This is a genomic window from Mycobacterium sp. (assembly GCF_050701515.1).
Classification (GTDB): Bacteria; Actinomycetota; Actinomycetes; order Mycobacteriales; family Mycobacteriaceae; genus Mycobacterium.
Genome location: NZ_JBOGDB010000157.1, coordinates 1 through 49,448 on the forward strand (window position 1 = coordinate 1; position 49,448 = coordinate 49,448).

General features: G+C 67.4%; 51 protein-coding genes and 1 pseudogene. 18 read left to right on the plus strand and 34 right to left on the minus strand.

The features are described 5' to 3' along the window. Positions 1-56: 56 nt before the first annotated feature. From ACRDU5_RS13195 to ACRDU5_RS13205, 3 genes are all read left to right on the plus strand, one after another. The gene (locus ACRDU5_RS13195) at positions 57-479 is read left to right on the plus strand and encodes a helix-turn-helix domain-containing protein (protein WP_526615001.1); all 423 of its coding nucleotides are present in this window, start codon (positions 57-59) and stop codon (positions 477-479) included. 287 nt (positions 480-766) lie between these two features. Then, positions 767-2,233 carry a DEAD/DEAH box helicase gene (locus ACRDU5_RS13200; protein ID WP_526615002.1) on the plus strand — a complete coding sequence of 489 codons (1,467 nt, stop codon included), beginning with the start codon at positions 767-769 and terminating at the stop codon, positions 2,231-2,233. 18 nt (positions 2,234-2,251) lie between these two features. Next, complete coding sequence (locus tag ACRDU5_RS13205) at positions 2,252-3,469, plus strand: Rv3212 family protein (RefSeq protein ID WP_526615003.1); 1,218 nt, start codon at positions 2,252-2,254, stop codon at positions 3,467-3,469. Here the strand turns inward: ACRDU5_RS13205 and ACRDU5_RS13210 are convergent. Genes ACRDU5_RS13210 through ACRDU5_RS13225 form a run of 4 tightly spaced genes read right to left on the minus strand, consistent with a single transcriptional unit; the run spans position 3,466 to position 5,308 of the window. Beyond that, positions 3,466-3,810, minus strand: a complete 345-nt coding sequence (locus ACRDU5_RS13210) for a VOC family protein (RefSeq protein ID WP_526615004.1) — start codon at positions 3,808-3,810, stop codon at positions 3,466-3,468. The two genes, ACRDU5_RS13205 and ACRDU5_RS13210, sit on opposite strands and share 4 nt — an antisense overlap. Positions 3,811-3,839: 29 nt before the next feature. Next, positions 3,840-4,277, minus strand: coding sequence for a helix-turn-helix domain-containing protein (locus tag ACRDU5_RS13215; protein ID WP_526615006.1), 438 nt, complete (start codon positions 4,275-4,277; stop codon positions 3,840-3,842). Continuing rightward, on the minus strand, positions 4,274-4,465 hold the full coding sequence (locus ACRDU5_RS13220) for a hypothetical protein (RefSeq protein ID WP_526615007.1): 192 nt from the start codon (positions 4,463-4,465) through the stop codon (positions 4,274-4,276). Before ACRDU5_RS13220 ends, ACRDU5_RS13215 begins: the two co-directional genes overlap by 4 nt. A 9-nt stretch (positions 4,466-4,474) precedes the next feature. Further along, positions 4,475-5,308 carry a ParA family protein gene (locus tag ACRDU5_RS13225; RefSeq protein WP_526615008.1) on the minus strand — a complete coding sequence of 278 codons (834 nt, stop codon included), beginning with the start codon at positions 5,306-5,308 and terminating at the stop codon, positions 4,475-4,477. Positions 5,309-5,387: 79 nt separating this feature from the next. Between ACRDU5_RS13225 and ACRDU5_RS13230 the strand changes: the two genes are divergently transcribed. The 3 genes from ACRDU5_RS13230 to ACRDU5_RS13240 are packed head-to-tail and all read left to right on the plus strand — an operon-like array spanning position 5,388 to position 7,584. Further along, positions 5,388-6,020: an acid phosphatase gene (locus ACRDU5_RS13230; RefSeq protein ID WP_526615009.1), complete on the plus strand. Its 633-nt coding sequence runs from the start codon at positions 5,388-5,390 to the stop codon at positions 6,018-6,020. Further along, a complete protein-coding gene (locus ACRDU5_RS13235) occupies positions 6,017-7,114 on the plus strand; it encodes an isochorismate synthase (RefSeq protein WP_526615010.1) in 1,098 nt (365 codons plus the stop codon). Before ACRDU5_RS13230 ends, ACRDU5_RS13235 begins: the two co-directional genes overlap by 4 nt. Positions 7,115-7,158: 44 nt before the next feature. Then, positions 7,159-7,584, plus strand: a complete 426-nt coding sequence (locus tag ACRDU5_RS13240) for a GNAT family N-acetyltransferase (protein ID WP_526615051.1) — start codon at positions 7,159-7,161, stop codon at positions 7,582-7,584. On the opposite strand, the gene ACRDU5_RS13245 is transcribed toward ACRDU5_RS13240, so the two are convergent. After that, positions 7,539-7,961 (minus strand): hypothetical protein, encoded by a 423-nt coding sequence (locus tag ACRDU5_RS13245; RefSeq protein WP_526615011.1) that lies wholly within the window; start codon positions 7,959-7,961, stop codon positions 7,539-7,541. The genes ACRDU5_RS13240 and ACRDU5_RS13245 overlap by 46 nt on opposite strands. A gap of 50 nt (positions 7,962-8,011) precedes the next feature. Here ACRDU5_RS13245 and ACRDU5_RS13250 point away from each other — a divergent pair, with 50 nt between their 5' ends. Together ACRDU5_RS13250 and ACRDU5_RS13255 are read left to right on the plus strand one after the other, a co-directional pair. After that, on the plus strand, positions 8,012-8,971 hold the full coding sequence (locus ACRDU5_RS13250) for a diacylglycerol/lipid kinase family protein (RefSeq protein ID WP_526615012.1): 960 nt from the start codon (positions 8,012-8,014) through the stop codon (positions 8,969-8,971). 249 nt (positions 8,972-9,220) lie between these two features. Beyond that, a complete protein-coding gene (locus ACRDU5_RS13255) occupies positions 9,221-9,475 on the plus strand; it encodes a WhiB family transcriptional regulator (RefSeq protein ID WP_526615013.1) in 255 nt (84 codons plus the stop codon). A gap of 103 nt (positions 9,476-9,578) precedes the next feature. Here the strand turns inward: ACRDU5_RS13255 and pdtaS are convergent, their stop codons facing one another. Both pdtaS and ACRDU5_RS13265 read right to left on the minus strand, forming a co-directional pair. Next, positions 9,579-11,078, minus strand: coding sequence for a two-component system sensor histidine kinase PdtaS (gene pdtaS, locus ACRDU5_RS13260; RefSeq protein WP_526615014.1), 1,500 nt, complete (start codon positions 11,076-11,078; stop codon positions 9,579-9,581). A gap of 33 nt (positions 11,079-11,111) precedes the next feature. Beyond that, the gene (locus ACRDU5_RS13265; protein ID WP_526615053.1) at positions 11,112-11,327 is read right to left on the minus strand and encodes a biotin/lipoyl-binding carrier protein; all 216 of its coding nucleotides are present in this window, start codon (positions 11,325-11,327) and stop codon (positions 11,112-11,114) included. A 125-nt stretch (positions 11,328-11,452) separates the two neighbouring features. On the opposite strand from ACRDU5_RS13265, the gene ACRDU5_RS13270 reads away from it, so the two are divergent. Further along, positions 11,453-11,527, plus strand: a complete 75-nt coding sequence (locus ACRDU5_RS13270) for a 50S ribosomal protein bL37 (protein WP_085976515.1) — start codon at positions 11,453-11,455, stop codon at positions 11,525-11,527. A gap of 19 nt (positions 11,528-11,546) precedes the next feature. On the opposite strand, the gene rsrA is transcribed toward ACRDU5_RS13270, so the two are convergent. Then, the gene (rsrA, locus tag ACRDU5_RS13275) at positions 11,547-11,831 is read right to left on the minus strand and encodes a mycothiol system anti-sigma-R factor (RefSeq protein ID WP_526615015.1); all 285 of its coding nucleotides are present in this window, start codon (positions 11,829-11,831) and stop codon (positions 11,547-11,549) included. Next, positions 11,828-12,466: a sigma-70 family RNA polymerase sigma factor gene (locus ACRDU5_RS13280; RefSeq protein WP_526615055.1), complete on the minus strand. Its 639-nt coding sequence runs from the start codon at positions 12,464-12,466 to the stop codon at positions 11,828-11,830. Before ACRDU5_RS13280 ends, rsrA begins: the two co-directional genes overlap by 4 nt. A gap of 210 nt (positions 12,467-12,676) precedes the next feature. On the opposite strand from ACRDU5_RS13280, the pseudogene ACRDU5_RS13285 reads away from it, so the two are divergent. After that, positions 12,677-12,908 (plus strand): annotated as a pseudogene (locus tag ACRDU5_RS13285) (YbaK/EbsC family protein); the annotation flags it as partial. A 61-nt stretch (positions 12,909-12,969) separates the two neighbouring features. Further along, positions 12,970-13,818 (plus strand): SDR family oxidoreductase, encoded by an 849-nt coding sequence (locus ACRDU5_RS13290; protein WP_526615017.1) that lies wholly within the window; start codon positions 12,970-12,972, stop codon positions 13,816-13,818. 174 nt (positions 13,819-13,992) lie between these two features. Here ACRDU5_RS13290 and ACRDU5_RS13295 read toward each other — a convergent pair whose 3' ends face one another. Next, positions 13,993-14,724 carry a YqjF family protein gene (locus ACRDU5_RS13295; protein ID WP_526615018.1) on the minus strand — a complete coding sequence of 244 codons (732 nt, stop codon included), beginning with the start codon at positions 14,722-14,724 and terminating at the stop codon, positions 13,993-13,995. 23 nt (positions 14,725-14,747) lie between these two features. Then, on the minus strand, positions 14,748-15,536 hold the full coding sequence (locus ACRDU5_RS13300; RefSeq protein WP_526615019.1) for an SOS response-associated peptidase: 789 nt from the start codon (positions 15,534-15,536) through the stop codon (positions 14,748-14,750). 36 nt (positions 15,537-15,572) lie between these two features. On the opposite strand from ACRDU5_RS13300, the gene aroA reads away from it, so the two are divergent. Both aroA and rsgA read left to right on the plus strand, forming a co-directional pair. Next, positions 15,573-16,856 carry a 3-phosphoshikimate 1-carboxyvinyltransferase gene (gene aroA, locus ACRDU5_RS13305; RefSeq protein ID WP_526615020.1) on the plus strand — a complete coding sequence of 428 codons (1,284 nt, stop codon included), beginning with the start codon at positions 15,573-15,575 and terminating at the stop codon, positions 16,854-16,856. Further along, positions 16,853-17,842: a ribosome small subunit-dependent GTPase A gene (gene rsgA / locus ACRDU5_RS13310; protein ID WP_526615021.1), complete on the plus strand. Its 990-nt coding sequence runs from the start codon at positions 16,853-16,855 to the stop codon at positions 17,840-17,842. The genes aroA and rsgA overlap by 4 nt, the downstream gene beginning before the upstream one ends. Here the strand turns inward: rsgA and ACRDU5_RS13315 are convergent. From ACRDU5_RS13315 to ACRDU5_RS13335, 5 genes are all read right to left on the minus strand, one after another. Next, complete coding sequence (locus ACRDU5_RS13315; RefSeq protein WP_526615022.1) at positions 17,839-19,110, minus strand: fatty acid desaturase family protein; 1,272 nt, start codon at positions 19,108-19,110, stop codon at positions 17,839-17,841. The two genes, rsgA and ACRDU5_RS13315, sit on opposite strands and share 4 nt — an antisense overlap. Before the next feature lie 69 nt (positions 19,111-19,179). Continuing rightward, positions 19,180-20,316: a ferredoxin reductase gene (locus ACRDU5_RS13320; RefSeq protein ID WP_526615023.1), complete on the minus strand. Its 1,137-nt coding sequence runs from the start codon at positions 20,314-20,316 to the stop codon at positions 19,180-19,182. Positions 20,317-20,360: 44 nt separating this feature from the next. Next, on the minus strand, positions 20,361-20,861 hold the full coding sequence (locus ACRDU5_RS13325) for a DUF6912 family protein (protein WP_526615025.1): 501 nt from the start codon (positions 20,859-20,861) through the stop codon (positions 20,361-20,363). A gap of 9 nt (positions 20,862-20,870) precedes the next feature. Next, positions 20,871-22,616, minus strand: a complete 1,746-nt coding sequence (locus ACRDU5_RS13330) for a BCCT family transporter (RefSeq protein ID WP_526615027.1) — start codon at positions 22,614-22,616, stop codon at positions 20,871-20,873. Between the two features lie 12 nt (positions 22,617-22,628). Next, positions 22,629-24,038, minus strand: a complete 1,410-nt coding sequence (locus tag ACRDU5_RS13335) for a WS/DGAT/MGAT family O-acyltransferase (protein ID WP_526615028.1) — start codon at positions 24,036-24,038, stop codon at positions 22,629-22,631. Positions 24,039-24,220: 182 nt separating this feature from the next. Between ACRDU5_RS13335 and ACRDU5_RS13340 the strand changes: the two genes are divergently transcribed. After that, positions 24,221-24,715 carry an Rv3235 family protein gene (locus tag ACRDU5_RS13340; RefSeq protein ID WP_526615029.1) on the plus strand — a complete coding sequence of 165 codons (495 nt, stop codon included), beginning with the start codon at positions 24,221-24,223 and terminating at the stop codon, positions 24,713-24,715. Positions 24,716-24,763: 48 nt separating this feature from the next. After that, positions 24,764-25,228: an SRPBCC family protein gene (locus ACRDU5_RS13345; protein WP_526615031.1), complete on the plus strand. Its 465-nt coding sequence runs from the start codon at positions 24,764-24,766 to the stop codon at positions 25,226-25,228. On the opposite strand, the gene secA is transcribed toward ACRDU5_RS13345, so the two are convergent. From secA to ACRDU5_RS13360, 3 genes are all read right to left on the minus strand, one after another. Continuing rightward, positions 25,225-28,050 (minus strand): preprotein translocase subunit SecA, encoded by a 2,826-nt coding sequence (gene secA / locus ACRDU5_RS13350; protein ID WP_526615032.1) that lies wholly within the window; start codon positions 28,048-28,050, stop codon positions 25,225-25,227. The genes ACRDU5_RS13345 and secA overlap by 4 nt on opposite strands. Before the next feature lie 88 nt (positions 28,051-28,138). After that, complete coding sequence (hpf, locus tag ACRDU5_RS13355) at positions 28,139-28,789, minus strand: ribosome hibernation-promoting factor, HPF/YfiA family (protein ID WP_526615056.1); 651 nt, start codon at positions 28,787-28,789, stop codon at positions 28,139-28,141. 335 nt (positions 28,790-29,124) lie between these two features. Next, a complete protein-coding gene (locus ACRDU5_RS13360; RefSeq protein WP_526615033.1) occupies positions 29,125-29,754 on the minus strand; it encodes a ComF family protein in 630 nt (209 codons plus the stop codon). A gap of 65 nt (positions 29,755-29,819) precedes the next feature. Between ACRDU5_RS13360 and ACRDU5_RS13365 the strand changes: the two genes are divergently transcribed. Then, on the plus strand, positions 29,820-31,124 hold the full coding sequence (locus tag ACRDU5_RS13365) for a DUF2252 domain-containing protein (RefSeq protein ID WP_526615034.1): 1,305 nt from the start codon (positions 29,820-29,822) through the stop codon (positions 31,122-31,124). A gap of 6 nt (positions 31,125-31,130) precedes the next feature. Here ACRDU5_RS13365 and lpqB read toward each other — a convergent pair whose 3' ends face one another. From lpqB to ACRDU5_RS13425, 12 genes are all read right to left on the minus strand, one after another. Further along, the gene (lpqB, locus tag ACRDU5_RS13370) at positions 31,131-32,873 is read right to left on the minus strand and encodes an MtrAB system accessory lipoprotein LpqB (RefSeq protein WP_526615057.1); all 1,743 of its coding nucleotides are present in this window, start codon (positions 32,871-32,873) and stop codon (positions 31,131-31,133) included. A gap of 14 nt (positions 32,874-32,887) precedes the next feature. After that, a complete protein-coding gene (gene mtrB / locus ACRDU5_RS13375) occupies positions 32,888-34,525 on the minus strand; it encodes an MtrAB system histidine kinase MtrB (protein WP_526615058.1) in 1,638 nt (545 codons plus the stop codon). 49 nt (positions 34,526-34,574) lie between these two features. Beyond that, positions 34,575-35,261, minus strand: coding sequence for a two-component system response regulator MtrA (gene mtrA, locus ACRDU5_RS13380; RefSeq protein WP_526615035.1), 687 nt, complete (start codon positions 35,259-35,261; stop codon positions 34,575-34,577). A gap of 48 nt (positions 35,262-35,309) precedes the next feature. Beyond that, positions 35,310-35,939, minus strand: a complete 630-nt coding sequence (locus tag ACRDU5_RS13385; protein WP_526615036.1) for a dTMP kinase — start codon at positions 35,937-35,939, stop codon at positions 35,310-35,312. Positions 35,940-35,955: 16 nt separating this feature from the next. Next, a complete protein-coding gene (locus ACRDU5_RS13390) occupies positions 35,956-37,272 on the minus strand; it encodes a lipase family protein (protein ID WP_526615038.1) in 1,317 nt (438 codons plus the stop codon). Between the two features lie 16 nt (positions 37,273-37,288). Next, positions 37,289-38,296 (minus strand): LLM class flavin-dependent oxidoreductase, encoded by a 1,008-nt coding sequence (locus tag ACRDU5_RS13395; RefSeq protein ID WP_526615039.1) that lies wholly within the window; start codon positions 38,294-38,296, stop codon positions 37,289-37,291. A gap of 4 nt (positions 38,297-38,300) precedes the next feature. Beyond that, positions 38,301-39,770 (minus strand): adenosylhomocysteinase, encoded by a 1,470-nt coding sequence (gene ahcY, locus ACRDU5_RS13400; RefSeq protein ID WP_526615040.1) that lies wholly within the window; start codon positions 39,768-39,770, stop codon positions 38,301-38,303. 78 nt (positions 39,771-39,848) lie between these two features. Further along, positions 39,849-40,484, minus strand: a complete 636-nt coding sequence (gene alkX / locus ACRDU5_RS13405; protein WP_526615041.1) for a TetR family transcriptional regulator AlkX — start codon at positions 40,482-40,484, stop codon at positions 39,849-39,851. Then, on the minus strand, positions 40,481-40,663 hold the full coding sequence (locus ACRDU5_RS13410; protein WP_526615042.1) for a rubredoxin: 183 nt from the start codon (positions 40,661-40,663) through the stop codon (positions 40,481-40,483). Before ACRDU5_RS13410 ends, alkX begins: the two co-directional genes overlap by 4 nt. Beyond that, entirely contained in the window at positions 40,660-40,833 is a 174-nt protein-coding gene (locus ACRDU5_RS13415) for a rubredoxin (protein WP_526615043.1), read from the minus strand. The genes ACRDU5_RS13410 and ACRDU5_RS13415 overlap by 4 nt, the downstream gene beginning before the upstream one ends. Continuing rightward, positions 40,830-41,978 (minus strand): alkane 1-monooxygenase, encoded by a 1,149-nt coding sequence (locus tag ACRDU5_RS13420; protein WP_526615059.1) that lies wholly within the window; start codon positions 41,976-41,978, stop codon positions 40,830-40,832. Before ACRDU5_RS13420 ends, ACRDU5_RS13415 begins: the two co-directional genes overlap by 4 nt. A 239-nt stretch (positions 41,979-42,217) precedes the next feature. After that, positions 42,218-43,684, minus strand: a complete 1,467-nt coding sequence (locus ACRDU5_RS13425) for an amino acid permease (protein WP_526615060.1) — start codon at positions 43,682-43,684, stop codon at positions 42,218-42,220. Positions 43,685-43,719: 35 nt separating this feature from the next. Between ACRDU5_RS13425 and ACRDU5_RS13430 the strand changes: the two genes are divergently transcribed. Both ACRDU5_RS13430 and ACRDU5_RS13435 read left to right on the plus strand, forming a co-directional pair. After that, complete coding sequence (locus ACRDU5_RS13430; protein ID WP_526615045.1) at positions 43,720-45,096, plus strand: FAD-dependent oxidoreductase; 1,377 nt, start codon at positions 43,720-43,722, stop codon at positions 45,094-45,096. Next, entirely contained in the window at positions 45,093-46,043 is a 951-nt protein-coding gene (locus ACRDU5_RS13435; RefSeq protein ID WP_526615046.1) for a DUF808 domain-containing protein, read from the plus strand. Before ACRDU5_RS13430 ends, ACRDU5_RS13435 begins: the two co-directional genes overlap by 4 nt. A 7-nt stretch (positions 46,044-46,050) precedes the next feature. On the opposite strand, the gene manA is transcribed toward ACRDU5_RS13435, so the two are convergent. The 3 genes from manA to ACRDU5_RS13450 form a co-directional block, all read right to left on the minus strand. Beyond that, entirely contained in the window at positions 46,051-47,277 is a 1,227-nt protein-coding gene (gene manA, locus ACRDU5_RS13440; protein WP_526615047.1) for a mannose-6-phosphate isomerase, class I, read from the minus strand. 4 nt (positions 47,278-47,281) lie between these two features. After that, positions 47,282-48,355, minus strand: a complete 1,074-nt coding sequence (locus ACRDU5_RS13445) for a TobH protein (protein WP_526615048.1) — start codon at positions 48,353-48,355, stop codon at positions 47,282-47,284. Further along, a partial coding sequence (locus ACRDU5_RS13450) for a phosphomannomutase/phosphoglucomutase (RefSeq protein WP_526615049.1) occupies positions 48,352-49,448 on the minus strand: 1,097 nt, incomplete at its 5' end. The genes ACRDU5_RS13445 and ACRDU5_RS13450, both read right to left, overlap by 4 nt.

Here is a 49,448-nt window from a genome sequence, read left to right on the forward strand (position 1 = left end):
GTGTGTGGCTGTCGTGCCACGTGGGGTGTGTCGGTCGTGGCGGTTAGTTTGCGGACATGTCGCGGTTTCGATTGTTGCCCGTCGCTGAGCAGGAGGAGGCTTTGTTGGCGCATTGCCGGGACGCGCGGTATGTGTGGAATCTGGCGGTGGAGCAGCAGCAGCATTGGCAACCGGGCCGCAGGACTCCCGGCTACCTCGAGCAGGCCGCGCAGTTGACCGAGGCCCGCGCCGAGTACGGGTGGCTTCGTGCCGGCAGTCATCGCCGCCCGACGTGGCGCAAGGCCGGTGTGCACGAAGGGTTTCGGCAGGTCGCGGTCAAACCGCAGCATGTCGCGCGGCTCAACCGCCGCATCGTTCGGGTGTGGGACGTCAACGCTGCACGCAACATCGCCGCCGGACGGGCGGTGACCGCACGGGGAGACCTCGCCGATGGGCGGTCTGCGAACCGTGAACCTCAACTCCGTATTCCTGCCGCCTAAAAAACGATGGGATGGGGTTGCAATCCCCGGACCTCAGTCCGAGGAGGACGTCAAGGCCCAACTGTAGACGGCCACCCACGGGCCGACCGGCCGGCAAACCCGACCGCTATCATGGACGTCGGCAGTGGCCGCCGTTGGTGAGCCGCTACCGAAGAAATGTGCGTGCACGCAGTGGCCCGCCTACCTCAGCGCAGGGCCCCAGCGGAGATTATCTCGTCAAACTCGTGCGCGCGTGGACGCGAACGAGGATCGCCAAAAATGACGCAGAAAGGCTTCGTTTACCAAGCATGACCGCACTCAACCCAACATTTGCCAAACTCGGAGTCCGCGACGAAATAGTGCGCGCACTCACCGAAGACGGCATCGAACACACATTTGCCATCCAGGAACTCACCCTGCCGCTCGCGCTGGCCGGTGACGACCTGATCGGCCAGGCCCGCACCGGCATGGGCAAGACCTTCGCGTTCGGTGTGCCGCTGCTGCAGGAGATCACCACCGACACCGAGCGCCCGCTGTCCGGCATCCCGCGCGCGCTCGTCGTGGTGCCCACCCGTGAACTGTGCCTGCAGGTCGCGGGCGACCTGACCGGTGCCGCGAAATACCTCAGCGCCGGTGACCGCAAGCTGTCGGTCGTCTCCATCTACGGCGGGCGCGCCTACGAGCCGCAGATCGACGGGCTGCGCGCAGGCGCCGACGTCGTGGTCGGCACCCCGGGACGGCTGCTGGACCTGGCCCAGCAGGGCCACCTGCAGCTGGGCGGGATCGCCGTCCTGGTGCTCGACGAGGCCGACGAAATGCTCGATCTCGGCTTCCTGCCCGACATCGAACGAATCCTGCGCCAGATCCCGCAGGCGCGGCAATCGATGCTGTTCTCGGCGACGATGCCCGACCCGATCATCACGCTGGCCCGCAGCTTCATGAACCAGCCCACCCACATCCGAGCCGAGTCGCCGCAATCCTCGGCCGTGCATACCACCACCGACCAGTTCGCCTACCGTGCCCACGCGCTGGACAAGGTCGAACTTGTCAGCCGGTTGCTGCAGGCCCGCGGCCGTGGCGCCACGATGATCTTCACCCGGACCAAACGCACCGCGCAGAAGGTTTCCGACGAGCTTGCCGAGCGCGGGTTCAAGGTCGGCGCCGTGCACGGCGACCTGAATCAGGGCTCCCGCGAGAAGGCGCTGAAGTCGTTCCGTACCGGCGGCATCGACGTGCTCGTCGCCACCGACGTCGCCGCGCGGGGCATCGACATCGACGACGTCACCCACGTCATCAACTACCAGTGCCCCGAAGACGATCAGGCCTACATACACCGCATCGGCCGTACCGGTCGCGCCGGCCGCGCCGGTGTGGCGATCACCCTCGTCGACTGGGACGAGCTGGCCCGCTGGGAAATGATCGACAAGGCGCTGGGCCTGGGCCACCCCGCTCCCGCCGAAACCTATTCCAGCTCACCGCATTTCTACGAAGAACTGGACATCCCGAACGACGTCGGCGGAACCGTCGGCCCGGCACGGGCCACAAAACCGGCCAAGCGCCCCGCGCGGGATGCCGCAGAGGCCCCCGCCCGCAGCCGCAACAACAGGTCCCGTCGCCGCACCCGCGGCGGCAAGCCGGTGGCCGGACACCCGAAGGGTGAGCAGGCGGGCGCGACCGCCGAGGACGGGGCATCGCCGGCCGGCCAATCCGAAGGCTCGGGCCGTCGGCGCCGTCGCCGTGGCCCCCGCAAGGCGGCCGCCGCGGGCACCAACTAGGCGAGGTCCCGCCGCCCGATGGTCAAACCCGAGCGCCGCACCCGGGCCGATGTGCTGGCCGCCGCGGCGATCGCGGTGGTGGTGGCCGTCGTCGCCGCGCTGATCTGGTGGACCAGCGACGCGCGGGCCACGATCAGCAGACCGGCCGCGACGCCGGTCAAGCCCCTGACGCCGGCGAAGGTGGTTCCGTCGTCGCTGACCGAGCTGTGGACGGCGGCCAGCCCGAAATCCACGATGCCGTTGGTCGTCGCCGGTGCCGTGGTGACCGGCGACGGCCGTGAGGTCGAGGGCCGCGACCCGGCGACCGGGGCCACGCTGTGGAGCTACGCCCGCGATGTCGAGCTGTGCGGGGTCACCTGGGTGTATCACTTCGCGGTCGCGGTGTATCCAGATGCCCGCGGCTGCGGCCAAGTCAGCACGATCGACGGCCAGACCGGCCAACGCGGCCCGAGCCGCACCGGCTATGCCGACCCCGAGGTCGCGCTGTCCTCCGACGGCACCGCGGTGCTCTCCGCGGGCGACAGCAGACTCGAGCTGTGGCGCTCCGACATGGTCCGGATGATCAGCTACGGGACACTCGACGCCCGGTTCAAACGCGGTGTCCCCGCCCCGCCGTTCTGCCGGCTGGTTTCGGCGGCGGCCAGCTCGGCCGCGGTGTCGGTGCTGGAGTTGTGCCCGGGACAGGCCGACCTGCGGCTCACCCTGCTGCGGCCGGCCAAGGAGGAAGACACCCCGGACCTGAAATTCGTGCCGCAGCCCGGTGTCACGGGCGACTCCGGCGCCCGCGTCGTCGCGGTCTCGGAGACCACCACCGCCGTGTATGTGCCCAGCCCCAAGCCGGTGGTCAACGTCGTCGACGAAACCGGCAGCACGGTCGCCAGCTTGCCGCTGCCCAAGCCGCCGTCGGCGCAGGCCGCCGCGTCGCGGGCCGGTGACCTGATCACCTGGTGGACCGGCGATGCGGTGATGGTCTTCGCCGCCGACGGCCTGCAGTACCGCTACACCATCGGGCCGTCCGGATCGAATGTCCCGCTCGGCCCCGCGACGATGATGGCGGGTCGGCTGATCATCCCGGTCAGCGACGGCGTCGGCGTCTACGACCCGAATACCGGAACCAACGAGCGCTACATCGGCCTGCGTCGCCCACCGGCACAGGCCGCGGTGGTGCCCGCCATCGCCGGCTCGACGCTGCTCGAGCAGCGCGGCGACACCCTCGTCGCGCTGGGTGACGGCTAGGCGCCGGTCGGCGTGGTGACCATCCACGGCACTCCGAAGCGGTCAGCAACCAAACCCAAGCGCGACGCGAAAGGCGTTGAGGTCATCGGCAATTGGATGTTGCCGCCGTCGGCCAGCGACGCGAACATCCGGTCTGCTTCCGCGTCGTCCGAAACCGTCAGCGAGAGCGAGAAACCGTCGAAGGAGGCCTGGCCGCCACCGGCGGCATCGGAGGCCAAAACCGTGGTATCGCCGATACGCAACACGGCATGCGCCACCTTGCCCGGCTCCTCGTTCGGAGCCTGCGAATTCAGGGCCTCTTCGCAGCGACCGTGGAAGTAGAGATAGGGCTCGACCCGCATGACGACTCCTTTCGATGACTGCGCGGAGATTAGCCGAGGCGCCCCGGAGTTGTTTTGTACAGAAACGACAGCTGTGTTTCCCGGCGACGGATCGCCATCGGCGACCGCCCGATCATCGCCTTGAGGTGAGCCTGGTCGAGGTGAGCCTGGTCGAAGTAGCCGGCCTCATGAACGACGTCCAGGATGGGCGTACCGCCGGCCAGCAGATTCGTTGCATAACGGGCGCGTTCGATTTGGCGGAACATGCCCTGCGTCATGCCGGTGGTTCGCCGGAAATGGCGCTCGACGGATCGTTGGGACAAGGCCTGACGACCTCCGTGCAGAACGGCGTTCACCGTGCGGTCCTGCTCGATCACGCCCCGGCGCGTGAGCCGGGCGACAAAGTCCTCGGCGTTGTCGAAATCCGGCAGCTCCCACCGATGACCCGCGAGCCGAAATGACCCGTCCCGGGCTACCGGCAGGTTCAAGTCCCGGTGACAGCGCCCGTCTCGGGTCCACGCAGCGTGACCATGATCAGATCGGGAAGGCGCGTCACCACCAGCTCCACATGGCCCGCGGCGATGGATACGAATGGCCCGCCGGCGTCGGTGTGGCACCGCCAAACCCGCTCGATGAGCGGCGAGTCCGAGGGGCGGTCCTCGAAGATCAGAGACATGGGCCTGGTTCAGAGCTCGGGAGCGAAGGTGGCCAGCGCCTTGCCCGACTTCCAGTGCTTGAGCAGCGCATTGGCCAGTTCGCGATAGGCGTGCGCGCCCTTGTTCTTCCGGCTGGCCAGCACCGACGCACCCGACGCGCTGGCCTCGGCGAACCGCACGGTGCGCGGAATGGGCGGCGCCAGCACCGGCAGGTCGTAACGGTCTGCGACGTCGAGCAGCACGTCGCGGCTGTGGGTGGTGCGCGAGTCGTACAGCGTGGGCAGCGCCCCCAACAGGTTCAGTTCCGCGTTGGTGATCTGCTGGACGTCGGTGATCGTGCGCAGGAACTGGCCCACGCCGCGATGGGCCAGCGTCTCGCACTGCAATGGCACGATCACATCGTCGGCGGCGGTCAGCCCGTTGAGGGTGAGCACGCCCAGCGACGGCGGGCAGTCGACGATCACCACGTCGAAATCTGCTGACTCCCCCGTCGCCGACTTCGCGGCTCCGGCTAACTTGGCCAGCGCGCGTTTGAGCGCGTACTCACGGCCGGCCCGCATCAACAACATCGACTCGGCTCCGGCCAGATCGATGTTGGCCGGCATCAGCGTCATCCCCTCCGACGTCGGCACCAGCGCGGTGGCCGGCTCCACCTCGCCGAGCAACACCTCATGGATCGACACCGCGAGTTTGTCGGGATCCCGTCCCAGCGAGAACGTCAAACATCCCTGCGGATCGAGATCGACCAGCAACACCTGCCGGCCCTTCTCCACCATCGCCGCCCCCAACGACGCAACCGTCGTCGTCTTGGCGACCCCACCCTTTTGATTGGCGACCACAAGTACCCGCGTCACGGGGTTCATCCAAGCACGCCCGCGGACACGGAGCCGCACCGGCGGCGACATCCGACACCGTCGCCGGGCGTGCGGCAGAATCGGCGGGGTGTGGGCCCACAGCGAAGCTAGGGGATGTCAGCAGCACCGGCTGCTCCTGCTGCGTCACGGCGAGACCGAGTGGTCGCGAAGCGGCCGGCACACCAGCCGCACCGACCTCGAGCTCACCGAGACGGGGCGGGAGCAGGCGAGGGTGAGCGCGGAGGCGCTCGCCGAGCTGAAGCTGGACAATCCGGTGGTGATCAGCAGTCCTCGTCGGCGCGCGCTGGTCACCGCCGAACTGGCGGGGCTGACAGTCGACGAGGTGTCTCCCCTTCTGGCGGAATGGGATTACGGCGGCTACGAAGGCCTGACCACCGACGAGATCCGCCGCGAGGTGCCCGACTGGCTGGTGTGGACGCACGGCTGCCAGGGCGGCGAGAGCGTCGAGGCGGTCAGCGACCGCGCCGACCGCGCCGTCGCGCTTGCGCTGCAACACCTGGAGTCACGCGATGTGCTGTTCGTCGGTCACGGCCACTTCTCCCGCGCGGTGATCACCCGCTGGATCGAACTGCCGCTGTCGGAGGGCATCCGGTTTGCGATGATCGCGGCGTCGATCGCGGTGTGCGGCTTCGAGCATGGGATGCGACAGCTCAGCGCCCTGGGCCTGACCGGCTATCCCCACCCCACCGTGTTCACGTGACGCCCGACCCATCGTTCGTGCTTGCCGGCCCCGACGGCGCCGTCATGGCCGATGGTGTGCACACCAGCTATCCGCGACTGACCGAGGCGCGGTCGGCACTGAAGTCGGGCAGCACGCCGATTGTGTTGGGCGCGTTGCCCTTTGACATGGCGCAGCCGACGGCGCTGATGCGGCCGCACTCGGTACGGTTCTCCGACGCTCTGCCGGACTGGGCAACCGGCCCGCTGCCGGCGGTGCGGATCGCGGCGAGCGTGCCTGCGCCCGACGAGCACCGCGCCCGCATCCGGGCAGCGCTGCAGAAGCTGACCGATCCCGACAGCGGGCTGCACAAGGTGGTGCTGGCCCGGGCGCTGCGGCTGACCGCCGACGCACCGCTGGACCCACGAATCATATTGCGCCGCTTGGCCTCCGCCGATCCGCAGGCAACTGTCTACCTCGCGGACCTGAGACCGGCCGGCGGCCCGTACGCCGGCACCATACTGCTCGGTGCCAGCCCCGAGTTGCTGGTCGCGCGCCGCGGCGATCGGGTGACCTGTCGACCGTTTGCGGGGTCGGCACCGCGCCTAGCAGACCCGGAAGCCGACCGTGCCAGCGGTGCGGCGCTGGCCGAGTCCGGCAAGAACCGCTACGAGCATGAACTGGTTGTCGACGCGATGCGCAAGGCACTCGACCCGTTGTGCGTCGACCTGCAGAATCCGCCGACTCCACAACTGAGCCGCACCGCCGCGGTCTGGCACCTGTCCACACCCATCACCGGCCGCCTGCGCGAAACATCAACAACCGCTTTGGACCTCGCGGTTGGGCTGCATCCCACCCCGGCCGTCGGCGGAGTGCCCGCCGGGGCGGCGGCCGAACTGATCAACGAGCTGGAGGGCGACCGCGGTTTCTATGCCGGCGCGGTGGGTTGGTGTGACGCCCGCGGGGACGGGCTCTGGGTGGTGTCCATCCGCGGCGCACAGCTGTCGGCCGACCGTCGCAGCGCAGACGCCCACGCCGGCGGCGGAATCGTCGCCGAATCGGACCCGGACGACGAGGTGGCCGAGACCACCACCAAATTCACCACGCTGCTGTCGGCGATGGAGGTGAAGCCGTGAACATCCGGCGTGCCCGGCCGGGCGACGAGACGGAGCTGACCGCGATGATTCACGAGCTGGCCGAGTTCGAACGCGCCGGCCGTGACTGCACCGTCACCGAAAGCCAGCTGCGTGCAGCGCTTTTCGGTGACGCACCCACGGTAAATGGCCACATCGCCGAGGTCGACGGCGAGGCGGCCGCAGGCGCGCTGTGGTTTCGCAACTTCTCGACCTGGGACGGTGTCGCCGGCATCTACCTGGAAGACCTTTTCGTGCGCCCGCGATTCCGTCGCCGCGGTCTGGCCCGCGCGATGCTGGCCACACTGGCCCGCGAATGCATCGCCAACGGCTACACACGGCTGTCCTGGGCGGTGCTGAACTGGAACACCGACGCGATCGCCCTCTATGACGCCGTCGGGGGACGCCAGCAGGACGAGTGGATCACCTACCGGGTGTCCGGACCGGAGTTGTCGGCGCTGGCCGGATCCTGAGCGGACGCCCATTGCAGCGCCGACGGGCTGAACAGCAGCACGAGCGTGACGAGCGCGACCACGGCGATCGGAATTCCGTAGAGCCACTGCGCCGACCCGACGGCGATGTACCAGGACACCGGCAACAGCAGCAGCTGCGCGAACACCGCCACCCCACGGCCCAACCGGCGGCCGGTCCACAGCGCCCAGCCGGCCGCGAGCACACCACCGCCGATGATGCCGAACCAGGCGGCGGTGCCGAACTTGTTCAGGCCGGGCTCGTCAGCACCGCCGAAACCGCTCACGACGTAGAACACCGCCGTCGCGAGACCAGCGGCGCCCTCGAGGCCCACCAGCACGGCGGCCTGGCGCACGGTCGCCGGCGAGGGAACCATCACGACCTTGAGCGTAGAGCTTCGGCCCCGCCTCTTAGATAGGCTCACGCTCTGTGCGCGCCGTGCTGATCGTCAACCCCAACGCGACGTCGACGACCCCGGCCGGTCGCGACCTGCTGGCCCACGCGCTGGAAAGCCGGGTCAAGCTGACCGTCGAGCACACCGGCCGGCGCGGCCACGCGATCGACATCGCCCAACAGGCTGCGCGCGACGGTGTCGACGCGCTCATCGTGCACGGCGGCGACGGAACGGTGAACGAGGTGGTCAACGGCGTGCTCGGGGACTGCGGTCGGAGACCCCACGCGGATGCGCCGGCCGTCGGGGTGGTCCCGGGCGGGTCGGCCAACGTGTTCGCCCGCGCGCTGGGCATCAGCCCCGACCCGATCGTGGCGACCAACCAGCTCGTCGACCTGCTCGGCGACTACCGCCGCACCAAGTCCTGGCGGCGCATCGGGCTGATGGAGTGCGGCGAACGCTGGGCGGTGTTCACCGCCGGGATGGGCGTGGACGGCGACGTGGTGGCGGCCGTCGAAGCCCAGCGGGACAAGGGCCGCAAGGTCACGGCCACTCGCTATATCCGGGTCGCCGTGCGGGAGATGCTGGCCAGCACCCGCAAGGAACCGACGTTGACGCTGCACCTGCCCGACCGCGATGCGGTGTCGGGCGTGCACTTGGCGTTCGTGTCGAACTCCAGCCCCTGGACCTACGCCAACACCAGGGCGGTGTGGACGAACCCGACCACGACCTTCGAGAAGGGGTTGGGGGTGTTCGCCACCACCAGCATGAACGTCTGGGCGAACCTGCGGCTGGTCCGGCAGATGCTGTCGCGCAGGCCCAGGATCGCCGCCGGGCACCTGATCCGTGACGACGACCTGGCGTGGGTACGTATCACCAGTGAGACGCCGGTGGCGTGCCAGATCGACGGTGACTACCTCGGAATGCGGGACGACATGACGTTTCGGGCGGTGCCGGAAGCCCTGGCCGTGGTGGCTCCACCGATAAAAACGCCCTGAGCTGCATAGATGGCGGCGAATCGGCCGATTCAGGGCGCAGGTGGGCCAAAATGTAGTACAAACGAGTTAGGGAACCGGTAACAGAGCTCAGTAGTGAGATTGCCCACGTGTTAATGCACGCTATTGACATCTGTTCAGCCTGTGAAAGCATCGGATGCAACAGTGCAGAAACACTTCGTGTGCACGCGTTAACAGCCGAAGAAAAGCTCGTGCGCCCTGCTGCGCACATAGTGAGGAGAGATCGACAACATGGATTGGCGCCACAACGCGGTCTGCCGTGACGAGGATCCGGAACTGTTCTTCCCGGTCGGGAACAGCGGTCCGGCTCTCGCGCAGATCGCTGACGCGAAGCTTGTCTGTACTCGGTGCCCGGTGACGACGGAGTGCCTCACCTGGGCGTTGGATTCGGGTCAGGATGCCGGCGTGTGGGGTGGCATGAGTGAAGACGAGCGGCGCGCGCTGAAGCGGCGCAACGCCCGCACCAAAGCCCGCAGCGGGGTCTAACCCTCCACCCGCGTGGTGAAAACCAGAACGGCCCCGACAAATGTCGGGGCCGTATCTTTGCGCGGTCAATTTCATTCGCGATTACCCAAATGGTGTCAATTAGTCATTGGGCCAGGCGGGCGCGCCTACCGATGGGCACCCGCAGCACCACGTCGGTCCCACCGGTGGGCACCTGGTGCATGCCCAGCGAGCCGTCCAACTCCGCCGACACCAGGGTGCGCACGATCTGCAGGCCCAGCCGGTCGGCTTTCTCCAGGCTGAATCCGTCGGGCAGGCCGCGGCCGTCGTCGTGAATCACGATGTCCAGCCAGCGTGCCGACCGCTCGGCACGGATCGTCACGCAGCCCTGTTGGGTGGCACCGTCGAAGGCGTGCTCGATGGCATTTTGCACCAGTTCGGTGATCACCATGATCAGGGCGGTGGCACGGTCGGCATCGAGCACGCCCAAATCGCCGACCCTGCTGATCCGGATGGGCGTGTCGACGGTGGCCACGTCGTTCATCATCGGCAGGATCCGGTCCACCACCTCGTCGAGGTTGACCTCCTCGTCCACCGACATCGACAGCGCGTCGTGCACCAGCGCGATCGACGACACCCGCCGCACCGACTCGATCAGGGCTTCACGGCCCTCGGCGTTGTCGGTGCGCCGGGCCTGCAGCCGCAGCAGCGACGCGACGGTCTGCAGGTTGTTCTTCACCCGATGGTGGATCTCGCGGATGGTGGCGTCCTTGGACAGCAGCGCGCGGTCGCGTCGTTTGATCTCGGTGACGTCGCGGATGAGTACCGCCGCACCGACCGCCTCGCCGTGCACCACCAGCGGCAGGGTGCGCAGCAGCACTGCCGCGCCACCGCCGTCGACCTCCATGCGCATGCTGGAGCCGCCGACCAACAAGTCCCGGACGTGCTCGGCCAGTTCCTGCGCCTCGAACGGGTCGGAGATCAGCGGCCTGGTCACGGCGACCAAGTTCTGTCCCTCCAGCTCGGAGGTCAGGCCCATGCGGTGATAGGCCGACAGCGCGTTCGGGCTGGCGAACACGACGCCGCCGGCCACATCCAGCCGGATGAATCCGTCGCCGACGCGGGGGCTGGACCGCGACATCGGCAGGTCTCCGACGTCGGGGAAGGTGCCCTCGGACAGCATCTGCAGCAGATCGCCGGCGCAGTCCAGGTAGGCGCGTTCCAGCGGGCTGACCTCACGCCGGGCCGCCAGTGCGGTCTGGTGGGTCAGCACCGCCACCACAGCGTTGCCGTGTCGAACCGGTATGGCCTCCAGGGAGATCTGGTCGGTGCTAACCGGATCCTGTTGTCCCTCTTCGCTTTCCCGCCCGATCGCACCGGACTTGAAGGCCGCGGTCACCAACGGCATCTCGTCGGCGCGGGCTATGGTGCCGACCGCGTCGGCGAGCAGTACCGTCGGCGCGGTGTTGGGCCGGCATTGCGCCACACACACCAGCACACCGTCGTCGCGGCGCACCCACATCAGGTAATCCGCGAACGACAGATCCGCCAGCAGCTGCCACTCACCGACCACGGCGTGCAGGTGGTCGACGGCGCTGCCGGGCAGAACGGTGTGCTCGGCGAGCAGGTCACCGAGCGTGGACATCAGCTACTCCCGACGGCAGCGTCAGCGCCGCCGCTAACTGATCACCGCGATGAGGTCGCCGGCCTGAATGACATCGCCGACGGCCACGCTCACCTTGCTGATCGTGCCGGCCACCTCGGCCAGCACCGGGATTTCCATCTTCATCGATTCCAGTAGGACCAGGGTGTCCCCCTCGCCGATCTGATCGCCCTCGTTGACCACGACCTCAAGCACGCTGGCCACGATTTCGGCGCGAACATCTTCGGCCATCTTCACCCCACTCATGTCTGGCTGCTTTGCCGCTCTATCGAACCACAAACGCCGGGGTGGGCAGCGGAGTCGTCGGGTCATGAGAGACTGCTAGGCGAACGCCCGCCCTGATGACGGAGGAAACGATGGCCAAGCGTGGCCGCAAGAAGCGCGATCGCAAGCATTCGAAGGCCAACCACGGCAAGCGGCCGAACTCGTAAGACACCGCTGGGGCTGCCGTCAGCCGCGGAAGATGGTGGTGCGGCTGATCTCGATCCGCAGCCGCCGGCGTAGCCCCTCAGGGGCCTTCTCGCCGCTGCACTTGGTGCCGATCAACTGCTTGACGCGTTCCTCGATGCCGTAATGCTTGAGGCAGCCGGGGCAGTCTTCGAGGTGCTGGCGCAGCTTGTCCCGGGTCTCCGGCGTGCATTCGCCGTCGAGCAGCGCCCAGACCTCGGCGATCACCGCGGCGCACTCGGGATGCTCGGGATCTACCGGACCTACCGGTGGACGAAACTCGCTCACCATGACACCTCCTCTGGCGCGTCGACCGGCGCACCGCGGATGAAACCGCGGTCCCGGGCCACGTCGGCGAGCAGGCTGCGCAGCTGCCGTCGGCCGCGGTGCAACCGGGACATCACCGTCCCAATCGGTGTGTCCATGATTTCGGCAATCTCCTTGTAAGGGAAGCCCTCGACGTCGGCGTAATACACCGCCATCCGGAACTCTTCCGGCAGCGCCTGCAGCGCCTCTTTGATCTCGCTGTCCGGCAGCGCCTCGAGCGCCTCCACCTCGGCGGAGCGCAGGCCTGTCGAAGAATGCTCGGCGTTCGCCGCCAGCTGCCAGTCGGTGATCTCCTCGGTCGGATATTCCGCGGGCTGGCGCTTCTTCTTGCGGTAGCTGTTGATATAGGTGTTGGTAAGAATCCGGTACAGCCAAGCCTTGAGGTTGGTGCCTTCGCGGAACGACCGGAAACCGGCATAGGCCTTCACCATGGTTTCCTGCAGCAGGTCCTCGGCATCGGCCGGGTTGCGGGTCATCCGCAGCGCACCGCCGTAGAGCTGGTCCAGCAGCGGGATTGCGTCGCGCTCGAAACGCGCGGTGAGCTCGGCGTCGGTTTCGGGCGCTCTATCGGGCGCTGGCCCGTCGATGTCGGTCATGCTGGCAGACACCGTCCCTTCTATAGGGGCGCCACCGAACAGGCCCGGCACATCGACCGGCCGTTCGCACATCGCAGTGGGCACCAAATCCCCTTCATTCGATCCTAGAGGTCGTGACCGACAACCTTGCGGGCCAGCCCGTTGGGCTGGGGTGACTGCCCCCAATAACAGCACGAAGCGGCCCGGTTGTTCCCGGATTAGTCTGGGCCGGTGGCGCGAGCGGCAACCCCGGCGATCACGGCCCTGTCCCCACGCAAGCGGGGGTCCCCAGGCCGCCGAGATCCCACACGAGGTGCTGGCCTACCGGCACGACCCGCAAAACGAGTCGTTCGGCGAGGAAGCGGTGAACGAGCTCGCGGGGGTCGACGGCGTCGATCCCGAGCAGGTCTACAAGACCCTGATCATCGCGGTGCCCAAGGGCCTGGCCGTCGCGGTGCATCCGCAGGACCTGATCCGGCTGACCGGTGCCGTGACCGCCGATATCCGGCAATAGAGTGTGAGCCATGTCCCTCAAAGGCAAGACCATGTTCATTTCCGGCGCCAGCCGCGGCATCGGCCTGGCGATCGCCAAGCGGGCCGCCGCCGACGGCGCCAACATCGCGCTGATCGCCAAGACCGCCGAGCCGCACCCCAAGCTGCCGGGCACGGTATACACCGCGGCCGAGGAACTCGAGGAGGCCGGCGGGCAGGCGCTGCCGATAGTCGGCGACATCCGCGACGGCGATTCGGTGGCCGATGCGGTGGCCAAGACCGTCGAAAAGTTCGGCGGCATCGACATGTGCGTGAACAACGCCTCGGCGATCAACCTCGGCTCGATCACCGAGGTGCCGCTCAAGCGATTCGATCTGATGAACGGCATTCAGGTGCGTGGCACCTACGCGGTGTCGGCAGCCTGCATTCCGCACATGAAGGGCCGGGAGAACCCGCACATCCTGACTCTGTCGCCGCCGCTGCGGCTGGAGTCCAAGTGGCTGAAGCCGACCGCATACATGATGGCGAAGTACGGAATGACACTGTGCGCGTTGGGTATTGCCGAAGAGCTGCGCGGCGACGGAATTGCCTCCAACACGCTGTGGCCTCGCACCATTGTGGCCACCGCGGCCGTGCAGAACCTGCTGGGCGGCGACCAGGCGATGGCGCAGGCCCGCAAGCCCGAGGTGTACGCCGATGCGGCCTACGCCATCCTCAACAAGCCCGCGCGCGAGTTCACCGGCAACACCCTGCTGTGCGAGGACGTGCTGGTGGATTCCGGCGTCACCGACCTGTCGGTCTACGACTGCGTGCCGGGCTCGGATGTGCGGGTCGACCTGTGGGTCGACACGCCGAACCCGCCCGGATACGTCCAGCCCTAGCCGCCCCGGACCAGTGTCGTGAGTCCAAAGTTCGGGATCAGTATTCCGAGCCTGCGCTCGGCTTCCGACCACCGAATGTGAAGCTACTGCGAAACCGCCCGTCGATTTTCGCAGTACGTTCACACTGGGTGAGGGCGCGGGTCATTTTGGCCGACGACCCCTCGAATTAATGACTCACGACGCCAGCGACGGGCGACCGAACCGCGCGTACACCCCCGGTGAGAACACCGCACGCAGCGGACCACCCACGGGTCGGACGCCGGCGGCGGCCAACAGGTCGTCGTCCAGCTCGACGACCTCGGCCGCGTGCAACGGCCACTCCGCATGCTCGTTGGGCACCCACCAGGTCCGGCCGGCCTTGCGGGTGTGCGCGCCCCACCGGGCGGTGAGCCAGATCTCCAGCGGTGTCGGTTTCAGCACATCGCCGACGACGACGGCCAACCGGCTGCGCAGGCCAGGCCGCGGCCACCGGCGCACGCTGTGATACGAGATCCGGTCACCGGAGCGGGTCACGCCCATCTTCGCCCAGGTGTACGGGACACCCAGGGCAATGCGAGTCAGCGGCACGACAGCGAGGCGGGCGGTGTCCAACGACCGGAAGACCACGCCGTGGCGGCCGGCGTCGTCGATCGAGTACAACCGAACGTTGGTTTCGGCGAAGGTGCCGAAGTACGGGAGTGGCAGCGCGGTTCCGAGCGCAGTTTGTCGAATGATGAACGCCACCAGCCCGGCATAGGTCAGCCCGTCGGTGCAGACGTCCGGGCGGGTGCCGGGCGGATACAGGTGCGCGATGGTCTCCGGCCGCACCGGCCAGTGGATGAAGGTCAGATCCGCCCAGTGTTGAGCGATGAGCACGGGCCGGCGCAGCGGCGGTGCGGTGACGGGATAACCGGCCAGTGACGTCACCCCGCCATCGTGACACGCGAGTCCTACAACAGCGTGGCCTGCTCGGGCTCCGGACCGGCCGGCTCGATCAGCTCCGGACCGTTGTTGCGGATGCTGTTGACCAACCGCGACACCTCGCGGATCTCGACGCGGTCCAGATCGCCGTGGCCGCGCAGCAGGCCCTCGTCGACGGGCGCGTCCGGGTCCAGCCAGCGGTCCCAGTCGCTCTTGCTGATCGTCAGCGGCATCCGGTCGTGGATCTCGGCCAGCGGACCCGCGGCGTCGGTGGTGATGATCGTGCAGCTCAGCAATGGCGGGTCGTCCTTCGACGCGCCCTTCGGCCGCCACGTCGACCACAATCCGGCCATGAACAGCATCTCGCCGTCGGCGCCGTACATGTAGAACGGCGTCTTCGGCGCCTTCTTACCCGACGCCGTCTCGCCGTTCGGCCGCCACTCATACCAGCCGTCCATCGGCACCAGGCACCGCTTGCCCTTCGCCGAATTGCGGAACGCCGGCGAGCTGGTCACCTTCTCGGCGCGGGCGTTGATCAGCAGCGGGCCCTTGGTGTCCGGCACGCCGTCCTCCCCCTCCTTGGCCCACGGCGGGACCAGTCCCCAGCGCATCATCCGCACCCGCCGGGTGGACTCGTCGTCGGGCTCGCTGTGCCGCTTCACCACCGTGCTGATCGTGGTGGTCGGGGCGACGTTGTAGTTGGGTGCAGCAGAGTCTTTGCCGGTGCCGGCCGCTGTGCTTGCTGTGCTCTCGTCAATCGCCTGGATCTTCTCCGCCAGCAGCGCCGGATCGGTGGTCACCGCGAATCGCCCACACATATATCCCATGGTGGCAGAAGACGCCGACAGGGCAGGATGGAGGGTGTGAGCACCTGGCCGGCACCGTCGACGCCGACCCCTGTGCATGCGACCGTCACGGTCCCGGGTTCGAAGTCACAGACCAACCGGGCGCTGGTGCTCGCCGCGCTGGCCAGCAGGCAAGGCGAGTCGACCATCGGTGGTGCGCTGCGCAGCCGCGACACCGACCTGATGATCGGCGCGCTGCGTGCCCTGGGCGTCGCGGTCGATGGCAGCGACGACCAGCTGACGGTGGGCGGCCGCATCGCCCCGGCACCCGGCGCGCGCGTGGACTGCGGCCTGGCCGGCACGGTGCTGCGCTTCGTCCCGCCGCTGGCCGCGCTCGGCAGCGAGACGGTGATCTTCGACGGTGACGAGCAGGCCCGGGGCCGGCCCGTCGCGCCGCTGCTGGATGCCCTCCGTGGGGTCGGTGTGGACATCGACGGCAACGGCCTGCCGTTCTCGGTACATGGCGACGGAACGGTGGCCGGCGGCAGCATTGACATAGATGCCTCGGCGTCGTCGCAGTTCGTCTCCGGGCTACTGCTGACGGGCGCGGCCTGCACCGATGGCCTGACCATCGCGCACACCGGTGAGTCGGTGCCCTCGGCACCGCACGTGGCGATGACGGTGTCCATGCTGCGCGATGCCGGCGTCGGCGTCGACGACTCGCAGGCCAACCGGTGGCGGGTCTCCCCCGGCCCAATCTCGGCCCGGCACTGGACCATTGAGCCCGACCTGTCCAACGCCGTACCCTTTCTCGCGGCAGCCGTAGTCAGCGGCGGGGTCGTGCGAGTGACCGGCTGGCCACCGGTCAGCATGCAACCCGCCGACGCCATCCTGGCGATCCTGGAGAAGCTGGGTTCGGTTGTTCGCCACAGTAATTCGTATCTTGAGGTGCAGGGAGCACAGCTCTACGGCGGCATCGATGTCGACCTGCACGAGGTCGGTGAACTGACGCCGGCGGTGGCGGCGCTGGCCGCCCTGGCCACGCCCGGTTCGGTGTCACAGCTGCGCGGAATCGCTCATCTGCGCGGGCACGAAACCGACCGGCTCGCGGCCTTGTCCGCCGAAATCAACGGTCTCGGTGGGCAATGCGATCAAACACCCGACGGCCTTGTCATCACCGCGCGACCGCTGCACGGCGGTGTCTGGCGATCGTATGCCGACCATCGGATGGCGACAGCGGGTGCGATCGTCGGGCTGCGGGTGCCCGGTGTCGAAGTTGAGGACATCGCGACTACGGCCAAGACGCTGCCGGAGTTCCCGCAGTTGTGGGCCGACATGCTGGCGGGCGGTTGAGCCCTCGCGAGTACGACGAGTCCGACGTCCGCATCCGGCCGGGTCGGGGCTCGCGGCCGCGAACCAAGACTCGTCCCGACCACGCCGACGCCCAGGAGGGCATGGTGGTCTCCGTTGATCGCGGACGATGGGGCTGCGTGCTCGGCCGCGATCCCGATCGCCGGGTGACGGCAATGCGGGCAAGGGAATTGGGCCGTACTCCGATCGTCGTCGGCGACGATGTCGGTCTGGTCGGGGACCTGTCCGGGCGCCAAGACACCCTTGCGCGCATCGTGCGGCGGGGTGAACGCCGAACCGTGTTGCGCCGCACCGCCGATGACACCGATACGACGGAGCGCGTCGTCGTCGCCAACGCCGACCAACTGCTGATCGTGGTGGCGCTGGCCGACCCGCCGCCGCGGGCCGGCCTGGTCGAGCGTGCGCTGATCGCCGCCTACGCCGGCGGCCTGACGCCGATCTTGTGCCTGACCAAGACGGACCTGGCGCCGCCGGAGCCGTTCGCCGCGCAGTTCGCCGATCTCGACCTGACGATCACCACCGCCGGCCGCGACGACCCGCTCGACCCAGTGGCCCCGCTGCTGGCCGACAAGGTCACCGTGCTGCTCGGCCACTCCGGCGTCGGAAAATCGACGTTGGTGAATCGCCTTGTCCCCGAGGCGGATCGGGCTATCGGCGAGGTTTCTGGCGTCGGCAAGGGACGGCACACGTCGACGCAGTCGGTGGCGCTACCGCTGGAGCGTTCCGGCTGGGTCGTCGACACCCCCGGTATTCGGTCGTTCGGCCTGGCGCATATCGAGCCCGACGACGTGCTGCTGGCGTTCTCGGACCTCGCCGAGGCGATCAAGGACTGCCCGCGCGGCTGCGGACATCTTGGCCCGCCCGCCGACCCCGAGTGCGCGCTCGACCCCCTGACCGGGCCGGCCGCGGGCCGTGTCGCGGCAGCGCGCCGACTGCTTGCGGTGCTGACGGAGGCTAAGTCCTACTAGGCGGCGAGGTCGGCCTGCTTGGCGGTCCGCCTGTCGCGGCGCCACTGGCGGACCGTGGCGATCGCGGTCCTCAGCCCGCGGCGGCGCCCGGTGCCCGGATCTGTTGCGGCGAAGCCGGATTCCAGCTCGGTGAACATCCGCTCGCTGCGGGTCTCCGGAGCGTCGTCGGCGGTGTCATGCAGGTACTTGTCCGGCAGCGACAGCTTGGCGATGGTCCGCCACGTCTTGCCGTACTGCATCAGGAACGAACCGGTGGTGTACGGCAGGTCGTACTTGTCGCACACTTCCTTGACCCGGAACGAGATCTCGTAGAGCCGGTTGCTCGGCAGATCCGGATACAGGTGATGCTCGATCTGGTGGCACAGGTTGCCACTCATGAACCGCAGCACCGGACCGTTCTCGAAGTTGGCGCTGCCCAGCATCTGCCGCAGATACCACTGCCCCTTGGTCTCGCCGACCATGTCGGTCTTGGTGAACTTCTCTGCGCCATCGGGGAAGTGGCCGCAGAAGATCACGGCGTTGGACCAGACGTTGCGGATGACGTTGGCCACCGCGTTGGCCGTCAGCGTGGACTTGAACGTCGCTTTCGGCGACAGCGACGTCACCGCCGGGAACGCAACGTAGTCCTTGGCCACCTGGTGGCCCGCCTTGACAGCGAACTCCCGCGCCCGAGCCTTGCTTTCGTCTCGGTTGTCCCTGCCCTTGAAGATCTTGCCGAGCTCCACGTGCTGCAACCCGACGCCCCACTCGAACAGGCTCGCCAGCATCGTGTTGAAAAACAGGTTGAAGATGTTGTGCGGCTTCCACTTCTGGTCGCGGGTGACCCTCAGCAAGCCATAGCCGACATCGTCGTCCATGCCCAGGATGTTGGTGTACTTGTGATGCATGAAGTTGTGGGTGAACCGCCAGTGCTTGGCCGCCCCGCCCATGTCCCACTCCCACGTCGAGGAGTGAATCTCGGGATCGTTCATCCAATTCCACTGGCCGTGCATGACGTTGTGGCCGATCTCCATGTTCTCGATGATCTTGGAAGCGGCCAGCGTGAGGGTCCCGGCCCACCAGGCCGAGCGTTTCGAGCTGGCGGCGAGCATGAGCCGACCGGCCACCTCGAGCGCGCGCTGGGCGGCGATGGTGCGGCGGATGTAGCGCGAGTCGCGCTCGCCAAGGGAGTCTTCGATGTCCTGGCGGATGGTGTCCAGCTCGAAAGCCAGGTTCTCGATGTCGGCGTCGGTCAGGTGCGCGAACGCCGGAACGTCGGTAATAGCCATCGTTCTGTCTCCTTCCTCCTACCTACGGTACCGTAACCTACGATCCCGTAGGTTACCAGCCAGTAAAGCCTAAGCGTCCAGGACGCAATCGCCAGACGCTGCGGAAATGCACGTTTGTACCCGACTTCCTGGTTCGTGTTCGACGCCGGTGCGCAGGTCGCGCACGTGCCCGTCGAGCAGGCCGACGACGCAGGACTGGCAGATGCCCATCCGGCAGCCGAACGGCATCCGCACGCCGACGCCCTCGCCGGCGTCCATCAGCGGCGTCGCGGCGTCCACGGTGACCGTCTTCTGACTGCGGGCGAACTCGACCGTGCCGCCCTCGCCGTGCGCCGCGGCACGAGAGAGGGCGAATCGCTCCAGATGCAGCCGGTCGGAGATCCCCGCCGCCGACCAGACGCGTTCGGCGGCGTTGAGCATGCCCTCCGGGCCGCACGCCCAGGTCTGCCGGTCGCGCCAATCCGGCACCTCGTCGCCGAGCCGCGACAGGTCGAGACGGCCCTCTTCGCGCGTGGCGCGCAACCGCAACTGGTAACCGGGCCGGCTGCGCTCGAGTTCGGCCAGCTCTTCGCCGAACATCACGTCGGATTCCGTTGGGGTGGAATGCAAATGGATGATGTCGGTGATCTGGTCGCGGCGAATCAGGGTACGCAGCATCGACATCACCGGGGTGATGCCGGAGCCACCGGTGATGAACAGCACCGACGGCGGCGCCGGATCGGGCATGACGAAATTGCCCTGCGGCGCCGCCAGCCGCACGATCGTGCCGGGTGCCACCCCGCCGACCAGGTGGGTCGACAGGAACCCCTCGGGCATCGCCTTGATCGTGATCGTGATGGTGCGGCTTCCCTTGACGGGGCTGGACGTCAGCGAGTACGACCGCCATCGCCAGCGGCCGTCGACCAACAGCCCGATGCCGATGTACTGGCCGGGCCGGTAGTCAAAGGAAAAGCCCCAGCCTGGCTTGATGACCAGGGTCGCGGAGTCGACAGTCTCGCGGTGCGCCTCCAGCACCCGGCCGCGCAGTTCACGGGCGGACCACAGCGGGTTCGCCAGCTTCAGGTAGTCGTCGGGCAGCAGCGGCGTTGTGATGCGTCCGGCCAGCGTGCGCAGGGCGTGCCAGCCGGGATGATCCTTCGCGCCGGCGATCCTCGGCCGCACGGTATCGGCGACGTTGGCCGAGACCTTGATGGTGTTCTTGGCCACGTAACCTACGGTACCGTAACCTACGGTCCCGTATCCAGTCGTCCTTAGAGCAATTCCAGCAGGAACGGCAGCTCCTGGGTGGCATACCAGGCCAGGTCATGGTCCTGCGCGTCGCCGACAATCAGTTCGGCGTCCTCGTCCCCCAGATCAGCGGCGTCGACGGCGTCAATCGCCGCGACCACCGCAGACTCCGCGGCCGCGTTGTCGACGTAGACGGCGATCACAGTGTCCAGGTCGACCGGCCCGGACAGCCGCACCACCGCGTCGTCGAGATCGCGGCGGGCGGTGGCATCCTCGACGTCGGCCACCAGCACGGCGCGCCGCGGCGGCAGCCCGGCCGTCGGGTCGTCGGCCGCGAGCAGACGCAGCGAGGCCAGCGCAGCCTCGCGAAGCGCCACGTCAGCCAGTTCGTCGTCGTCGCCCTGGGCGTAGAACTCCCGCAGTGTGGGCGTCACCGCGAACGCCGTACCGCTGACGGCGCCTATCGCTCCATCGGCAACGAGCCGCTGCAGCATCGCGAGGGTCGCCGGAACGTAGACGCGCACCCAGCGAGATTATCCGGCCCCTGTTTCTTGGTTGGCGGGATCCTTCTCCACCGAGATGACGAAATCGTCTCCGTGTTGGGTGACGCCGGAGATCACCGCGCTGTCCACTGCCTCGGCGGCGTATTCCTTGCGCACCACCATCGGGTCTCGGCGCAGGTCCCTGACCAAAGCCGTTGCCATCCCCACCATCACCAGGACGAATGGCAGCGCGGCGATGATGGTGATCGTCTGCAGACCCGTCAGTGCGTCCGCACCGCCGACCAGGAGCATCACCGCTGCAACCGCTCCGGTCGCGACACCCCAGAAGATGACGGTTCCCCGGCTGGGCTTGATCGTCCCGCGTTCGGACAGCGAGCCCATCACGATCGAGGCGGCATCCGCGCCCGAGACGAAGAAGATGGCGACCAACACCATCACCAGGATGCTCGCCACGATGGCGATCGGGTACTGGTCGAGCAGGGTGAACAACTGTTGCTCGATGCTGCCCTCACCGGCGAGGTCGACCCCCGACTGCTGTTTATTGATCGCGGCGCCACCGAAGACGCAGAACCACATCAGCGACACCAAGCTCGGCACGAACAACACGCCGGTGACGAACTGCCGGATGGTTCGCCCGCGGGATATCCGCGCGATGAACATGCCGACGAAGGGAGTCCAGGAGATCCACCAGGCCCAGTAGAAGATGGTCCACGACTGCAGCCAGGTGTTCACGTCGGCACCTTCGGCGCCGGTCCTTGCCGACATCATCGCGACGTCTTGCAGGTAGCTGCCGACCGATGTGGGAATCAGGTTGAGAATGAAAATCGTTGGGCCGACGACGAACACGAAGACGGCCAGGACCAGGGCCAGCACCATGTTGATGTTCGACAGCCACTGGATGCCCCGCGCGATCCCGGACACCGCGGACAGCACGAACGCAGCGGTGAGGACCGCGATGATGACGACGAGGATGGCGTTGCCGGTCTCGCCGATGCCACCGACGATCTGCAGGCCGCTGCGGATCTGCAGGGCGCCGAGACCGAGCGAGGCAGCCGATCCGAACAGCGTGGCGAAGATCGCCAGCATGTCGATCACCTTGCCCCACGGGCCATGTGCGCGGGAACCGAGCAGCGGCTCGAATGCGGAGCTGATCAGCTGCAGCCTGCCCCTGCGGTACACGCCGTAGCTGATCGCGAGCCCGACGACCGCGTAGATCGCCCACGGGTGCAGCGTCCAGTGGAACAGCGTGGTCGCCATCGCGGTCTGCACCGCGTCCGGGTTGCCGGCAGCACCGGTACCCGGCGGTGGCGTCGCGAAATGGGACAGCGGCTCGGCGACGCCGAAGAACATCAGGCCGATGCCCATGCCGGCGCTGAACATCATCGCCACCCAGGACACCGTCCGGAATTCCGGCTCCTCCTCGTCGCGGCCCAGCGGGATCTTGCCGTAGCGGCCCAGCGCAAGCCACAGCACGAACAACACAAACCCGGACGCGGTCAGCACGAACAGCCAGCCGACGTTGTTCATCACCCAGGTCAGGGCGTTGCCGGACGCCTCCGCCAGCGCCGCGGTGTCCAGGAAGCCCCACACCAGAAAACCCAGGGCGATCACGGCGGTAACGCCGAAGACCACCCAATCCAGTCCGCGCTTGCGGCTGTACACGTCGTCGTCGACGGGCAGATCGAGCACGGGGTGCGGGATCACTCTGTCGGCCGGCGACTTGGCGGTGTCGGTGACGGACTTGTGGGTCTTTTCGTTCTCGGAGCTAATCGTCACGATGCATCTCAATCATTGAGCGGCCTCCAGCAGTTCATCGAGTGATTCCCGCAGCAACGTCGGCAGAACATCCACGTCGCTCATCGCGTCGCGGTCGGCGTTGATCCCGTAATACAGCATGCCGTTGTAGGAGGTTACGCCTATCGCCAGCACCTGGTTGTTAAGCAGGGGTGGCACCGCATAGCTTTCCAGCAGCTTGGCGCCCGCGACGTATATCTGCTTCTGCGCGCCGGGAACGTTGGTGATCAACAGATTGAACTGTCGGGCCGAAAACATGGTCGCCACCCGAATTCCCATGGCGTGCAACGTCGGTGGCGCGAAGCCGGACAGCGTGACGATCGTTCTGGCGTCGACGAGGCTGGCTGCCGTCGGATGTGATTCGGTGGCGTGTGCGATTTGGGAGAGCCTGACCACCGCGTTGCCCTCGCCGACCGGCAGATCGATGAAGAACGGCGAGACCTCGCTGATTGCCTGGCCCGGTGCGGTCGAATCGAGCTCGGCGTCCGCGTATACGGACATCGGCGCCATCGCGCGCACTGCGGACGTGGGTGCCGCCGACTCGCCGCGCGACAGCAGCCAGTTGCGCAGCGCGCCGGCAACCACGGCCAACACCACGTCGTTGACGTCGCAGTCGTATCGGGTGCGCAGATGGCGGTAGTCCGCCAGCCGGCCGGTGGCCACCGTGAACCGCCGATTGCGCGACACCGTGGTGTTCAGCGGGCTGCTGGGCGCGGTGCCCCGCGCGAACGTCCGGGCGGCGTCGGCGACCCGGCGGCCCACCTCGACCAGCTGCCCGGAGTTGGTGGCCACCTCGGTCACCGCGGAACGAACGGCCGCCAGTTGCACGCCGGGCCGGGCAATCCAGTCCCCGACGGCGCCCATCAGCAGCCGGGCAGTCCCCGGCTCGCGGCCCGGAATCCAGATGTCCTCTCCGAATGCCGGCGGCTTTTGCGTGCGGTCGGCGATGACGTGGCCGATCTCCAGCGCGGTCATGCCGTTCACCAGCGCCTGATGCGATTTGGTGTAGATCGCGAGCCGGTTGCGGGCCAGGCCCTCGACCAGATACATCTCCCACAGCGGCCGCGACCTGTCCAGCTGACGAGACCCCAACCGGGCGACCAGATCATGCAGCTGGGCGTCGCTGCCCGGCGACGGCAGCGCGGACCGGCGGATGTGGTAGGTGATGTCGAAGTCGCGGTCGTCGACCCACACCGGCCGGGCCAGGCCGAGCGTCACCTCCCGCACCTTCTGCCGGTAGCGCGGAATCTGCGGAAACCGCTGTTCGACCGTTGCCAGCAGGGTCTCGTAGCTCAGCCCGCTGCGGGGCTTGCGGAGAATCGACAGCGAGCCGACATACATCGGTGTCGAGGAGTTCTCCAGGTGGTAGAACGACGCGTCCGACGCCGACAACCTGGTCACCATGTCTGGCGGTACCCTCCTGCGAAATTTACGTCGACGCTCACCGAACTCCCGTCACGTTATCCGCCGATTCCGCCGCCGCGCATCACGGGTGCGTGCGGGCCGTGCCAACCATGGGATCATGGACTTGTCTGCGTCTCTCCAGCAGATGCCGTTGCAGCCATACCGAACGCTGGAGAGGTCCGTTGACCGCATCGCACATCTCATTCCAACCGGGCTCGTTCACCGCGCCGGTCGTCGACTATGAACCACCGCCCCTCGGTGCCGCCGCGAGGGTGTCCGCCGCCCTGCACCGGTCGCCACGGCGCCCGCTGCGGTCTGTCCATCGCGTGGCGCGCGAACCGTCGCCGCCACACGCGGCCGCGGTGTTCGCCGACGCGGCGCTGCGCCGGGTGCTGGAGGTCATCGATCGACGCCGCCCGATCAGCCAGCTGAAAGCGCTGATGACGCCGGCCCTGATGGACATGGTGGTTGCGATGGCGCGATCCCCGCACGCCGCTGCCGCGACGCTGCGCCGGGTGCGGCTACGAATGGTGGACACCGCGGACACCGCGGACACCGAGGTGCAAGCCGCCGAGGTGTTCGGCACCTACAGCAGGGCACAGCGGGCCCGGGCCATCGCGGCGCGCATCGAACTCTGCGATGACCGCTGGCGGATTGTCGCCCTGCACATCGGATGAGGCTGGGGGTACCGCCCGCCCAAGGGCAGGGGGACTAGCCTTTGCGACGTGCAGGGAAACACCGTCAGCGTCGAACGTGTCATCAAAGCGCCGGCCGGCGAGATCTTTGCATTGCTCGCCGACGCCGGAAAACACGCAAGCTTCGACGGATCCGGAACCGTGGACCACACGACGGCGCCCTCGATACCGCTGGAGCTGGGCGCCAAGTTCTCGATGCGGATGCGGGGACGGCCCGAGACGCTGTTCGTGCCGTACACGATGAACAACAAGGTCATCGAATTCGAGCCGGATCGCCGGATCGCCTGGCAGCCCACCGCGCTGGGCGGCCTGATCGGCGGCCGCATCTGGCGTTACGAACTCGAGCCGTCCGACGGCGGCACGCTGGTGCGTGAGACGTGGGACGTGTCGAAGGACCGGCAGAGACCGATGCTCAAGCTGGGTTCGATGCCGAAGCAGGCCGAGGACGGCATGCGCGCCACGCTGGAGCGCATCGCTGCCCTGCTCGAGCCCTAGTTCTTCCTTGCCGACTTCGGCGGTTTCTGCCCGCGGGCCTGACGGCGCGCGGCTTCGCGCCGCTCCCGCCTGCTGGCGGGCGGCATGGCGTGCCGTGGGCCGCCGCCATGGCGCTGCACCTGCGCGGAACCGTCCTCCGAAGGACCGGAGTAGGTCAACGGCGGTGCGTCGTCGTCAATTCCCTTGGCGCGCAGCGCCGAAGGTGCCTGCCCGCGCTCTTTCGTCGCGACGCCGCTCTGCTGAGCCTGCGCGGCGGCCGCGGCCGCGAACTCGGAGAGGCCGGTGGGCGCGGCGACCGGAGCCACCGCCGGCGCTGGCGCGGCTTCGACCGTGACATTGAACAGGAAGCCCACCGACTCTTCCTTCATGGCGTCGAGCATCCCGACGAACATGTCGTAGCCCTCGCGCTGGTACTCGATGACCGGGTCGCGCTGGGCGATGCCGCGCAGCCCGATGCCCTCCTTGAGGTAATCCATCTCGTAGAGGTGCTCGCGCCACTTGCGGTCGATGACGTTGAGCAGCACATTGCGCTCCAGCTGTCGCATCGCGCCGTCGCCGGCGAGCTCCTCGAGCTCCTTCTCGCGTTCCGCATAGGCGCGCTTGGCATCGGCGATCAACGCGTCGAGCAGCTCGTCGCGGGTCAGCTCACCCGGCTCCCCGACCGCGTCCGAGTCCACCAGGTCGTGGTGGTCGATGCCGACCGGGTACAGCGTCTTCAGCGCCTGCCACAGCGACTCCAGATCCCAGTCCTCCGAATACCCCTCGGCGGTGGCGCCGTTGGCATACGCGGTGACGACGTCGACCAGCAAGTTGTGCGCCTGCTCGGCCAGGTTCTCGCCCTCGAGGATGCGGCGACGCTCGGCGTAGATGACCTTGCGCTGCTGGTTCATCACCTCGTCGAACTTCAGGACGTACTTGCGAGCCTCGAAGTTCTGCTGCTCGACCTGCGTCTGCGCGCTCTTGATCGCCCGGGTCACCATCTTCGCCTCGATGGGCACGTCGTCGGGCAGGTTCAGCCGGGTCAGCAACGCCTCCAACGTCGCGCCGTTGAACCGGCGCATCAACTCATCGCCGAGCGACAGGTAGAACCGTGACACGCCCGGATCGCCCTGACGGCCGGACCGGCCGCGCAGCTGGTTGTCGATGCGGCGCGACTCGTGGCGTTCGGTGCCGAGCACGTACAGCCCGCCGACCGCGATGACGTCCGTGGCTTCCTCGGCCGCAGTCGCCTTCACCTCGGGCAGCACCCGGTGCCAGGCCGCCTCGTATTCGTCGGCGGTTTCCACCGGATCCAGCCCCTGCTCGCGCAGCCGCTTGTCGGCCAGGAAGTCGACGTTGCCGCCGAGCACGACGTCGGTGCCGCGGCCGGCCATGTTGGTGGCCACGGTGATCGCACCGAGCCGTCCCGCCTCGGCGATGATGTTCGCCTCCTGCTCGTGGTACTTGGCGTTCAGCACGTTGTGCGGGATCCGGCGCTTGTTGAACTGGCGCGACAGGTACTCCGAACGCTCCACACTGGTGGTGCCGATCAGCACCGGCTGGCCCTTTTCATAGCGCTCGGTGACGTCGTCGACCACCGCGATGTACTTGGCCTCTTCGGTCTTGTAGATGAGGTCGGACTGGTCGCCGCGGATCATCGGCTTGTTGGTCGGGATGCTGACCACGCCGAGCTTGTAGATCTCGTGCAGCTCGGCGGCCTCGGTCTGGGCGGTGCCGGTCATGCCGGAGAGCTTTTCGTAGAGCCGGAAGTAGTTCTGCAGCGTGATGGTGGCCAGCGTCTGGTTCTCGGCCTTGATCTCGACCTGCTCCTTGGCCTCGATGGCCTGGTGCATGCCCTCGTTGTAGCGGCGCCCGATCAGCACCCGGCCGGTGAACTCGTCGACGATCAGCACCTCGCCGTTGCGGACGATGTAGTCCTTGTCGCGCTGGAACAGCTCCTTGGCCTTGATCGCGTTGTTGAGGTAGCTGACCAGCGGCGAGTTTGCGGCTTCGTAGAGGTTGTCGATGCCGAGCTGGTCCTCGACGAACTCAACGCCCAGCTCGTGCACGCCGATGGTGCGCTTGCGCAGGTCAACCTCGTAGTGGGTGTCCTTCTCCATCAGCGGCGCCAGCCGGGCGAACTCGGGGTACCAGTTGGACGCGCCGTCGGCGGGACCGGAGATGATCAGCGGCGTGCGGGCCTCGTCGATCAGGATGGAGTCGACCTCGTCGACGATGGCGAACGGGTGGCCCCGTTGCACCATGTCCGCCACCGAATGCGCCATGTTGTCGCGCAGGTAGTCGAAGCCGAACTCGTTGTTGGTGCCGTAGGTGATGTCAGCGCCGTAGGCCAACCGTCGCTCGTCGGGAGTCATCTGGGAAAGGATCACGCCGACGTCCAGGCCGAGCAACCGGTGCACACGCCCCATCCACTCGCTGTCGCGCTTGGCCAGGTAGTCGTTGACGGTGACGACGTGCACGCCCGTGCCGGTCAGCGCGTTGAGATACGCGGGCAGCACCGAGGTCAGGGTCTTGCCCTCACCGGTCTTCATCTCGGCGACGTTGCCGAAGTGCAGGGCCGCCGCGCCCATCACCTGGACGTCGAACGGCCGCTGGTCGAGCACCCGCCAGGCCGCCTCGCGGGCCACCGCGAACGCCTCCGGCAGCAGGTCGTCGAGGTCTTCGCCGTCGGCTACCCGCTTCCTGAACTCGTCGGTCTTGGCCCGCAGCTCGGCGTCGGAGAGCTCTGCGACGTCGTCGGACAGGGTGTTGACATAGTCAGCCACCCTCTTGAGGCGCTTGACCATGCGGCCTTCACCGAGCCGGAGCAACTTATCGAGCACGCTAATTTCCCCTGTGGGTTGATGGATCCCGTCGCGTATCAGACGGGGTCCATCCTAGGTGACACGCCGAAGTGGCTGGTCAATTGCCTCAGGCCAGGCGTATCAGTCCGTAGTCGTACGCGTGCCGGCGATACACCACGCACGGCCTGTCGCTCTGCTTGTCGTGGAACAGGAAGAAGTCGTGGCCGACCAGCTCCATCTGGTAGAGCGCGTCGTCGACGGTCATCGGCTTGGTCGGGTGTTCCTTGGTGCGCACGATCTTGCCGGGCTTGTGGACCTCGGCGCCATCAACGGCACCGTGGTGCTCGGCGTCTTCGGTGTTCGCCGGTGGCTCGAACGCCTCCGGGGCGGATACCTTCGTCGCCTGGGCGAGGGACACCGGGGTCTTGTCGCCGTAGTGGACCTTGCGACGGTCCTTGCTGCGCCGCAGCCGGCTCTCGAGTTTGCAGACCGCCGACTCCAGGGCGGCGTAGAAACTGTCCGCGCAGGCCTCGCCGCGCACCACCGGGCCGCGGCCGCGCGCGGTGATCTCTACGTGCTGACAGTTCTTGCGTTGGCGCCGATTGCGTTCATGGTCTAGTTCGACATCGAAAAGGTAGATGGTGCGGTCGAATCGCTCCAGGCGGGAGAGTTTCTCTGAGACGTAGATGCGGAAATGGTCGGGAATCTCGACGTTGCGGCCCTTGACCACGACCTCTGCATGGGGCACGGGTGCGGGCTTGTCGTCTTCGACGATCATCGAGCGGTCTGAGTCCACGGAACGGGTTGACATGCTTTGCGACTCGTTTCTTTTTCGCGTCGCACGCGCGCTGCGTGCCGGCCTGTCAGTACTGCGCCGGCGGGGCATCCGTTATTTCGCCGCTCGCCGGTGCAAGGTGTCGATCGCTCACCTCCTACCGCTACTGGGCGATGGTTGGCGCTTCTCGTCTGAGCGCCGCCGTGAGGCGTTCACGGGTGGTTGGCCCCGACGGTAGTCCGTATTCACCCCCTCGTGCCAGTAATTTCGTCGACCCGTTCTCAGTTCTTCACGCGGGTTTGACCTCGGGGTAATTGAGGACGGCGTCACCTGGGCGGTCAGGCGTGCGCGACGGCGAGGACGGCGACCACACCGGCCCCAGAACTTTGCAGGATGCGCACCGACTCGGAGACGGTGGCACCGGTGGTGACGATGTCGTCGACAAGCAGCACCTCCCCTTCGGCAGGTCTGCACAGCCGGACCCGGCCGGCGACGTTGCGTTGCCGCGCCGCGCTGGACAGGCCCACCGAGTCGCGGACCAGGGCCCGCATCCGCAGCGCCTGGACGACGGTGATGTCCCGTCGACCGGTCGCCGAGGCCAGCGCCATCCGGGTGACCGGGTCGCCGCCGCGCCGGCGGGCGGCCAGCCGGCGGGTGGGAGCGGGCACGACCGTGACCGGAGCGCGGGCGACTCCCCAGTTCAGCAATTGGTCGAGGCCGCAGCGCAGCGCGCGGGCCAGCGGTGCGATGAGGTCGGCGCGGCCGTGCTCCTTGACCGCGACGATGGCATCCCGGCGGGCGCCGGCGTATCGGCCCAGCGAGAACACGGGTACGCCGGGGTCGAACCGCGGGGTGATCAGATGCGGCTCGTCGGGCTTGACGGCAAGCACTTCGGCGCAGGCGCTGCACCATCGCGTCGACGGCGCGCCGCAGCCGCCGCATTCCAGCGGAAGGACCAGGTCGAGCACGCCGTCAGTGTCGCCGCGGCCGGTGACATCCATATCGGATCGGGACGTCGGGGTACACAGGAGGCATGGCCGACCGCGAGTCCTTCATCGTCGACTGCCTGGTGCAGGCGTTCTCCGACCTGATGAAGGCCGATCCCGACGCGTTCCGCACCAAGTTCCGCAAGATGGCCGCCGACCCGTTCGCGTTCTACCGGGGCAGCGCCTGCGTCTTCTACGCCGACCTCGCCGGTAAGGAGGATCGGTGGGCCGACGAACGGACCGGCCGGGTCTGGATACAGGGCGATCTGCACGCGGAGAACTTCGGCACCTACATGGACGGCTCGGGGGTGCTGATCTTCGACGTCAACGATTTCGACGAGGCCTTCATCGGCCACTTCACCTGGGACCTGGAGCGGTTCGCGGCCAGCGTCGCGTTGATGTGTTGGCAGAAGGCACTCTCCGATGAGGAGATCAAAGCGCTGATCGAGACATTCATCCGCGCGTACGTCGATCAGGTGCGGTGGTTCACCGATGTGGAGGACGACACGTCGTTCTCGCTGAACCTGACGACCGCCCGCGGCGCGGTGTTGTCGGCCCTGCAGACGGCGCGGCTCTCGACGCGCTCGCAGATGCTGGACCGCATGACGCGCGTCGACGATTGGGACCGGCGCTTCCGCGACCTAGCCGGAGTGCGCCAACTCGACGACGCCGAACGCGACAAGGTCACCGACGCATTCGGCCGCTACCTGGAGACGATTCCCAAGACGAAGCGATTCCGCGGCATCGCCTACGACATCAAGGACGTGATCGGCAAGACCGGCATGGGTATCGGTAGCGCGGGACTACCCGCGTACACGGTGCTGATCGAAGGCTTCAACCAGGCGCTGGATAACGACGCGGTGCTGTCGATGAAACAGGGCAACGTGGCGGCGCCCAGCCGCGTGATCGACGACCGCGAGGTGCGCGAGTACTTCAAGCATCACGGGCATCGCACAGCGGTGTCCCAACGCGCGCTGCAGGCTCACGCCGATCCCCTGCTGGGCTACACCGACATCGACGGCGGCGGCTTCGTAGTGAGCGAAATCTCGCCCTACGACGCCGATTTGGACTGGAGCGAGTTGACCGAACCCGACGAACTCGCGGAGGTCATCGAGCAGCTCGGACAAGCGGTGGCCAAGGTGCATTGCGTCAGCGACACCGACAGCGATCAGACGTTGGTCGACTTCCAGACCGAGGAAGCCATCGTCGCTGTCATCGGCGAGCACGTCGACGAATTCGTCGACGACATGGTGGCGTTCGGACTCGAATACGCCAACACCGTCCGCGACGATCACCGCCATTTCGTCGAGGCGTTCCGGGAGGGGCGGATCCCCGGCGTCAGCTCGAGCTGAGGCTGCTCAGCCCGGCAGTACGGGTACTGCGCCGGGTGTCATCAGCGGGCGCACCTCCACCCATCTGGGGTCGTTCTCGGCCGCCGAACCCGACAGCTGCAACACGCCCCGGGCGTCGGCCACATACACCGTCGACGGGTTCGCGGCGACGGTGCCGACCGGCATCAGCAGGCTGCGGCTCGGCCCGTCGGAGTTCACCCCGTCGAGGTTGACATAGGACACCGGGTGTTGCGGGTCGGTGCGGCTGACCACGATGTCGTCGCCGGTGCGCCAGCACAACGAAACCACCGTGTTGCCCAGGCCGAAGCCCAGCCGGCGCGGGTGGGTGAGTGCGTAGCCGCCGCCCGGCGTCTGCTCGACGCTGGCCAGGATCACCTGGCCCTCGATCACCATCGCCGCGCGGGTGCCGTCGCGGGACAGCTGCAGCTCGGCGATCACGCCCGGGAATCTGGTCGTGACGGCGGTGGCGTCGACGGGGATGCGGCCCGGCTGTCCGGACGCGTCCTGAATGGCCCGCACCACCGTGTTGCCGTCGACCACCACCCAGATCGCGTCGTCGAGCGACCAGCTGGGCCGGGAAAGGGTGCGACCGTCCATCGCCTGTGCCGCGTTACCGGCGAGCGGGCCGACCCACAGTGACGATGCCATGTCCGGCGCACCCGGGCGGAGCGTCACGATCGACGCCACCTCCCGCCCGGTGCGTGACACCGCGGCCGCCGTCTGATTGGGCATTTGGCCGAACGATCCCGCGACACGTGGTGCCCGTTGACCGTCCAGGGACACCAGCGACCCGCCGACCAACGCGTGCAGCCCCGCGGCGGCACCGTCGGCCGCGCCGGGGTCGGTGGCGGCGACGTCGGAGGTCTGCCAACCGTCGGCGAACCGGTCGTCCAGCGCGGCTCCATCGGCATTGATGACATACGGGCCGTTGATCCCCGCCCGCGACAGCGTCCAAATGATCTGCGCGGCAAGCAGTTGCCGGCTGTGCGGATCGGTGGTGGACAGGTTTTCCAAGTCGATGCGCGCGCCGCCGTAGCCGCGGCCGACGCCCATCTTGCCGCCGTCAGCGCGAGTCACCGGACCGCGCAACCTCAGCGGCGGCCCCAGCAGGTTGCGCACCGTGTTGGCCATCTCCGGCCGCGAGCCGGCGATCAGTTTGGTGACCAGCTCGGTGGCCAGCTGGTCGGGATCGGAGACCGCGACGTAGCGCGGATCGGGAACCACGGTCTTGCCGGTCGGGTCGGCGAAGTACAGCGTGTTGCGCTTGTAAGTCTCCTGAAACTGTTTCCAGTCCAGGAAAACCCCGTTGGGCAGCCGATCGATACGCCAGCCATCGGGCGTCTTGACCAACTCGATCGGGCCGGGGTCGGGCAATGCCCCTTCGCCGGTCTCGAACACACCCATGTCCGACAGCGAACCCAGGATGTCGGCGCGCATATTGACCGAAACCCGGTCCGGGCCACGGGTTTCGACGAAGACGACCCGGTCGATCAGCAGCGCGCTACCCGCGTCGTCCCAGGCGTTCGACGCCGATTCGGTGAGGAACTGCCGGGCCGCCAAATGCCGGTTGGAGGGATCGGCTGTGGCCTTAAGGAATTCGCGCAGCAGCACATCGGGATCCATGCCGGGTGTGGGTTTGGGCAGACGCGGCGGCGCGGGCCGCTCCACCGTCCCGATGGCCTGCGGCGCCGACGAGCTGGGCACCCCGGCACAACCGGCCAGGACCACCATCGCCAACGCCGATACCAGAGCGAGGACGCGCCTCACACGCTCTCCCCGGCCGGTTCGCGCTCGCGGGCGGGACGGCGCGGCTTGCGTTCCCGCCCAATGGGTTTCATCGGAAGCGGGCTGGTTGTCACCTTGTGGCCGCGCACCAGCGGCAGGGTGAGCCGGAAACATGCGCCCTTGCCCGGCTCGCCCCACGCCTCCAGCCGACCCTGGTGCAGCCGGGCGTCCTCGACACTGATGGCCAGGCCCAGCCCGGTGCCACCTGAGCGCCGGACCCGCGACGGGTCGGAGCGCCAGAACCGGCTGAACACCAACTTCTCCTCGCCGGGCCGCAATCCGACGCCGTAATCGCGGACGGTGACGGCGACGGTGTCTTCGTCGGCGGCCATTTTGATCCGCACCGGTTTGTGCTCGGCATGGTCGATGGCGTTGGCGATCAGGTTGCGGAGGATGCGTTCCACCCGGCGCGGATCGACCTCGGCGATGACCTCCTGCGGCGGCATGTCGACGATGAGCTCGCTCTTGGCGTCGTCGGCAAGGTGGCCGACGTTGTCCAGCGCACTCTGTACGGTGTCGCGCAGGTCGACCGCTTCGACGGACAGCTCGGCGACACCGGCGTCGTGCCGGGAGATCTCCAGCAGGTCGTTGAGCAGCAGTTCGAACCGGTCCAATTCGCTGACCAGCAGCTCGGTCGAACGCCGTAGCGCCGGGTCGAGGTCCTCGCTGTGGTCGTAGATCAGGTCGGCGGCCATTCGCACCGTGGTCAGCGGGGTGCGCAGTTCGTGACTGACATCGGAGGTGAACCGGCGCTGCAGGTTGCCGAACTCCTCCAGCTGGGTGATCTGCCGCGACAGGCTTTCGGCCATGTCGTTGAATGACACCGCCAGCCGCGCCATGTCGTCCTCGCCGCGCACCGGCATGCGCTCGGTGAGGTGACCCTCGGCGAACCGTTCGGCGATCCGCGAGGCCGACCGCACCGGCAGCACGATCTGGCGCGCCACCACCAACGCGATCGCGGCCAGCAGCCCCAGCAGCACCACACCGCCGGTGACGATGGTTCCGCGCACCAGCGCGATGGTGCTTTCCTCGCTGCTCAGCGGAAAGATCAGGTACAGCTCCAGGTTGGTGACCGGCGACGACGTCGGGGTGCCGATGATCAACGCCGGGCCGGAGAAGCCTTCGGTGTGCACCGTGGCGTACTGGTAGCTGACCTGGCCGGCCTTGACGAAATCCCGCAGCGCGTTGGGGACCTGCTGCACCGGGCCCGCCGCGGTCGCGGCGCGTGGCCCGTCACCGGGGACGACCAGCACCGCGTCGAACGCGCCGGCCAGGCCGGCCTTGCGGTCGGTCAGCGTGTTGCGCGCCAACTGCAGGCTGCTGTCCAGCGACCGGGTCTCCTCGCCGCCGACGATCCCGCTGACGGTGTTGCGGGCGCGTTCGATCTCCTCGGTCGCCGCACGCACCTTGACCTCGAGGATCCGATCGGTGATCTGACTGGTCAACACGAAGCCGAGCACCAGGATGACGGCCAGCGACAGCCCCAGCGTCAGCGTCACCACCCGCAGCTGCAGCGAGCGCCGCCAGGCAAGACCCATCGCTCGACTCAGCGCACCCAATCCGCGTATCAGTGGTGCCGAACGCCGATGAATGCGCCGCCTCGAGCTGAAGATCACGGCGACCGCCAAGCGGTCAAAATCACGACCACGGCCGAGCCGTGCAGACTCACGGAGGTCCGGCCTTGTATCCCACTCCTCGAACGGTCAGCACCACCTGCGGGTTCTCCGGGTCCTTCTCGACCTTGGCCCGCAACCGCTGGACATGCACGTTCACCAAACGGGTGTCGGCGGGGTGCCGATACCCCCACACCTGTTCGAGCAGCACATCACGAGTAAACACCTGCCGCGGTTTGCGCGCCAACGCCACCAACAGGTCGAACTCCAGCGGCGTCAGGGAAATCTGTTCGCCCTGCCGGGTGACCTTGTGGGCCGGCACATCGATGTCGACATCCGCGATGGACAGCATCTCCGCGGGCTCGTCCTCGTTGCGGCGCAGCCGGGCACGAACCCGGGCGACCAGCTCCTTGGGTTTGAACGGCTTCATCACGTAGTCGTCGGCACCCGACTCCAGGCCGAGCACCACGTCGATCGTGTCGGTCTTGGCGGTCAGCATCACGATCGGCACCCCGGAGTCGGCGCGCAGCACGCGGCACACGTCGATGCCGTTCATGCCGGGCAACATCAGGTCCAGCAGCACCAGATCGGGGCGCAGCTCGCGGACCGCGGTGAGCGCCTGCGTGCCGTCGCCGATGACCGCGGTGTCAAAACCCTCCCCGCGCAGCACGATGGTGAGCATCTCGGCGAGCGAAGGGTCGTCATCAACGACCAGAATCCTTTGCCTCATGGTGTCCATGGTGTCACCAGATCGCGATAAAACACCGGTAGTACACCCGCGAGTCGGCTATTGACCCAGCTCCACGGCCAGTGCGGCCGGATAGACGCCGGGGCCGACGGCCCGCCACCGCCCGCACCAGTGCCCGGCGGCCAGGCCGGCGTACACCTCGCCGGTGCGCCGCTGCAGATCGTCATCGCGTTCGTAGGCGTCGCGCGCCCGGTCGGCCTCGGTCTTGGCGCGTTGCTGGGCCCGCTGGGCGGCCAGTTCGGCGGGTACGTCGAGCAGGATCTGCCAGTCGGGCTCCGGTAGATGCAGCCGGCCGTACTCCAGCTCGCGCACCCACCCCACCACCTCGCCGTCGGCGCCCTGGCTCAGGCGGGCCGCGCTGTACGCGGCGTTGGACGCCACATAGCGGTCCAGGATCACCACGTCGTAGGCGGCGGTCAGGTGGCCGATCTCCCCCCGCGCACCGGCCCGGTCCAGCGCGAACAGTACCGCCATCGCGTACGCCGACGTCGCGAGGTCGCCGTGCCCGCCGTGCAGCGCCTCGGCGGCCAAGTCGGCCGACACCGAGTGGCCGTAGCGTGGAAACGACAGGCTCGCAACGGACTTGCCGTCGGCCTCGAACACCGTACGCAGTCCCCGGGTCAGCGTGCGCTTGCCGGCGCCGTCGACACCCTCGATCGCGATGAGCACGCGGCGAGCGTAGCGCTCAGAACTGCCCGCAGTTCGGTGTGGTCGGTAAGCCGTTGAAGCGGTCGGCGATCCACTGCATCGCGCGCTCGCCGTCCACCAGCATCGGCAGCGCGTGGTTGACGATGGCCTTGTTCAGGAACGGCGGCTGCTCGTTGGTCCAGAATTCCACGTCGGCGCCCTGCGCGCACCAGTCGCGGCCGAGCTGGTTGGCGCCGGTCCACGGCACCAAGGGGTCATACCGGTTGGACAGGATCATCACCGGCGCGTTGGGTTTGTGCCGGCCGATCTTCTGCGCCTCGAACAGGCTATTGAACGGTTCCTGATTGACCAATTGAAAGATGTCCCGGTTGAAGTAGGGCTGCAGGTGCCGAAACATGAATTTGAACAGGGTCTCGGCGACGCACTGGTCCTGGACTTTGAAGAGCAGATCCGCGCCGCGTGGCGTGAGCGTCGCGCGAATCGCCTCCTCGTGTTCCGGGTAGCTGGTGATGACGGAGTTGAGCGCATACCCGACCGCACCGACCAGCACGCTGCCATCGGCGTACGGGAACAGCTCCTTCAGATCGGCCGGCGGGGCCCCGGCGTAGGTGCCGACGACGCGAAGTTCGGGGGCGTACTGCGAGGCGAGTTCGGCGCCCGATGCGGCCGCCCCGCCGCCCTGCGAATAGCCCCAGAAAGCCACCGGGCCGTTCGGGTCCAGTGACGTGTCGGACAGCCGCTTGGCCGCGCGGGCGGCGTCGAGCATGGCGTTGCCTTCGGCGATCCGGTTGACGTAGGTGTGCAGGCCGGGTGTGCCGAGGCCTTCGTAGTCGGTCATCACGATCGCGAAGCCGCGCGCCACCATCGTCGCGACGAACAACTCCTCGTAGTTGAACGCGAGGTCCAGATAAGGCCTCCAGTGGATGCCCTGATTGAACTGTCGCGACGGCGCGCACTGATCGCCCTGACCCTGGGTGCCGGGACCGTACACCAGCAGCGGGCGCGGGCCGCCGCCGGGCCAGTCGTTGTACGGCTCAAAGTAGGTGCCCGTCACCACATTTGGATTTCCGTGGGTGTCGGTGCTGCGGTACATGATGCGGGTGCCGGTGGCCATGATGGCGCCCAGCTGACCCGACGGTTCCAGCACCAGCCGGGACGGCTCGGTACGGATCAGGTCACCCGGCGCGGCCGGCGGCAACGGGTCCGGCGGGGTGTAGAACGCCTGGTACTCGTCTTCGTTGAAGTACGGGTCGTACTGGTCGTTGGTCGGGTCGTCGGCGAAAGCCCGCGGCGTGAAAGCCGGAATCAGAGCGAGAAGGACAACGACAACTAGACCAATCAACCCCCGACCCACGCGGAGAAATCTAGCGTCAATCCAGCGCAGCGATCGCCGTTTTGAGCTTCGGCATCGTCTCCTTCAGAAGTTCCAGGCTCTTCCAGCCCTGCTCGGGCGATAGCCCGCCCAGTAATGGCTGAAACGGAAACGTCGACCGGTCCGGCATCTCGGGCACCTTGGCCAGCAGCTGGTCGGGAGTCCACGCCGCGAACAGACCGGCCTGGCGCAGCACACCCGGATCGGTCAGCCCCTTGAACGGCGACGTCGACGTGTCCCCCTCCTGCTCGGCCCACTTGGCGTACTCGGTGATCACGTGGACCGCGTGCCGTTCAATCGCGGCCCAGCCCTGATCGGGATCCTCACACAGATGGATGGCGATCGGTGTAGGCCCCGGCCGGAAGTACCGGCCCGGGGTTTGATCTAGCCTGCGACACTCCTCCAGATAGACATCCACCAAATCCGGATTGATCGGCCCGAAGCCGACGCCGAACCGCGCCGCGCGTTTCGCAGACACCGGAACTCCCCCACCGACCATGACGATGTCCTCGGGCTTCTGCACCGGCAGCGGCCGGACGTAGACGGGGCGGCCGTTCGCCTCGAACCGCTCGCCGCGCAACGCACGCAGGATCGTGTCGATACCCGAGTCCATCAGCCTCGCGCGGTCTTTCAATGACTTGCCGAACGTCGCGAATTCGAAGGGAACGTAACCCGCGCCCAACACGACGTTCAGTCGACCATTAGAGATGAGATCGGCGATCGCGATCTGCTCGGCGACCAGCACTGGCTCGTGCAGCGGCAGGAGAACCGCACCGAGAAGGAACCGGACATCCGTCGTCACCGCCGCCATGGCCGCCGCGAGCGTGAACGGCTGCGGCAGGTAGCCGTCGTCGGAGCCGTGATGCTCCATCAAGCTGATGCGGTCGACTCCGATCGAGTCCGCGAACGCCGCCATCTCAACCGCGGCGCTATACAGCTCGCTCGTCGGCGTGGCCCAGTCGGGCGCACGCATGTCGAACATCAGGGTGGTCCCGACGTTACGCATCAGATCAGTAGCGGTAGTGCTCCGCCTTGTATGGGCCCTCGACATCGACGTTGATGTACTCGGCCTGCTCCTTGGTCAGCTTGGTGAGCTGACCGCCGAGCGCCTCCACGTGGATGCGGGCCACCTTCTCATCGAGCTGCTTGGCCAGCCGGTACACGGCGTTGTCGTATTCGTCGTTCTTGGTCCACAGCTCGATCTGCGCGATCACCTGGTTGGAGAAGCTGTTGCTCATCACGAACGACGGGTGTCCGGTCGCGTTGCCGAGGTTCAGCAGCCGGCCCTCGGACAACACGATGATCGACTTGCCGTCGTCAAAGATCCACTGATCGACCTGGGGCTTGATGTTGACCCGCTTGGCGCCCGAACGCTCAAGCGCGGCAATCTGAATCTCGTCGTCGAAGTGGCCGATGTTGCCCAGGATCGCCTGATCCTTCATCGCCCGCATGTGCTCGAGCGTGATGATGTCCTTGTTGCCGGTCGCGGTGATGACGATGTCGGCCTCACCAATCGCCTGCTCCACGGTGCGGACGTCAAAGCCGTCCATCAGCGCCTGCAGCGCGTTGATCGGGTCGATCTCGGTGACGGAAACCCGGGCGCCCTGGCCGGCCAGCGACTCCGCGCAGCCCTTGCCGACGTCGCCGTAGCCGCAGATCAGGATCTTCTTGCCGCCGATCAGCACGTCGGTGCCGCGGTTGATGCCGTCGATCAGCGAGTGCCGGGTGCCGTATTTGTTGTCGAACTTGGACTTGGTCACCGAGTCGTTGACGTTGATGGCCGGGAACGGCAACTCACCCGCGGCCTCGAACTGGTACAGCCGCAGCACGCCGGTCGTCGTCTCCTCGGTGACGCCCTTGACCGACTCCGCGATCTTGGTCCACTTGGTCTTGTCGGTCTCGAAGCGCGCGCGCAGCAGGTTGAGGAACACCTTCCATTCGGCAGGGTCGTCGTCCTCGGCGGGCGGCACCACACCGGCCTTCTCGTACTGGGCGCCCCGCAGCACCAGCATGGTGGCGTCGCCGCCGTCGTCGAGAATCATGTTGGCCGGCTGATCAGGCCAGGTCAGCATCTGCTCGGCGGCCCACCAGTACTCCTCGAGCGTCTCGCCCTTCCACGCGAACACCGGCACACCCTTGGGCGCTTCGGGGGTGCCGTGCGGACCGACGACGACGGCCGCGGCGGCATGGTCCTGGGTGGAGAAGATATTGCACGACGCCCACCTGACCTCGGCGCCCAGCGCGACCAGCGTCTCGATCAGCACCGCGGTCTGCACGGTCATGTGCAGCGAGCCGGAGATCCGGGCGCCCTTCAGGGGTACCACCTCTGCGTACTCCCGCCGCAAGGACATCAGCCCGGGCATCTCGTGCTCGGCCAGCCGGATCTCCTTGCGGCCGAAATCGGCCAGGGACAGGTCGGCCACCTTGTAGTCGATGCCGTTTCGGACATCGGCGGTCAGCCGCTGCTCAGTCGTCGTCATCCTCGTCCTTCACGTAGCGCTCAATTACTTAGCTTGGTTACACATTAGCCCGCGCGGCGTAGGTCTCGCCAAATCGCGTCAGTCGGTCTGGATGACACCGTATCGTTCGGCGGCCGGCGTCAGCAGCCGGGCCAGGTCAGCGGCGACGTCGTGATCGGCTTCCGGCGGCATGGAGATGTAACTCATGGCCAGCCGGACGATGGCGCGGGCCAGGATGCCGGCGTCCTCGTCGGTGCACTTCACCCAGCTGTGCTGGAAGGTGGCGGTCAATCGCTGTGAGCAGTGGGTGATGATCGGGCCGGCATCGGTGGTGATGAGCTGCAACAGGTCGGGTTTGGTTCCGCCGGTGAGCAGCGAGATGACCAGCGGATCGGCGGCGGACTCGGCGAAGAAGTCCCGGAAGCCAGCCATGAACGCCGCATAGACATCGCCGACGTTGCCGATGATTGCACCGTCGATCTGGTCGACGAGGCGGTCTGCCAGCCGCAGCGCGTACGCCTGGGCGAGCCCCTGCCGCGAGCCGAACTCGTTGTAGATGGTCTGGCGGCTGATCCCGGCCGCACGGGCCACGTCGGACAGCGTGATCGCCGACCAGTCGCGGCTCAGCAGCAGATCCCGCATGCCGTCGAGGATCGAGTCGCGAAGCAGCACCCGCGACGCCTCGGCATACGGGATCCGTTGCCTGGTTTCCACACGCGCGACAGTAGCCGTCACGGACGGGCGACCTCGACCATTTCGAAGTCAGCCTTCGCCGCGCCGCAGTCCGGGCAGCTCCAGTCGTCCGGGATGTCATCCCAGCGGGTGCCGGGCGCGATGCCGTCCTCCGGCCAGCCCTTCTCCTCGTCGTATTCGAATCCGCACTGTACGCAGACGAACAGTTTGTAGTCATTCATTTCATTGCTCCTATCTCTTCGAAGTCGACCTTCTCGCGCACCCCGCAGTCGGGGCAGGTCCAGTCGTCGGGTATGTCAGCGAACGGCGTGCCGGCCGGGAAGCCTTCGCGCGGCGCGCCTTTCGCCTCGTCGTAGGTGTAGTCACAGATCGGGCAGCGGTAGGAGCTCACGCGGCCGCTCCGTAACGCGCGAGCATCTTGTCGCGCAACCGCGGCTGCAGGTTCACCCTGGTGATATCGCCGTCGTAGTGCTCGAGCACCCGGTGGTCCATCACCTTGCGCCACACCGCCGGCACATAGGTCAGCGCGATCATCGACGCGTAGCCGCTGGGCAGGTTCGGTGCACCTTCCATGCTGCGCAACGTCTGGTAGCGCCGCGTCGGGTTGGCGTGGTGATCGCTGTGCCGCTGCAGGTGGTACAGGAACAGGTTGGTCACGATGTGGTCGGAATTCCAGCTGTGTTCGGGCGTGCAGCGCTCGTAGCGGCCGTTCGCCGTCTGCTGCCGCTGCAGCCCGTAGTGCTCGAGGTAGTTCACCGTTTCCAGCAAGGCGAAGCCGAACACCGCCTGGACGATGAGGAACGGGATCAGCGCCGGACCGAACACCGCGATGAGCGCACCGAACAGCACAACCGACATCGCCCAGGCGTTGAGCACGTCGTTGCTCGGATGCCACGGGCTCTTGTTCAGCCGACGCAGCCGCTGCGCTTCCAGATTCCATGCCGACCGCAGGCTGCCCCACACACTGCGCGGCAAGAACTCCCAGAACGTCTCGCCGAAACGGGCCGACGCGGGATCCTCCGGAGTGGCGACCCGCACGTGGTGGCCGCGGTTGTGCTCGATGTAGAAGTGGCCGTAGGCGGTCTGGGCCAGCGTGATCTTGGACAGCCACCGCTCCACCGAGTCCTTCTTGTGGCCCATCTCGTGGGCGGTGTTGATGCCGATACCGCCCAACACACCGACCGACAGCGCCAGGCCGATCTTGGTGGGCCAGCCCAGACCACCGTCATAGCCGAGCCAGCCGAGGTCGGACGCGGTGAAGAGGTAGGCGCCGAAGATCACGCTGGCGTACTGGAACGGGATGAAGATGTAGGTGCAGTACCGGTAGTACTTGTCGTTCTCCAGCCGCTCCATCACCTCGTCCGGCGGGTTCTGCCCGTCCGGGCCGTACCGCAGGTCCAGCGCCGGCAACAGGACGTACAGCAGGAACGGGCCGATCCAGAAGAACACCTGCGACGCGGTGTGCCAGCCGAACTGGTTGAACGCCCAGACGAACGGCAGCACGACGAACAACGCCGTCGGCGTGATCAGTCCCATCAGCCATAGATGCCGTTTCTTGTCCCGCCACTGCCCGGTTTCGACCTGCTCGAACTCGACTGTCACGACCAGTCACCTCCTGTGAGTGCCATCACGTTGATGACTTGACTATAGAGGCTGGTTTGTCGGCTGTCTAGACACAAACCCGCTTTTTGTAAAGCGCCTCCAACGCACGTTTACCCGTACGAATGCGATTTCGGCGTGATTACCTGCGCGGAGCGCAGGTAATCACGCCGAAATCACTCGACGGGGGCGGTCTCCCGCTGCGCGAGCAATGAATGCCGCCGGCCGTACAGCCAGTAGATGACGACACCGATGGCCATCCAGATCAGGAAGCGGAACCAGGTCAGCGCGGTCAGGTTCAGCATCAGCCACAGGCAGGCGAGAATCGCGGCGATCGGCAGCACCGGCACCCACGGCACCCGGAAACCACGCGACAGCTCCGGGCGGGTGCGGCGCAGCACGAGCACGCCGGCCGCCACCAACACGAACGCGAACAGGGTGCCGATGTTGACCATTTCCTCGAGCTTGTCCATCGGGAACACCGACGCCGCAACGGCCACCAGCACGCCGACCAGCACGGTGATCCGCACCGGCGTGCCGTGCGGCCCGGTCTTGGCCAGCGATCGCGGCAGCAGCCCGTCGCGCGACATCGCGAACAGCACCCGCGTCTGCCCCAGCACCAGCACGATGACGACGGTGGTCAGCCCGGCCAGGGCGCCGATCGAGATCACCTTCGCCGCCCAGTCCACCCCGTTCGCGGTGAACGCCGTCGCCAGGTTGGCCTGCTCTCCGGCCTCGCGCAGCTCGGTGTAGCGCACCATTCCGGTCAGCACGACGGCCACCGCGACATACAGCACCGTCACGATCGCCAGCGAGGCCAGGATGCCGCGGGGCACGTCACGCTGCGGATTCTTGGTCTCCTCCGCGGTGGTGGCGACGATGTCGAAGCCGATGAACGCGAAGAACACGATCGACGCGCCGGCCAGCACGCCATACCAGCCGTAGTTGCTGCCCTCGGCGCCGGTGATCAGTGACAGCAGCGACTGATCGCCTTGCTCGCCGGTGGCCGATTCCCCCGGCGGAATGAACGGCGTGTAGTTCGCGGCCTTGATGTAGAAGGCGCCGACGGCCACCACCAGCAGCACCACCGACACCTTGATCACGGTGATGACCAGGCTCACTTCCGCGGACAGCTTGGTGCCCCACGCCAATATGGCCGTCACGAACGCGATGATCAGCAGCGCGCCCCAGTCGAGGTTAAGTCCGCCGAATTGCGCTGTGCTGCCGCCGAATTCGAACACCGTGCCGATATAGCTCGACCAGCCCTTGGCCACCACCGCTGCGGCCACCGCGAACTCCAGGATCAGGTCCCAGCCGATGATCCAGGCAACGAACTCACCAAACGTCGCGTAGGAGAACGTGTAGGCGCTGCCGGCAACCGGCACGGTGGATGCGAATTCCGCGTAGCACAGCGCGGCCAGGCCGCACGCGATCGCGGCGATGATGAAGGACACCGAGATCGCGGGCCCGGTGAGATTTCCGGCGGTGGACGCCGTGATGGTGAAGATGCCGGCACCGATCACCACCGACACCCCGAAGACCGTGAGATCCCACCACGTCAGATCCTTGTGCAACCGGGTACTGGGTTCAGCCGTGTCGGCGATCGACTGCTCCACCGACTTCGTCCGCCATCCGCCGGTCATCCCCATGTCGGCAACCTACCGGTACTGTCCGGTCAATGGGGCGGAGCGGAGAACACGCAGTCGTCATCGGGGCGAGCATCGCGGGGCTGTGCGCCGCGCGAGTGCTGTCGGACTTCTACGACCGGGTGACGCTGTTCGAACGCGACGGCCTGCCCGACGGTCCAGCGCACCGTTCGGCGGTTCCGCAGGGCAGGCACGTGCACCTGTTGATGGCGCGCGGCGCCCAGGAGTTCGAAAGCCATTTCCCGGGCCTGCTCGACGACATGGTCGCCGCTGGTGTGCCGATGCTGGAGAACCGGCCGGACTGCATCCACTTCGGCGCCGCCGGTCATCTCCTCGGCACCCATCATCGGCTGCAGAACGAGTTCACCGCGTACGTGCCGAGCCGGCCTCAGCTGGAATGGCAGATCCGGCGCCGGGTGATGGCGATCGACAACGTGGACTTCGCGCATGCCGCGGTCGCCGAGCCGACGTTCGACGCGGCCCGGCAGCGGGTGTCCGGCGTGCTGCTGGACTCCGGTGCGGAGAAATCGGCCGATCTCGTCGTCGATGCCGCAGGCCGCGGCACTCGGCTGCCGGTCTGGTTGGCGCAGTGGGGCTTTGACCGCCCGCACGAGGACATCGTCGATGTCGGCATCGGTTACGCCACCCATCAGCTGCGCATTCCGGAGGGCCTGATCGCCGAGAAGGTCGTCGTCTGCGGCGCATCCCGTGCGCAGCCGCGTGGACTCGGCATGCTCTGCTACGAGGACGGCAGCTGGGCCCTGACCACATTCGGCGTGGCCAAGGTCGAGCCGCCGCACGATTTCGCCGGAATGTGTGAGCTGGCCGACGAGATCCTGCCCGCGCACCTCGCTGCCGCCATCCGGCAGGCCGAGCGCATCGGCGAGATGGCGTTTCACAAGTACCCGACGAGCCGGTGGCGCCGGTATGACAAGCTGACCCGCTTTCCGGCCGGCATCATTCCGTTCGGCGACGCCGTCGCGAGCTACAACCCGACCTTCGGGCAGGGCATGACCATGACGTCGCTACAGGCCGGCCATCTGCGGCAGACGCTGGCGGTACCGGGCGCAGACCTGGCTGGCGAATTCAACCGCGCCACCGCGAAGACGACGTACCCGGTGTGGACGATGAACGCGATCGGCGACCTGACGTTGCACCGGGCCTCCGGCCCGATGCCGTGGTGGTACCGGCCGGTGGGTGGTCTGTTCGACCAGTTCCTCGGCGCGGCCGAGACGGATCCCGTTCTCGCCGAATGGTTTCTGCGGCGGTTCAGCCTGTTGGACAGCCTCTACATGGTCCCGTCGACTCGGCTGGTGGGCCGAACCATCCGCCACAACATGCGGTTGTGGCTGGCCGAGAAACGCACCGCCAACCGGCCGGCTGACGATGCCATGACGGGGACGCGATGAGCGCGGGTCTGTTCGGGCTCCTCGACGACGTCGCCGCTATCGCACGGCTCGCGGCCGCATCGGTCGACGACATCGGCGCCGCCACCGGGCGCGCGACCGCGAAGGCGGCCGGTGTCGTCGTCGACGACACCGCAGTGACGCCGCAGTATGTACACGGCATTGCCGCCGAGCGCGAGCTGCCGATCATCAAGCGGATCGCGATTGGATCCCTGCGCAACAAGCTGCTGTTCATCCTGCCGGCCGCGTTGCTGCTCAGTCAGTTCCTGCCGTGGCTGCTGACCCCGATCCTGATGATCGGCGCGACGTACCTCTGCTACGAGGGCGCCGAGAAGGTATGGGGTCGCATCCGTGGTCACGACGACCATGTCGCACCCACCGCGACGGTCGGCCCGGACGCCGAGCGCCAGATGGCCGCCGGGGCGATCCGCACCGACTTCATCCTGTCCGCCGAGATCATGGTGATCGCCCTCAACGAGGTGGCCGGCGAGAAGTTCTGGCCCCGGCTCATCATCCTGGTCGCCGTCGCCCTGGTCATCACCGCCGCGGTGTACGGCGTGGTCGCGGCCATCGTGAAGATGGACGACATCGGGCTGAGCCTGACGCAGCGCACCTCACGCTTCGCGCAGCGGGTGGGCCGAGGCCTGGTCGCCACCATGCCCAAACTGCTCGCAGCACTCTCGGCCATCGGCACAGTCGCGATGCTCTGGGTCGGCGGCCACATTCTGCTCGTCGGCACCGACGACGTCGGCTGGCACGCGCCGTACGGCCTGGTCCACCACGCCGAAGAGTTCGTCCATCACGCCGTCCAGGGCGTCGGCGCGGTTTTCGCCTGGCTGGTCAATACCGCGGCGTCCGCCGTGATCGGCCTGATAGTCGGCGCCGTTGTGGTGGCAATCGTGAACGTGCTTCCATTCCGCCGCCGAGACGAGCACCACCCGGAAGCCTGACCGCCCCTCAGATACCTACCGTGGCCCGGAACAATTTTGTCGGCTGCGCAGCCACCAGCCGGATCGGCCCGTCGTCGGCCGACACCCACGCCGCCGCGCCGCGCTCGAGTGTCAGCGCGCTGGATTTGGCGTGCACCACCGTCGAGCCTTCGGTACACAGCAGAATCTGCGGGCCGTCGTGGTGGGCCGGCGCGTCGACCTCGTGGCCGAGCCGATCACCGTCGAGGCACAACACCGACACCGAGAATTCCGGGGCGGGGGTGACGTAGACGAGTTCCATTCCGTCCCTTGATGTTTCCGGACGAAGCGCCTTCTCGCTGGCCGGCGTGAAATCGAGCACCCGCAGCAGCTCCGGTACGTCAACGTGTTTCGGGGTCAGGCCACCACGCAGCACGTTGTCGGAGTTGGCCATCACCTCGACGCCGATGCCGTACAGGTAGGTGTGCAGGTTTCCGGCCGGCAGATAGATGGCCTCGCCGGGCCGCAGGCTCAACCGATTCAACAACAGGGCGGCCAGCACGCCGGCGTCACCGGGATAGCGCTCGCCGAGCTCGAGCACGGCCTTGGCCTCGGCCGCGAATTCCTTCTTGCGCGAGCGGACATAGTGGATCGCGCCTTCCAGCACCGCGGGCACCAGCACATCGAGGTCGGGCTGCGGTGCGGTGATCCACGTGGTGAACAGTGCGCGCAGGCCGTCGCCGTCGGGTTGGCCGGTCAGCAGGCTGACGAACGGATCCAGGTCGGACACCGCCAGCGCCCGCAGCAACTCGACGGTGCGCGGGGCGGGCCGGAATCCGGCCAGCACCTCGAACGTCTGCAGCGCCACCAACAGCTCGGGCTTGTGGCTGCGATCGCGGTAGTTGCGTACCGGCGACGACAACGGAATGCCCTGACGGTCCTCCCGCGCGAATCCCTCCGCCGCCTGTTCGGCGCTCGGATGGGCCTGCAGGGACAGCGGCTCGTCGGCGGCCAACACCTTCATCAGGAACGGCAGCGTGTCACCGAAGCGGCCCCGCACGGCCGCACCCAGCTGTCCCTCCGGGTCTTCGCGCACGGTCTCCAGCAGCGACCGTTCGCCGTTGTCGGTTTCCAGCCACGCCGGGTCGCCCGGATGGGCACCCAGCCACAGTTCGGCCTCCGGATGCGCTGTGGGACTTGGTCTTCCGACGAAGTCAGCAATCGCTGTCCGCGAACCCCATGCGTAGGTCCGCACCGCGCCACGTAGCAGGTGCACTCGGCTATCCTCGGACCAGTCGCAGGTAGGTGGCCGCCATCTCCAACCGGACGGCCAACATCGCCAATTGCTGCTCTGGGTGCCCAGTCGCCAGCGGCGCCTTGACGTCCGGGACATCTTCGGCGGCGATCACATCCACGTCGCCGATGCCGGTCACCCGGGCCATAACCACCGGCCGCGCGGCATCGGTGGCCAGCACGAAGGTCCGGACCCGTGCCAGCCGTGGGCCGTCAATCTGCTCGTCATGGAACAACCCATCATGGTCGGCGCCAGGCGTCACGCCCATCCCGCCGCGAAGCGCGACAAGTGCGTCGGCCAGACCAACCGCGGCGACAGGCCGGTGGGCGACCCGCAGCATCATCGCCGCACCGTGGCGGGCCAGCGCCAGCGTCGCCGCGGTATCGCCGGCCAAAACGACCTCGTGACCGGTCATTCGATCGGCGAGGTTCTTGGCGGGGTTGGTGAACAGTTCGCGGCCTGCGCTGTTGCGCATGGCTTCGGCGTCCAACTCGTCGGCGAGCGCGGCGAGATCGATCTGAAGCGCAGGGTCTACGACGGTCAAGATGGCCAACCCTGCTCCGAGATAATGCGCCAGCCCGAAGTCGTCGGGAACCCGCAGCCGCGGTTCGAGCACGACCGCGCGGCCGGCCGTGGCATCCCGCAGCGGCCCCTGGAATGGTGCGACGACGACGACGCGCGCGCCCCGGCGCAGGGCGGTCGCCGCGGCCGACACCAGATTCGGATCGCCGGGATCGTCACCCGCCAGGACAAGAACGTCCAACGCGCCGATCCACGGCGGCGCGTTGGGCGCGAGGACGATCGGCGCCGCAACCGACCCGCCCTGCGCGGCGGCCAGCATCGACCCGGCCCTCTCGGCCGTTCCACGGCCGGCCACCCAGATGACCGTGCGGGGCGGCTGGTCGGACCGTAGCGCTTCCAGCTCGCCCTCCTCGATTGCAACGGCAGTGGCACGTACCTGCGCGCCGGCCATCGAGGCTGCGCGCAGCAAACCTTCCCGGTCCGCGGCTAGCAGGCCTTCCACGTCGTCGAGGTCGACGCCAGCCTGGGTGGCGTTCACGTGGCCACCTCAGTGCGAGTGGCGATTTGAGCAGCAATCTGCCCGACGATTTCGTCGACTTCCTCGACGCTACGCGCCTCGACGTTGAGGCGCAGCAACGGCTCCGTATTGGACATGCGCAGGTTGAACCAGCTGCCGTCGCCCAGGTCTACGGTCACGCCGTCGAGGTGATCGATGGAGTGGATCCGGGTACCGAACGACGCGAGCACCGCATCCACGCAGGACTCGGCGTCGGCGACGGTGAAGTTGATCTCGCCGGATGATTCGTACCGCTGATAGTCGGCCATCAACTCCGACAGCGGCCGCCGCTGCTCGCCGAGCGCGGCGAGCACGTGCAGGGCCGCAAGCATCCCGGAGTCGGCGCCCCAGAAATCACGGAAGTAGTAGTGCGCCGAGTGTTCGCCGCCGAAAATCGCGCCGGTCTCGGCCATCAGCTCCTTGATGTAGGAGTGGCCGACGCGGGAGCGCACCGGAGTCCCGCCCCGCTCGACGACCAACTCGGGTACCGCTCGGGAGGTGATCAGGTTGTGGATCACCGTTGCGCCGATCTCCCTGTTCAATTCGCACGCGGCCACCAGGGCGGTGACCGCCGACGGCGGTACCGGGTGCCCCGATTCGTCCACGACGAAACACCGGTCGGCGTCACCGTCGAACGCCAGCCCGATGTCAGCGCCCGTCGAGACCACGTGCGTCTGCAGGTCGACCAGGTTGGCCGGGTCCAGCGGGTTGGCCTCGTGGTTGGGAAAGGTGCCGTCGAGCTCGAAGTACAGCGGCAGCAGCGTGATCGACGGGATCGGGCCCAGCACCGCGGGCGTGGTGTGACCTGCCATGCCGTTGCCGGCGTCGACGGCGACCCGCAACGGGCGCAGCGCCGTCAGATCGACCAGCGAGCGCAGGAATTCGCCATAGTCGGCCAGCACGTCACGGTCGAGGGTCTTGCCCACCGGACCGTCGTACGCCGGCACGCCGGCGATCACCTCGTCACTGATCGCCGTCAGCCCGGAGTCCTTGCCGACGGCTTTGGCGCCGGCCCGGCACAGCTTGATCCCGTTGTAGGCCGCGGGGTTGTGGCTGGCGGTGAACACCGCGCCCG

What these genes read in the sequence shown, in the direction of transcription:
- ACRDU5_RS13195 (WP_526615001.1), top strand. Translation starts at nt 57, where the DNA reads ATGTCGCGGTTTCGATTGTTGCCCGTCGCTGAGCAGGAGGAGGCTTTG.
- ACRDU5_RS13200 (WP_526615002.1), top strand. Translation starts at nt 767, where the DNA reads ATGACCGCACTCAACCCAACATTTGCCAAACTCGGAGTCCGCGACGAA.
- ACRDU5_RS13205 (WP_526615003.1), top strand. Translation starts at nt 2,252, where the DNA reads ATGGTCAAACCCGAGCGCCGCACCCGGGCCGATGTGCTGGCCGCCGCG.
- ACRDU5_RS13210 (WP_526615004.1), bottom strand. Translation starts at nt 3,810, where the DNA reads ATGCGGGTCGAGCCCTATCTCTACTTCCACGGTCGCTGCGAAGAGGCC.
- ACRDU5_RS13220 (WP_526615007.1), bottom strand. Translation starts at nt 4,465, where the DNA reads ATGTCTCTGATCTTCGAGGACCGCCCCTCGGACTCGCCGCTCATCGAG.
- ACRDU5_RS13225 (WP_526615008.1), bottom strand. Translation starts at nt 5,308, where the DNA reads ATGAACCCCGTGACGCGGGTACTTGTGGTCGCCAATCAAAAGGGTGGG.
- ACRDU5_RS13240 (WP_526615051.1), top strand. Translation starts at nt 7,159, where the DNA reads ATGATTCACGAGCTGGCCGAGTTCGAACGCGCCGGCCGTGACTGCACC.
- ACRDU5_RS13255 (WP_526615013.1), top strand. Translation starts at nt 9,221, where the DNA reads ATGGATTGGCGCCACAACGCGGTCTGCCGTGACGAGGATCCGGAACTG.
- pdtaS (WP_526615014.1), bottom strand. Translation starts at nt 11,078, where the DNA reads ATGTCCACGCTCGGTGACCTGCTCGCCGAGCACACCGTTCTGCCCGGC.
- ACRDU5_RS13265 (WP_526615053.1), bottom strand. Translation starts at nt 11,327, where the DNA reads ATGGCCGAAGATGTTCGCGCCGAAATCGTGGCCAGCGTGCTTGAGGTC.
- ACRDU5_RS13280 (WP_526615055.1), bottom strand. Translation starts at nt 12,466, where the DNA reads ATGACCGACATCGACGGGCCAGCGCCCGATAGAGCGCCCGAAACCGAC.
- ACRDU5_RS13290 (WP_526615017.1), top strand. Translation starts at nt 12,970, where the DNA reads ATGTCCCTCAAAGGCAAGACCATGTTCATTTCCGGCGCCAGCCGCGGC.
- ACRDU5_RS13300 (WP_526615019.1), bottom strand. Translation starts at nt 15,536, where the DNA reads ATGTGTGGGCGATTCGCGGTGACCACCGATCCGGCGCTGCTGGCGGAG.
- aroA (WP_526615020.1), top strand. Translation starts at nt 15,573, where the DNA reads ATGGAGGGTGTGAGCACCTGGCCGGCACCGTCGACGCCGACCCCTGTG.
- ACRDU5_RS13315 (WP_526615022.1), bottom strand. Translation starts at nt 19,110, where the DNA reads ATGGCTATTACCGACGTTCCGGCGTTCGCGCACCTGACCGACGCCGAC.
- ACRDU5_RS13335 (WP_526615028.1), bottom strand. Translation starts at nt 24,038, where the DNA reads ATGGTGACCAGGTTGTCGGCGTCGGACGCGTCGTTCTACCACCTGGAG.
- hpf (WP_526615056.1), bottom strand. Translation starts at nt 28,789, where the DNA reads ATGATCGTCGAAGACGACAAGCCCGCACCCGTGCCCCATGCAGAGGTC.
- ACRDU5_RS13365 (WP_526615034.1), top strand. Translation starts at nt 29,820, where the DNA reads ATGGCCGACCGCGAGTCCTTCATCGTCGACTGCCTGGTGCAGGCGTTC.
- mtrA (WP_526615035.1), bottom strand. Translation starts at nt 35,261, where the DNA reads ATGGACACCATGAGGCAAAGGATTCTGGTCGTTGATGACGACCCTTCG.
- ACRDU5_RS13395 (WP_526615039.1), bottom strand. Translation starts at nt 38,296, where the DNA reads ATGCGTAACGTCGGGACCACCCTGATGTTCGACATGCGTGCGCCCGAC.
- ahcY (WP_526615040.1), bottom strand. Translation starts at nt 39,770, where the DNA reads ATGACGACGACTGAGCAGCGGCTGACCGCCGATGTCCGAAACGGCATC.
- ACRDU5_RS13410 (WP_526615042.1), bottom strand. Translation starts at nt 40,663, where the DNA reads ATGAATGACTACAAACTGTTCGTCTGCGTACAGTGCGGATTCGAATAC.
- ACRDU5_RS13420 (WP_526615059.1), bottom strand. Translation starts at nt 41,978, where the DNA reads ATGGGACTGATCACGCCGACGGCGTTGTTCGTCGTGCTGCCGTTCGTC.
- ACRDU5_RS13425 (WP_526615060.1), bottom strand. Translation starts at nt 43,684, where the DNA reads ATGACCGGCGGATGGCGGACGAAGTCGGTGGAGCAGTCGATCGCCGAC.
- ACRDU5_RS13430 (WP_526615045.1), top strand. Translation starts at nt 43,720, where the DNA reads ATGGGGCGGAGCGGAGAACACGCAGTCGTCATCGGGGCGAGCATCGCG.
- ACRDU5_RS13435 (WP_526615046.1), top strand. Translation starts at nt 45,093, where the DNA reads ATGAGCGCGGGTCTGTTCGGGCTCCTCGACGACGTCGCCGCTATCGCA.